This window comes from Modestobacter marinus (assembly GCF_019799945.1).
In the GTDB taxonomy this organism is placed as follows: domain Bacteria; phylum Actinomycetota; class Actinomycetes; order Mycobacteriales; family Geodermatophilaceae; genus Modestobacter; species Modestobacter marinus_B.
Genome location: NZ_JABGCH010000033.1, coordinates 1 through 45822 on the forward strand (window position 1 = coordinate 1; position 45822 = coordinate 45822).

Genomic DNA, 45822 nt, shown 5'->3' on the forward strand with positions numbered 1-45822 from the left:
TGCGGGGAAGACAGGATCAGACGAGCGCAACGGTTCACCCGTTGCAGACCTCAGCCAGGGACATCGGCCGGGGTGTCACCAACCAGGGCGAAGGTTGGCAGCCGCGGCACTAGGACGCCGTAACCGGCCAGCCCGACGGCCGCCAGCCGCCGCAGCGCGGCGCTGTGGGCGGCCAGGTGCGCCGGGTCCGCCGTCTCCATCCCCGCTCCGCCTCGGGCCGTGCCTCGGCCCGCGGTCAGCCTCACACGACCGGATCCGGTGCGCGCGGGAGCCAGCGGCGCCGGTGGGGGAGGATGGGCCGGTGACCAACGCCGTGACCGCCGGCCGGCTGGCCGGGAACCCCCCCAGCACCCCCGAGCAGGCCCGGGCCACCTGGCCGCGGATGGCCGGGCTGGGCGTCCTCCTGACGGCGCTGGGCGTGCTCGCCCTCACCTGGTCCGGTACCGGCCCGCGGCTGCTGCTCGGCGTGCTCGGCGTGCTCGCCGCGGTCTGGGGCGCCACGATGCTGCGGCGGGGACGCACCGGCTCGGTGGAGCGTGCCGCCGCCGTCGTCGGGGCGAGCGCGGTGTGGTTCGGCGTCGTCGCGTTCGCCCTGGCCCTGCTGTCGGCCACCGCGACCGGCTGGGCCCTCGCCGCCGTCCTGCTGCTGGCGCTGCCGTGCCTGGCCGTCGCCGCGCCGGGCCGCCGGGGGCTGTTTCTGCCGGCCGCCGGCGTCGTCCTCCTCGCCGCGCTGGGCCTGCTGGTCCTCGGCGGCGTCGACGTGCTGCTGGCCGGCGCCCGCGGGACCGCCGCCGTCCTGGTGGCGCTCCTCGGCCTGGTCAACGTCGCCGGCGCCATCGGCATGGCCCGCCTCGCACGTCAGCCCGCGCCGGCACCCGCCGCCGGGTGCGGCGGCTGCGCGTGCGGTGCCGGTGGCTGCGGCGGCCTGCGCTGACCCACTCCTCCCGGTGAGCGGACGTGCGCGGACTGACACCTGGTCGTTCCGCGCGTGTCACCTGCTCGTCATGCACGTCACCTACCGTCGGTCCTGGCGACGGAGCCGGTGATCCCGGATCCCGCCGGGCACGACGACGGGCCGGCCACCTGCGGCCGGGCGAGGAGGTACGACGTGGAGACGATCGAACGGACGACGTGGGTGTGCGTGAACTGCACGCGGGCGAACGCCAGCGTCCGGAAGCGCTGCGAGGACTGCGGCACCACCCGCGACTGACCCGGGCTCCGGCTGCCGGGCCCGTGCGCGTCTCGATGGGTGAGCGGCCCTCCGGGTGGTAACCCGCTGGGCATGGCTGACCTCGCCGACGCGGCGGGCCGGGCGGTCGCCGTCCCCCTCGCCGCCCTGGCCCGGGTGCGCGGCGCCAAGCCGATGCACCCGCGCGGGGTGGTCTTCGACGCCCGGCTGATCCGCACCGGCCCGGCGCGGCCCTGGGGCCTGCCGTGGATCGACGCGCGGGAGGACGCCGACGTCCTGGTGCGGCTGTCCCGCGGCGCCGGCCTGCCGCCCCGGCTGCCCGACCTGCTGGGGCTCGCCGTCCGGGTGCCCCCGCCCGCGCCGGGCGGCCGCCCGGTCGACCTGCTGCTCTCCTCCACCGGCCGCGGCCGGTGGACCCGGTCGGCGCCGGTGCTCCGCCGGGACGCGGGGGCTCCCTACGGCTCGGTCATGGCGTTCCGGACGCCGCTCGGGCCGGTCACGCTCGCGGCGCGGGCCGACGGCCCGCTGCCGGCGGACTCCGAGGGGCTGCTCGCGGCGGGTCCTGGGCGCACCTTCACCCTGGCCGCCGCCCTGGAGCGCGGTGCGCCGGAGGCGTTCGCCCGGCTCGTGCTGCGGGCGCCGCACGACCCGCCCGACCCGCAGCTGCACTTCGACGCGGTGCTGCACGCCCCGCCGGGGTTCGTCGCCGACGGCGCGATGGCCCGGTTCCGCCGGCCGGCCTACGCCCGGGCTCGGACCTGGCAGCGGGTGGACCCGGCAGCCGGGCCGCTGGAGGCCCCGGACACCGCTCCGGGCCTGCGATGAGCGGGCACGTGTTCGTGGTCGGCGCCGACCTGACCCGGCTCACCTGCGACGACGTGGTCGTGCCGACCGACCGCGCGCTGCGCGTGACCCGGAGCTGGGTGCCGCTGCTGCCACCGGACGCGCTCGGGGACGAGGACGACGAGGACGTGTGCGTCGCGGCGCGGTGGGCCGGCGACGAGCGGGTGCTCGAGGTGCCCGGCTGCGGGGAGCGCCGGGCCTGGCTGGTCGACACGGTCGACTCCGGCGACGTCGCCGAGGCCGACGACGCCCGGCTGGCCTGGCTGCTCGACGGCGCGCGGGAGGTGCTGGGCGCGGTGGCCGGCCGGGACGTGGCCGAGCCCGCGCACGGCCGGGTCCGCCGGCTGGTCGGGCTGCCCGCGCTGGGCACCGGCTGGGGCGGTGCGGCCGGGCGCCGCGGTGAGCTGCTCAGCGGCCTGCTGCCGGTGCTGCAGCAGGCCGCGGAGGAGCACGGGTACGACGTCACGCTGGTGCTGCACCGGCCCAGCGACGTGGCCGCCGCCCAGCGCGTGCGCCGCGCCGAGGGCGGCTGGCAGCTCCCGGCGGAGCTCCGCGCGGTGGCCGAGGACCTCGGTGCCCGCGCGCGGGCCGGCGGTCTCGCGGTCTTCGTGGGCGCCGGGGTGAGCGCCGCGGCCGGCCTGCCGACCTGGCCCGAGCTGCTCGCCGAGCTCGCCGAGCGGGCCGGGCTGGACGGCGGGCTGCGGGCCGGGCTCGCCCAGCTGCCCCCGCAGGACGCAGCCGCCCTGCTCGCCCGGGAACTCGGCCGGGAGCAGCTCACCCGCTACGTGGAGGAGCGCTTCGGCCCCGGCACGTACTCGCTGGCGCACGCGCTCATCGCCGGGCTGCCGGTGCACGAGTACGTCACGACGAACTACGACCAGCTCATCGAGCTCGCCGCCGCCGACGTCGGCCGGCGGATGCGGGCGCTGCCGTTCGACGAGGCGACCGTCGAGGACCCGTGGCTGTTGAAGCTGCACGGCGACGTCCGGCACCCCGACAGCATCGTGCTCACCCGCGAGCAGTACCTGGAGTTCGGGGACCACCGGACGGCGCTGGCCGGGGTGCTGCAGTCGCTGCTGCTCACCCGGCACGTGCTCTTCGTCGGCACCTCGATGCTCGACGACGACCTGATCCGCATCGCCCACCAGGTGCGGAACGTGCTGCACCTGCCGGACCCCGCCCGCGAGCGGCGCAACGGCACGGTGCTGACGCTGCAGGAGGACCCGGTGCGCGCCCGGCTGTGGGAGCAGGACGTCGAGACGGTGGCGATGGCCCGCGCCGACGTCGACCCGGCCGAGGCCGCCCGCCGGCTGGAGGTGCTGCTGGACCTGCTCGGCTGCCTGTCCAGCCGCCCGACCGGCTACCTCCTCGACCCCGCCTACCGCGGCCTGCTGGACGAGGCGGAGACGACGCTGTCCGCCGCGCTGGCCGACGTCGCCGACGCCGTCGAGCAGGGGGCGGGGGAGAGCTGGGCCGGTCGCGAGGTGCGGCGGCTGCTGTCCGAGCTGGGCCACGGCGACGGGCGCGGCGCCGGCGGCTGAGCAGCGGTTCCCCCCGGCTGGCTGGACAGCGGCGCGGGGACCCGGCACTGTCGCGGGACCGCGGAGATCGGTACCGTGGGACCGGTGATCGTGAGCACGGGAAACGACGTCCGTGTGAGCGGGGTCCCGGACGGGCGGCCCATCGTCTTCGCCCACGGTTACGGCTGCGACCAGAACATGTGGCGGTTCGTCGCACCGGACTTCGAAGTGGACCACAAGGTCGTCACCTTCGACTTCGTCGGCTTCGGGCAGTCCGACCTCGCGGCCTACGACCCGGCCAGGTACAACTCGCTGCGCGGGTACGCCGATGACGTCGTGCGACTCCTCCGTGAGCTGGAGCTGACCGACGTGGTGTTCGTCGGTCACTCGGTCAGCGCCATGATCGGCGTCCTCGCCCACCTGCAGGCGCCGGAGCTCTTCGGCGCGCTGGTGATGGTCGGCCCGAGCGCCCGGTACGTCGACGACGGCGAGTACACCGGGGGCTTCTCCCGGGCGTCGATCAGCGAGCTGCTGGACAACCTCGACGCCAACCACCTGGGCTGGTCCGCCGCGATGGCGCCGGTGATCATGGGCAACCCGGACCGCCCGGAGCTGGCGCAGGAGCTGACCAACAGCTTCTGCCGCACGCACCCCGACGTCGCCCGCCAGTTCGCCCGGGTCGCGTTCCTGTCCGACAACCGGGCCGACCTCGCCGGCGTGACCGTGCCCACCCTGGTGCTGCAGTGCTCCGAGGACGTGATCGCACCGGAGTCCGCCGGTCGTTTCGTGCACGAGGCCCTCCCGGACAGCGCCTTCATCCAGCTCGCCGCCACCGGTCACTGCCCGAACCTGAGCGCTCCGGAGGAGACGACCGCGGCGATTCGGGCCTTCCTGTAGCCGGCCGCGCGATGAACCCCGACGACCGGCGCTCCGGGAGCGAGGTCCGGACCGCGCTGGACCACCTGCTCGAGGACGACCCGGCGGACCTCTACGAGAACGCGCCGTGCGGCTACCTGTCCACGCTGCCCGACGGGACGATCGTCAAGGTCAACCGGACGCTGTGTGCCTGGACGGGCCGCACCGCCGACCAGCTGCTGCGCACCCGGCTGCGCGACGTCCTGAGCCTGGGCGGGCAGGTGTTCCACGACACCCACCTCGCGCCGCTGCTGCGGATGCAGGGCGCGGTTCGGGAGGTCGCCCTGGACGTCGTCCGGTCGGACGGGTCGCTGCTGCCCTGCCTGGTGAACGCCGTGGAGCTGCGCGACGCCGACGGCACCCCGCTCATGGTGCGGGCCACCCTCTTCGAGGCCACCGCCCGGCGGCGCTACGAGCGGGAAATCCTGACCGCGCACCGGGCCGCCGAGGAGTCCGAGGCGCGGTCCCGCACCCTCCAGCAGGTGGTCTCCGAGTTGGCCCAGGCCACCACCGTCGCCGACGTCGCCCGGGTCGTGGCCGAACGCGGCCGGCGCGCGGTCCGGGCGGCCGGCGCGGCCCTGTGGCTGCTCAACGACTGGGTGCCACCGGCGTACCGGACGCCGTCCCTGGCCACGCCGCTGCCCGAGCGGGCGCTGACCCTGGCCCACACCGACGGCCTCCCCGAGCCGCTGCTCCGCGCGCTGGTGGACGCGGCGCGCGGACAGTGGGCGCTCGAGCTGGCCCAGGGCGTCCGGTTCGTCCGGTTCGACGAGGGACTGCGCCGTTCCCAGCCCGGGCTCGCGACCGCCCTGGACGCCGCGGGTCTGCAGGCCGTGGTCATCGTCCCGGTGTCGGCCGACAACCGCCGTCTCGGCGCGCTCGTGCTCGGGATGGACGGCCACACCGACGACGACCTGATCAGCCTGGAGGAGCCGGGCTCCGAGCTTCCCCCGGCCGACCTGGAGCTGCTCGGCACGCTGGGCAGCCAGGCCGGGCAGGCGTTGGAGCGGGCGCGGCTGTACGAGGAGACCGCGCGTCAGGCGCAGCGGTCGGCCTTCCTGCTGGACGCCGCGCGGCTGCTTGCCCGGGCCACCGGGGTCACCGAGTCCCTCGATCAGCTGGCGGCGATGGTCGTGCCGCGGCTGGCCGACATCTGCCTGCTGGACGTCATCGACGAGCACGGCATGAACCGGGTGGTGGCCCGGCACGGGGACCCGGGCCGTCAGTCGCTGGTCGACGCGCTGCGGGCGTGGGCGCCGCCGGTGCGGGAGCTGCCGGCGCCGGCGCGGGAGGCGATGGAGCAGGGGCGGACCCGCTTCTTCCCGGTGGTGGCCGACGACTGGCTGACCGGGGTGATCCGGGACCCGGGTGAGCTCGCCGCCGTGCGGGCCCTGGACCTGGTGAGCATCATCAGCGTCCCGCTGCTGGCCGAGGGGCGGGCGCTGGGCGTGATGACGCTGAGCGCCGACCAGCGCCGTCCTCCGTTCAGCACGGCGGACGTCGAGCTGGCCGAGCAGCTGGCCCTGCAGGTGTCGCTGATGATGGTCAAGGCGCAGCGGTACGAGCTGGAGGCCCACACCTCGCACACGCTGCAGGCGACCCTGCTGCCCCCGCCGCCGCCCCCCGTCCCCGGTGTCGCGATCGCCGTCCGGTACCTGGCCGCCACCTACGGGGTCGAGATCGGGGGCGACTTCTACGACGTCACGACGCTGCCCGACGACCACGTGGCGATCGCCGTCGGGGACGTCGTCGGGCACGACATCACCGCCGCGGCCACCATGGGCCAGCTGCGCAGCGTCTACCGGGCGCTGCTGGTGGAGAGCCCCGCGCCGAGCACCGTCATCGACCGGCTGCAGGCCAGCTGGCCGCTGCTGGGGCTGCAGCGCATGGCGACCGCGCTGTTCGCCACCCTGGACCTGGACACCGGCGTGCTGCACGTCGCCTCGGCCGGGCACCCGCCGCCGCTGATGGTCGCCGACGGCCGAGCCGAGTTCCTGCCGGTCCCGCCGAGCCGGATGCTCGGCGCGCCGCCGGCCCCGGCCGTCGGGTGGAGCGGTGTCGTCCCGCCCGGCGCGACGCTGGTGCTGTTCACCGACGGGCTGGTCGAGAGCCGTGATCACGACATCGACGCCGGGCTCGAGCGGCTGCGGGCCTCGGCCTGCCGCACGGCGACCAGCGACCCGGACGAGCTCTGCGACCGGTTGCTCACCGACCTGGCCGGCACCCACCGCGCCGACGACATCGCGCTGCTGGCGCTCACCCGCGAGGCCTGATCCTCCGAGGGGTCAGCAGGTCTCGAGGCGGTCCAGTACGGCCGGCATCCGGCCGGTGGAGAGGACGGCGAGGCGCTGGGTGGCCCGGGTGAGCGCCACGTACAGGTCGCTGTCGCCGCGCACGCCCTCGTCGAGCAGGCCCTGCGGGTCGACGAGCAGCACCGAGTCGAACTCCAGACCCTTGGCGTCCACCGGGCGCAGCACCACCGGGCCGGCCGAGGAGTCGGCCGCGGGGCCGGAGGAGACCGCGGGGAAGCGGCCCGACAGCGCCTCGACCAGCGCCGCCACCCGGCTGGGTGGGGCGATCACCGCCACCGTGCCGCCGCGGTCGGCCAGCTCGGCGGTCGCGGTGACGGCCCGGGGGAGGAGCCGCTCCTCGGCCAGCTGCTCGGCCCGGGGCGGCACCCCGGTGCTGCGCACGGACCGGGGCGCGGACGCCGTCGAGCCGCTCACGGCGAGGACGTCGGCCGCCACGGCCATGATCTCGGTCGGCGTGCGGTAGTTGACGGTCAGCTGGGCGAGCCGCCACTGGCCCTCGGCGTGCGGCTGCAGCGCCTCCGCCCAGTCCCGGGCGCCCTCCAGGCTGCCGGTCTGGGCCAGGTCGCCGACGACGGTCATCGACCGGGTCGGGCACTTTCGCACCAGCAGCCGCCAGGCCATCGGCGACAGCTCCTGCGCCTCGTCGACGACCACGTGCCCGAAGGTCCAGGTGCGGTCGACGGCGGCCCGCTCCGCGGCGGTGCGGACGTCGACCTCCGTCTCCCGGTCGGCCAGCAGCTCGGCGTCCAGCAGGTCGACCGCGGTGAGCTCCTCGGACTCCTCGTCCTCGAAGTCCACCGACCGGGAGCCGTGCAGCAGGTCCAGGGTCTCCTGCGCGTGCTCGCGGGCCAGCCGCCGGCGGCGCGCCTCGCGGGCCCGCTCGGCGCTGTCGTCGAAGCCGAGGAGCTCGTCGGCCTCCTCCAGCAGCGGCACGTCCGCCGGCGTCCATGCCGAGTCCGCCGGGCGGTGCAGCAGCGCGCGCTCCTCCTCCGACCAGCCCTTGGTGGCGCGCTGGATGCGCTCCGGGTCGGCGAGCAGGTCGCCGAGCAGCTGCTCGGGGGTGAGCACCGGCCACAGCTCCTCGACCAGCCGGCGGACACCCGGGTCGGCGGCCATCTCCGCCCGCAGGTCCTCGAGCTCGCGGCGGGCCAGCAGGCTCTCCGCGCCGCGGACCTCGTTGCCGATCCGGGCGGCGAAGCGCTCGGTCACCAGGTCGACGACCGCCCGCGCGAAGGCCGGCCGCCCCAGGTTGTGCTGCCGGGAGGCGCGCCGGCCCGCGGTCCGGCAGCGGGTCAGGTCCACGCCGCGCAGCGGGATGCGGACGCCGTCCACGACCAGCTCCCGGACCCCGCGCGGCACCGTCTGCCGGTCCTTGATGGCGGCCTTGAGCACGTCGACCATCGCCAGCCGGCCCTTGAGCTCGGCGACCTGGGGGTGCTCGGCGCCCCGCGCGTCCAGCCCAGGCCGCAGCTGGCCGAGCCCGGCCAGCAGCACGCCGGTCTCGCCCAGCGCGGGGAGCACATCGGCGATGTAGCGGAGGAAGGTCGGCGTGGGGCCGACCACGAGCAGCCCGCTGCGGGCCAGCCGCTCGCGGTGGGTGTAGAGCAGGTAGGCGGCCCGGTGCAGCGCGACGGCGGTCTTGCCGGTGCCCGGCCCGCCCTGCACGACGAGCAGGCCGCGGGCGTCGCTGCGGATGATCGCGTCCTGCTCGGCCTGGATGGTCGCCACGATGTCGGTCATCCGGCCGGTGCGCTCGGCGGTCAGCGCGGCCATCAGGGCGGCCTCGCCGGTGAGCGCGGGCCCGTCGTGGGCCCCGGGGTCGACGGTGAGCACCTCGTCGTTGACCGCGGTCACGGTGCGGCCGCGGGTCCGGATGTGCCGCCGGCGGACCACGCCCTCGGGCCGGAACGCCGTCGCGGTGTAGAAGGGCCGGGAGGCCGGCGCCCGCCAGTCGACCAGCGCCGGGTCACCGGACGGGTCGTCGGCGGCGAGGCCGACCCGGCCGATGTACAGCGGCTGCGGGGACGCCTCGCGGTCCAGCCGGCCGATCACCAGCGCGTGCTCGGCGGCGTCCAGCGCGGTGATCCGCTGGGTCTGGAAGCGGGCCGCCGCCTCCCGCTCGCCGAGGGCCTGCGGGTTGATGGCCGGCATGGCCAGCGCCTGCCGGAAGCGGGTGACCGCCAGCTCGCGGGCATCGTCCAGCCGGCGGTAGAGGTCGGTGACGGCCGTCTGCTCGGCCTGGAGGTCCGGGGCGTCCGGAACGAGGGGCGAGGCGCTCGACAACGGGTGCTGCTCCTCGGGAGGTGGCGCGTGCGGCTGCGCGCGGCGTGCTCGGTGGCGACTCGCAACCATACGTGGGCCGACGCGTCCATGTCGGCGTGTCCGGACGACGGCGGAGCGGCCAGGATCGGGTCATGGCCGACGCCGCCCACGGGCACACCCACCGCCTCGACCTCGACGACGCCACCGTGCGGGAGTGGGACGCGACCGTCCTGTCCGCCGACCCGGAGCAGGGCATCGTGCTGGACCGGTCCGCGTTCTACCCCGGCGGCGGCGGGCAGCCGCCGGACGAGGGCGTGCTGCTGTGGGGCGGCGTGCGCACCCGCATCGCCGGGACCCGCAAGGGCGACGAGCTGTACCTCGTCCCGGTCGAGGGCGACCCGGTGCCGCCGGTGGGGACGGCGGTGCGGGGCGCGCTGGACGACGAGCGGCGCACCGCGCTGATGCGCACCCACTCCGGGCTGCACGTGCTCACCGGGGTCGTCTTCCGCGACTTCGGCGCCCTGGTCACCGGCGGCAACATGGAGCCGCTGACCGCCCGGATGGACTTCGACCTCGCCGAGCTGCCGCCGGACTTCAAGGAGCGGGTCGCCGAGTCGGTGAACGCGGAGCTCGCCGCCGACCGGCGGATCGAGGTGCGGACCCTGCCGCGGGCGGAGGCGTTCGCGATCCCGGACATCATCAGGACCGCCACGAACCTGCTCCCGCCGGACATCGAGGTGGTGCGGATCGTCGACATCGTCGGGCTGGACACCCAGGCCGACGGCGGCACCCACGTCGCGTCCACGGCGATGGTCGGCCGGGTCGAGGTGGTCAAGGTGGAGAACAAGGGCCGCGGCTTCCGCCGCCTGCGCGTGCGGATCGTCTGAAGAAGGACCACCCTTCCCCCCACGCCTCGCAGGCTCGGCGCGGGCCCCTGAAGGGTGGCCATCAGGACGGCGGCGGGGTGGGTCAGAGACGGGCGGTCGTCGCGTCGTCCTCGCTGCCGGCGAAGTACTGGTCCAGCACCGCGCGGAAGACCGGCTCGTCGGACACCGCGGCGAACAGGGTCATCGAGGACCGCAGCTTCTGGGCGTCCACCGGCCCGAGGACGGCGACCGGGTCGGTCGCGCCGAGCCCGGTGAGTGCCCCCGCGCACTCGACCAGGCGCGGCCCGAGCACGGGGTGGGCCAGGTAGGCCCGGGCCTCGTCGCGGCCGCTGATCGCGTAGTGCTGCGCCGTAGGGCTGCGGCCGAGCCCGGCCACCTGCGGGAAGACGAACCACATCCAGTGGCTGCGCTTCTGCCCGGCCTTCAGCTCCGCCAGCGCCTGCCGGTACGTGCCGCCGTCGTCCTGGGCGTCGACGAACCGCTGCAGGCCGAACGGGTCGGTCACGGGGCGTCGTACTCCCCGAGGGCCGACCGCAGCCGGTGGTTGAGGCCGTCGAGCGCCTCGCGGAGCGAGACCTCGTCGCCGGGCTCGGGCAGCATGCCGAGGCGGCGGAACCGCTCGGCCAGCCGGTGGGTCAGGTGGTCGGGGACGTCGCCGGCCAGGAGGTGGCCCTCCAGGACGGCGAGGATGCCGATCAGCACCGCCATGTCCTCGGGTGCCACAGGGCGCAGGGTGGGCTGCATGTCCCGGAGGGTCGTGCCGGGCGGCCCTCCGCGCAAGCCTCCTGAGCGCCGTTCGCCGACCGGCGGGCTCAGACCGTCTCGGGCACCCGCAGGTGGGCGACGACGAGGTCGAACTCGGCGATCTCCGTGACCCGGGTCCCCATGCCGCGGGCGTACTGCTCGCGCAGCAGGTCGGCCCGCTGACCGGCGGCGAGCATCGCCTCCCGGTCGGCGTAGGTCGCCGCGAGCACCGTGCGGCCGGCGACCCGGTCCACCATCAGGCTGGCGCTGCTGAAGCCGACGAGCTCCTCGAACCTGGGGAGCAGGGTGATCCGGAAGGTGCTGAGGTCGTCGTCCAGCCGGTCGGGGTCGCGCAGCGCACCCCAGGTCACCCGGCAGCAGGCCTCCGGCCCGGCCGGCTGCACCCGGTGCATGACGGCGATCTCCCACTCGTTGACCATCGGGACGGCGCCGAGCACCTGCGCGATCCGGGTGCGGTGCGGCCGCATGCTCTCCGCGCTGGCCTGCATGGTCTCCTCGGTGCGCCAGCCGCTGGTGACGATGCAGCGGCCGGACCGGCGGCCGGCGAGCATCGACAGGCCGGTGCAGCCGTCGAGTTGCGTCGTCGCGGGCAGCCACTCGTCGCGGACGACGGTGATCGCCTCCTCGATGGCCCGGGGGTTCCCGCGCAGCGTGGTGGTCCGTGCGTACATCGGCGGGCGCTCCTCTCGCGGCCGCGGCACCCCGGCCGGTGCCGCCGTACTGGCACTCTGCGGGACGCCCGGCCCGGGCACCGACAGCGTGTCCCGCTCGGGGTCGACGCCCGGCGTTGCGCAACATTGCGCTGATGCTCAGTTACGGTACGAGAGGTCCGGCATCAGTCCAGCAGCGCGTCGCTGAGCACCTCGTACAGGCGGGTGTTCCGGTACGAGCCCGTCAGTGCCTCGCTGCCCGGGCCCTCCGCGGTGACGACCGTCGGTGCGCCGGTGTGCTGGCTCGAGGTCCAGTCCAGGACGAACGTCCTGTCGCTGCCGGCCACGGGGAACGGGCCGTCCTCCCCGGAGACCCGCTCCTGCGTCGGCGCCGGGGTGCCGTCCAGCGTGCCCCCCGGGCCGCTCTCGTCCTTGGCGTCGACGTCCTCGATGGTCAGCCCGCCGGTCTCGTGGTCGCCGGTGACGACGAGCAGGGTGTCCGGGTGCTCGGCCACGTACTCCCGGGCGACCTGCACCGCGTCGTCCAGGGCGCGCATCGCCTGCAGCATCCGGGTGCCGTTGTTGTGGTGCGCCATCTCGTCGACGCCCTCCTCCTCGACGAGGAGGAAGAAGCCGTCCTCGTCCTCGGACAGCACGTCGAGGGCCTTCGCGGTCATATCCGCCAGCGGGACGACGGGGGAGTACTCGTCGCCCCGCCCCTCCGCACGCATCTGGAACATCTCCTCGTTGGCGAACAGGCCGAGCAGCCGGTCGCCCTCGGCCGCCGCCAGGCCCGCGGCGTCCGAGAGGTGCACGTAGCCCAGCCCCTCGGCCTGCGCGAGCAGGTCGCCCTGCTGGCTGCGGCTCACCTCCGGGTCCTCCGCGTCCCCGGTGCGGGGCGGGAAGGCGCCCTCGTCGCCGGCCGGCAGCCACCAGTCCTCGCCGCCGCCCAGGATCACCTGCGGCCCGTTGACCTCCAGGTACTGGCCGGCGATCTGGTCCTGCAGGGCACGGTCGGTGGTGGAGCTGAAGAAGGCGGCCGGCGTGGCGTCGGTGACCTGCGCCGTCGTCACCAGGCCGGTGGCGAGCCCCGCCTCGGCCGCTTGCGCGCCGATGGTGGGCAGCGGGTTGCCGTCGACGTCGACGCTGATCCCGCCGTTGAAGGTCTTCACGCCGGTGGCCCAGGCGCTGGCGCCGGCGGCTGAGTCGGTCACGGTCTCCAGTGGGTCGCGCGGGTCGGTGGTCTGCAGCCCCGCGACCGCCAGGGAGTCCATGGCCAGCTGCCCGTCGAAGCCCTGCTGGTCCAGCCGGCCGGCCTCGCGGTGGGCGGCGGCCATGCCGTCGCCGTTGACGAAGATGACGCTGCGGACGTCGTCCTCCTCGTCGCCGGGCGCGAGACACGAGGGCAGCAGGACCAGGCCGCCGACCAGCGTCGCCGCCAGCGCGGTGGGGAGTCCGCGGGATCGCCGGGACGTGGACGTCGACATGGGTCCCCCTCGGGGTGGGTGCGGAGCCCGCTCCGTGGCCCTGCACTGCGGTCAGCCTGCGAGCGCCTCCTGCGCGGCGCAATCCCCGGCGGACCGATGAGTCCGGCACGTCCGGCCGGTCGTGTCCGCATGACGACGACGACCCTCGACCTCGCCCCCCAGGCCGCCGAGCTGGCCCGCGTGGTGGCCGGGATCCGCGACGACCAGCTCCACGCCGAGACGCCGTGCGCCGGCACCCCGGTGGCCGGGCTGCTCGACCACGTGGTCGGCCTGACCTACGCGTTCCGGTGTGCCGCGGAGAAGCGGCCGCTGCCCGGCGCCCCGGAGGCCGCGGCCGACACCCTGCCCGCCGACTGGCGGGAGCGCGTGCCGCGCCAGCTCGACGAGCTGGTCACCGCTTGGCGCGAGCCGGCCGCCTGGGAGGGGACGGCCGAGGCCGGTGGGGTGGAGCTGCCGGCCCCGGTCATGGCGGCGGTGGCGCTGGACGAGGTGCTGGTGCACGGCTGGGACCTGGCGGTCGCCACCGGCCAGGCCTTCCGCGCCGACCCGGCCAGCGTGCAGGCGTGCCTGGAGCTGGTGGGCGACCGCACGAACCTGCCCGCCGACGAGGACGGCGGCCTGTTCGGCCCCGCGGTGCCGGTGCCGCCGGACGCCCCGGCCCTCGACCGGCTGCTGGGCCAGACCGGCCGCGACCCGGCCTGGCGACCGGGCCGCGACTGATGGTCAGCTGCGCGCGGCCACCGGCCGCACGGTCCGGCGGTGGCCGATGCCGCCCGCGCCGTGCGCGGGGTCGACCTCCTCGCCGGCCGCGACCGGCCCCGGCGGGGTGCCGTCGCCGAACGGGCTGCCGCCGAGCTCCTCGCGGTGGTGCGGGGTCAGCCAGTTCGACGTGTCCGGCCCCAGGGGGATGACCTGGGTCGGGTTGATGTCGGCGTGCACCACGTAGTAGTGCTCCTTGATCTGCGGGAAGTCGGTGGTGTCACCGAACCCGGGGGTCTGGAACAGGTCGCGCGCGTACGCCCAGAGCACCGGCATCTCCGACAGCTTCTGCCGGTTGCACTTGAAGTGGCCGTGGTAGACGGGGTCGAAGCGGGCGAGGGTGGTGAACAGCCGGACGTCGGCCTCGGTGATCGTGTCGCCCATCAGGTACCGCTGGTCCGCCAGCCGGTCCTCCAGCCAGTCCAGCGCCGTCCACAGCCGCTGGTAGGCCCGGTCGTAGGCGCGCTGGGAGCCGGCGAACCCGCAGCGGTAGACCCCGTTGTTGACCTCGGTGAAGACCTTGTCGATGAGCTGGTCCATCTCGTCCCGCAGGGGCTCCGGGTAGAGGTCGGGCGCGCCGTCGCGGTGGTACGCCGTCCACTCGGTGGAGAAGTCCAGCGTCATCTGCTTGAAGTCGTTGGTGACCACGGCCTTCGTGGGGACGTCGACCATCGCCGGCACCGTGATGCCACGGGAGTACTCGGGGTCCCGGGCGAGGAACGCCTCCTGCAGCCGCTCGTAGCCGAGCACCGGGTCGCGGCCGTCCGGGTCGAGGTCGAAGGTCCAGCTGCGCTCGTCGTGCGTGGGGCCGCAGATGCCCATCGAGATGACCGGCTCCAGGCCGAGCAGCCGGCGGACGATCGTCGCCCGGTTGGCCCACGGGCAGGCCCGCGCGACGACGAGCCGGTACCGGTCGGGCTCGACCGGCCAACCGCTCGACCCGTCCGCGGTGATCCGGTCGGTGAGGTAGTTCTGGTCGCGCTTGTACTCCTGCCCGTCGTTGACGTAGCCGGAGCCGGATTCCGAGGTGCTCACGGCCCCCACCCTGACCGACCTCGGCGCCGTCCGCAGCGTGGTCGCCGGGAAACGACGACCGGGGCCATTGACCGCGGTGCCCGGCGCGCGCAGCCTCGACGTCCTTCGACGGAGGAGGCAGGGCATGGCCCGCAGCGACATCGAAGCCCTCGGCGCCACCATGGAGCAGGGGCTGGAGAAGGCCGACGCGACGCTGATCGCCTCGGTCTACGGACCGGGCGCGCGGCTGATGCCGCCGGGCTCCGACGTGCTGACCGGCGAGGCGATCGAGCAGTACTGGCAGGGGGTGCTCAACGCGGGCATCACGGGCGGCCGGATGGAGCTCGTGTCGCTCGAGGAGCACGGCGACGTCGGCATCGAGGAGGGGCGCTACGAGATGCGGATCGGCGATCAGGTGGCCGACCGCGGCAAGTACGTCGTCGTCCACCACCGGCAGCCGGACGGCGGCTGGCGGTTCCACCTGGACATCTTCAACTCCAGCATGCCGACGGCCGCGCCGGCCTGAGCGCCAGAGGTCAGGCCCGCTCGGCGTCCGGTGCCTCCACGGCCGCGGGCTGGTCGGGCTGATCGGCCTGGTCGCGCAGGAACAGGTACCAGTAGGACGTCGCCACGAAGACGACCGCGCCGACCAGGTTCCCGACGCCGGCGAGCAGCCAGTTGACCAGCGTCTCGCTCCAGCCGACGTCCGGGACGCCGACGAAGATCGCCGCGGGCAGGAAGAACATGTTGGCGACGATGTGGTCGAAGCCCATCGCGACGAACGCCATGATCGGGAAGAAGATCGCCAGCACCTTCCCGGAGACGCTCTTCGCGGCCAGCGACATCCACACCGCGAGGCACACCAGCCAGTTGCAGCCGACCCCGCGCAGGAACACCTGCCACGGCGTCTCGTGCAGCCCCTTCGCCTCGGCGATCGACGCGAGCCGCTCGTAGAGCAGCCCGGGGCTGCCGGTGTCCCCGGCCTCCCCGATCACGCCGGTCTGCACCGCGAGGAAGTAGGCGACGAACAGCGCGCCGAGGAGGTTGCCGAGCAGCACCAGCGTCAGGTTCTGGACGACATCGCCCACCCCGATCCGGCCGCGCATCGCGCTCAGCGGGACCAGCATCATGTTGCCGGTCGCGAGGTCCGAGCCGGCGATGAGCACCAGCACGAGACCGAGGGTGAACGCCGCGCCCATGAACAGGGTGGGCAGCGTGCCCCACTGCTCGGGCGACAGGCCGGAGGAGACGGTGATCGCCACCAGCGCGCCGAAGGAGATGTAGGCGCCGGCCAGGAACGCACTGACGAGCACCTTGTCCCAGGTGCGGTGGGTCTTCTTCGCGCCGGTCTCGACGGCCGCCTGGGCCATCTCCTTCGGTTCACGCGCGGTCATCGGGCCTCCCGGACGTCGCTGCCCGGGCCTCCGCCGGCCTCCCGGGCAGGTCCAGGGTCACCGACCCGGCTCCGTCCTGCCACGCGACGGGATTCGAGTCAGCCGTTGCCGCGGCGCCGGCCGTCGCCGTCGTTGTCCCCGTCGTTGTCGCCGCCGTCGTTGTTGCCGCCGTCGTCGTCGTTTCCGTTGCCGTTGCCGTTGCCCGGGTTGCCCTCGTCGCCGTTCCCGCCGCCCTCGTCCCCGTTGCCGTCGTCGCCACCGTCGTCGCTGTTCTCGTCCGTCGTCTCGGGCGCGGGCGTGGGCGTGGGCGGAGGCGGCGGGGTCACGGCGTAGGTCACCGTCACCGCGGTGCCGCGGGGCAGCGGACCGGTCGGGTCGACGGCGATGACCTCACCGTCGGGGACGTCGGAGGTCTGCAGCGGCTTCGGGGTGACCGCGAAACCCAGCGCGGTGAGCCCGGCCTGCACGTCGGCCAGGGGTCGGCCCACGAAGTCCGCCGCGGTCAGGGAGACCAGCTGGACCGTCGGGGCGGCCGTCGTGGTCGGCGCCGGCGGGGCTGCGGTCGGCTGCGGGGTGGCGGTGTCCGACGAGTTGCCGAGCAGTTGGAAGCCGCCGAACACGATCCCGGCGACGAGCAGGACCGCGAGCGCCGACACGAGGAGGCGTCGCCACCGGCGGCCGGCCGGCTGCTCGCCGTCCGCGGGGGCGACCTGGTCCAGCGGGGACGCGTCGGACTCGGGCAGGGGGAGGACGCGGGTGGTGGGCATCGGCGACGTGCCGGGCCCGGAGGCCGGGGGCGGGGCGACCGCGGTCGGGACGGCGACCGGCGGCACCGCGACCGCGGCCCGGCGGGCGGGGCCCGGCTCCCGGGACAGCAGCGCGTCCACCGCGTCACGCAGCGCCGCGCCGTCGGGGATGCGCACGGCCGGGTCCTTCGCCGTCGCGTGCCCGACCAGCGCCCGGACGTCGACGGGGACGTCGGGCGGCAGCGGCGGCGGCACCTCCTGGATGTGCATGAGCGCCACCTGCACGGAGCTCTCGCCCTCGAACGCGCGCCGGCCGGCAAGGCACTCGTAGGCCACCAGGCCCAAGGCGTAGACGTCGCTGGCCGGGCCGGCCTTCCCGCCCTTGGCCTGCTCGGGGGAGAGGTAGTGCGCGGTGCCGACGACCTGGCCGGTGAGGGTGAGCGGCACGCTGGCGGCGGAGGAGGCGACCCCGAAGTCGGTGATCTTCACCGAGCCGTCCTCGGTGAGCAGCACGTTGCCCGGCTTGACGTCCCGGTGGACGACGCCCGCGGCGTGTGCGGCGGCCAGCCCGTCGGCGGTCTGCCGCACGATCTGCAGGGTCCGCTCCGGGCGCAGCCGCTGCTCGCGGCGCAGCAGCGACGACAGCGACTCGCCGCGCACCAGCTCCATCACCAGGTAGGCCAGGTGGTCGCCGGAGGAGGACTGCTCGGCCGGCACCTCGCCGTAGTCGAAGAGGGTGGCGATGTGGGGGTGGATCAGCCCGGCGGAGTGCTGCGCCTCGGCGCGGAAGCGGGCGAGGAAGGTGGCGTCGCCGGTGAACTCGGTGCGCAGCACCTTGACCGCGACGTCCCGGTTGAGCACCCGGTCGCGGGCGCGCCACACCTGCCCCATGCCACCCGTGGCGATGAGCGAGGAGAGCTCGTAGCGGCCTCCGATGGCCCCGTCCTGCGGCTGCATCACGCTCCTCGACCGGCCACCGGCCGACCCGGCTGCCGGGTACGACGATCCCACGACCGCGCCCCGTCGTCGCGTGCGTCCCGCGAACGACCGGTGCCCGGGCGCGTCCCCGTCGAGGACCTCCGCGGCGTGGGTCACTCAGGGACCGGGCCCGGGAAGGGCGCACGTGCACGCGTCGTAGGCGCGGTGTCGACGATCCGCCGCAACCCGCTGACCCGCACGCTCCTGGGTGCCGGATCGTCCCTGGCCGACGACTGACCGTCCGCACGCGCGGCGGCCGCCCGGGCCGGGGTCGCGGAGCTTGTCGGCGTCCGGGCGTGGGACGACGCTGAGCGTCCTCATCCACCTGGGGAGGTTGCCATGCGCATGATGCTGAGGGCCGTGATCGACACCCCGTCTGGCAACACCGTCATCCAGGACGGCTCGATCGCCGGGGTGATCGAACGGATGGTCGAGCAGTTGCACCCCGAGGCCACGTACTTCGCCGAGGACGACGGGAAGCGTGCCTGCTTCGTGGTGTTCGACATGACCGACGCCGCGCAGCTGCCCGCGATCTCCGAGCCGATGTTCCAGACCGGCAACGCGCGGGTGACGATCACGCCCTGCATGGACCTCGAGGACCTGAGGCGCGGACTCGCCCAGCTCGGTGGGGCGGCGGCCGCGCCGGCCGGCGACGGCGCCCCCGGCGGGGACTCGGCTTTCGTCGGCTGACACCGCCGGGAGCACCGCAGCGAGCGCCAGCGAGCGAGGAGCGGACCGGGGGCGGAAGCCGACCAATGCACCAGTCGGCTGACCGGCGCCGGTCAGGCGGCCTGGAACGACCGCTTGGACAGGCCCATCGCGTAGCCCTCGATCGCGGTGGTCACCGGCGCCTCCGGCTCGGTGGCCGCGCCGAGGGTGACGAACAGCGGCGTGAAGTGCTCGACGGTCGGGTGCGAGTACGGCATGCCCGGCGCCCGGGTCGCGAAGGCGGCCAGCTCCTCGACGTCGCCCCGGGCGAGGGCGTCGGCGGCCCAGGCGTCGAAGTCCGCCGACCAGCCGGGGACCACGTTGCCGGTGAACATCTCCCGGGTCAGGAACGGCAGCCCGTGGGTCATGAACCCGCTGCCGATCACCAGCACGCCGTGCTCGCGCAGCGCGCGCAGCCGGCGGCCGAGGGCCAGCAGCTCGGTCGCGTCGGAGGTGGGCAGCGACAGCTGCAGCACCGGCACGTCGGCGTCGGGGTACATCACCTTCAGCGGCACCCAGGCACCGTGGTCGAGGCCGCGGCCGCGGTGCTCGTGCACCTCCTCGCCGTCGGGCAGCACCGAGACCACCAGCTGCGCCAGCTCCCCGGCGGGCGGGGTGTCGTAGCGCATCCGGTAGTACATCGGGTGGAAGCCGCCGAAGTCGTAGACGAGCTCGGTGCCGGCGACGGTGCTGCTGATCGACAGCGGCGCGGACTCCCAGTGCGCGCTGACGATCAGGATCGCCCGCGGCTTGGGCAGCGAGCGCGCCCAGGTGTGCAGCTGGGCCATCCACGCGGCGTCCTCGAAGGTGGGCGGGGCGCCGTGGCTCAGGTACAGGCTGGGCAGCGCGCCGTCGTCCGGCGTCCACATCCGCTGCGGGTCGACCGCCTCGAGGGCGGCGGCCCGGTCGAGGTGGGTCTGGAACGGGTGTTGCTGCATGGTCGGTAGCGTAGCCGAAGAGCTTGAGACTTCAAGCATCTGCGGACGGACGTCTCCCCGAAGGGGGTCGCCGCCCGCCCGGTCCCCCCGAGGCACCGGATGGACGGCGACCAGTGCGCCGACCGTCCGGTCCGCGCCTGGGCACGCTAAGTACCGGACGAGATCGTCCGCAACGGGATGGTACGGAATGTGATCGACGTGTGACGGTCGTCTCAGCCGGTCGAGGCCAGGGAGGCGAACGCGATCACGTTGTGCGGGTAGTCGCCGCTGTCCCGGTCGAAGTCCCCGCCGCAGGTGATCAGCCGCAGGCCGGCGTGGTCGAGGTCGCCGTAGACCCGGTCGGTCGGGAAGCCGTCCTTGCCGTGTTCCTCGACCCGGTCGACCGTGAAGGTCGCGACCGTGCCGTCGGCACGCTGGACGACGACCGACTCACCAGGCAGCAGCGCGGCGAGTCCGTCGAAGGCGCCCGGCTCCCCGCCCCAGTCGACGTGCCCGGCGAGGACGGCCGGCCCGAGTTCCCCGGGTGTGGGGCTGCCGGTGTACCAGCCGACCGGGTCCGCGGCCGGCGGCACCTCCATGGCCCCGTCGCCGTCCAGGCCGAGCCGGACGACGGGCGAGGTGATGCCGAGGGCCGGGATCCGCACCCGCACCGGGTCGCTCGGCGGCAGCTGCAGCGCGCCCGGCGTCGGGTACACCGGCAGCGCCAGCGGGAGCCGGTTGCCGGCCGGTGCGTCTGCCACGGCGGCGACCTCGGCCGGCGCCGCCGGCGCCTCCTGTCGGGGGAACGGGAGGACGGTGAGCAGGCCGGCGGCCGCCAGCGCGGCCGACGTCGCCGCCCAGAGGTGCGCGGCGCGCGGGCGCGCCGCCCGGGGAGCCCGGTGCCGGGCGCGGGGAGCCGCGGTGGGGGTCAGCGGCGGGGGATAGGCCCCGGTGATCCGTACCGGGCCGTCCGACGGGTGGTGCGGTGTGCTCACCGCCGTCAGGCGGAGGTCCGGGAGCTGCGGCGGGCGGCCACCGCCGCGGCGCCAGCGCCGGCGAACGCCAGCCCACCGAGCACGTAGGACAGGACACTGCCCTCGTCGGGCGCGGTGCTGCCGTCACCGGCCGCGACCGCGCCGACCGGGCGGGTGGCCACCTGGCCGGTGGTCGGGGAGGGGGAGGTGGTCGCGCTGATGCCGACGCCGTAGACATGGTCGTCGCAGGCCCGGCCGTCGTCGTCGGCGTCCAGGCGGTTGGGGTCGTCGGGGTCCGCGACGAGGACGGCCTGCGCCTGCGCCTGGGTCGCGAAGTCCTCGCAGTCGAGGTCGGCGGCGCCGGCGGTGCCGGCCAGGGGGACCGACAGGCCTGCGCAGAGGACGACGACGGCGGCGGTACTGCGGGGGCGCATGTCAGCTCCTGGTACTGGTGGGTCCGGAGGGACAAGCTTCTGCCCCGACGCGCTCGGGGACCGGGCGGGCGCGCTAGCGTGTCCTCCCACGACGGCGGGCCCCGATTGGCAGGTGCTGCCGAGGGGTTCCCTAGGGTCGCGTCATGCCGCAGCCCGGGACGCCGCTGGAGAAGATGGGGTTCCTGACCATCGGCCTGTTCGACGAGGCGGACCCCGCCGCCGGGCACGAGACGACGCTGCAGGTGATCGAGCTCGGTGAGCAGCTCGGCTTCGACAGCGCGTGGCTGCGCGACCGGCACTTCCAGTACGGCATCTCCTCGCCGGTCGCCGTCCTCGCCGCGGCCACCCAGCGCACTCGGCGGATCGAGCTGGGCACCGCCGTCATCCCGCTGGGCTGGGAGAACCCGCTGCGGCTGGCGGAGGACCTCGCGACCGTCGACGTGCTCAGCGGCGGCCGGCTCAACCCCGGGGTCAGCGTCGGCCCGCCGATGCGGTGGGACGACGTCCGGGACGCCCTCTACCCGGACACCGCCTACGCCGAGGACTTCAGCTACGAGCGGGTGCTGCGGCTGACGCGGTTCCTCCGCGGCGAGTCCGCGTCCCCGTTCAGCGGGCGGGAGGGCGTGGTGGAGGAGTGGTCCGACCGGGTGCAGCCGTACTCGCCGGGGCTTGCGGACCGCACTTGGTACGGCGGCGGGAGCCTGCGCTCGGCGCAGTGGGCGGGGGAGAACGGGCTGAACTTCCTGACGTCGAGCGTGGTGAAGGCGGAGGAGGGCGAGACGGACTTCGCCGCGATCCAGGCCGCGCACGTGCAGGGGTACAAGGAGGCCAACCCGGCCGGCCGGGTGTCGCAGGGGCTGGTCGTCATCCCGACGGACTCTGCGTCGCCGGCCCAGCGGGAGAAGTACGCCGCCTACGTCGAGGCGCGCACGCCCCGGACCCGGACGCCGCAGGGCCCGGCCCGGCTGATGTTCGCCGAGGACCTGCTGGGCACCTCCGAGCAGATCGCCGAGCGGCTGTACGCGCACGCCGGCTTCCGCGAGGTGACCGAGGTGGTGTTCGCGCTGCCGTTCAGCTTCGAGGCCGAGGACTACGTGCAGATCCTCACCGACATGGCGACCACGCTCGGCCCGGCGCTCGGCTGGCGGCCGCCGGCCTGATCGCTGGATGGGGCTCCCGCTGCTTGGGAGCCCCACCAGGGCCTCACGCCATCTCGGGGACGTGCAGGTGGGCGATCGTCAGCTCGAACTCGGCGACCTCGGTGATCGTCGCGCGCATGTGCTGCGCGAACTCCTCGCGCAGCGACGTGCCCGCCTCGCGGGTGCGCTCCATCGCCTCCCGGCTCTCGTAGGTCACCGCCGCGACCCCGCGGTTGCGCATCCGGTCGACCATCAGGCTGACGCTGCAGAAACCGGGCAGCTCCTCCATTCGGGGCATCAGCGCCATCCGGAACGCGTCGATCATCTGGTCGGCCTCGCCGGGCATCATGTCCAGCCAGGTCGCCCGGACGCAGGCGCCGTCCCCGGCCGGCCGGACGCGGTGCAGGACGGCGATCTGCCATTCCTCGACGTCGACCGAGTCGGCCCGCAGCGCCTCCGCCGCCCGGCTCCGGATCTCCTTCACCATCTGCGCGCTCGCGCTCATGGCCTCGTCGCTGGCCCAGGCGGTCGTCACGATGCACCGGCCGCTCTCGCGGTCGGCGAGCATCGACATGCCGACGCAGCCGCTCATGCCCTGCACCGTGGGCCAGACCTGGTCGCGACAGAAGGCGATCCCCTCGTCCATCGCACGCGGGTCGCCGCGGACGGTCGTCGTCCTCGCGTACATGCCAGTGCTCCTCCCTGGCGATGCCCCGGCGGCACCGCCGCACGGTCAGCGTCCTCGCGCGCGGCCGGTCGGGGAAACGGGCTCGGTGTCCGGCGTGGCGGGTGCGGCGCGTACGGACCGTGTGCATCCCGACGCGCACGCAGGAGTCGACCGCGTGTGGAGCGACGCACCGTCGTCCGGCGGTACCGGCTGCGGTCCCGGCGGCCGATGACGGTGGGGAGATCCCCGGCGGAAGGAACTGTCCCGTGCGAAGCCGCACCCGTACCGGCGACCGGCTGGCCGTGCTGGCCGGCGCCCGGCTCGACGTGCTCGCGGTCGCCCCCGGCGCCCGGGCCCGGCACGTCGCGCTCGGCGGCGTCCTCGTGAGCACCGGTGCGCTGGCGGCACTGTCGGCGGCGTTCGCCGTCCACATGGCGCTGGGCGCCTGGTGGGCGTTCGCGCTGCTGATCGGCCTCGGCTGGGGGCTGGTGATCGTCAACCTGGACCGGATGCTGCTGGTCGGTATGGGGCACCAGGTGTCCTGGCAGCGCACGCTGGCCATGGCTCTGCCCCGGGTCGCGCTGGCCGCGGTGCTGGGCACGGTCATCTCCACGCCGCTGACGCTGCAGGTCTTCGCCAAGGAGATCGACGCGACGATCGTGACCATGCAGGCCGAGGCGGCGGCGGAGTTCGCCGCCGGCCTGGACACCGACGAGCGGTACGCGCCGATCCCGGCGCTGCAGGAGCGCGTCGCCGAGGAGCAGGCCGTTGTCGCCGGCGGCGGCAGCACCGACCCGAACGCCGACCCGGCCGTCGTCGCGGCGCAGGCCGAGCGGGACGCGAAGCAGTCCGTCTACGACGCGGCCCAGGCGCGGTTCACCGAGCTGCAGGCCAAGGCCCAGTGCGAGCTGGACGGCAGCTGCGGCTCCGGCCGGGAGGGCACCGGCGACGCGTACTTCGCGGCCGCGGCCGCCGCCGCCGAGCAGTCGGCGGTCCGGGATGCGGCCAAGTCGGCGCTGGACTCGGCCGACGCCACGCTGCAGCAGGCGCGCACCACCGCCGACCAGGACGCCGCCAGCGCCGACGCCCGCGCGGTCGCCCTGGCCGAGGCCGACCTGACCAACGACTCCGCCGAGCTCGCCCGGCTGACCGACGCGCGGACCGCCGAGCAGGCGGCCTTCGAGGCGCAGAACTCGGAGAGCGACGGCATCCTCGCCCGGCTGGAGGCGATGAGCCGGCTGTCGGAGGACCGGCCGATGGTGGCCACGGCGCACCTCATGCTGTTCCTGCTGTTCTTGAGCGTCGAGATCCTGCCGGTGCTGGTGAAGGTGCTGCTCACCCTCGCCGAGCCGGCCGCCTACGACCGGCTGGTCACCGCGCGGGACGACGAGGAGGTGCTGTCCGAGCAGATCCGCTCGCAGGGGCGGATCCGGGCGCAGCAGGCCCGGGCCGACCTGCTGGTCGCCGCGGAGACCGACCGGATGGCGCGGGAGATCGTCGACCGGGAGAACGCCGCCCGCGAGGATGCGGCGCGCCGGGCCGAGCGCCGGGCCCGGCGCCGGCGGACCCGGATCGCCCGCATCGTCGGCGACGTCCTGCGGCCCAACCGGGACGAGGCCCCGGCGCCGGTCGCCGAGCCGACGCTGGACACCGGTGAGCTCGAGGCGCTGATGCTCGGCACCGCGACGGACGACGACCGTCCCCGCCTGCCCGCCCCGCGCGCCGCGGAGGACGTCGAGTTCGCCGACCGCTGAGACCTGCCCTGCCTCCCCACTGACCAGAGGACCTGCTGACCATGAAGAACACGCGCGCCGCCCTCCTGGCCGTCGCCCTGACCGCCGGCGCTGTCGCCGCCGGCGGTGCCGTCTCCCCGGCCGCCGCGGCGGAGGCCCACACCCTCACCGTCTGCGCCGCGGCCACCGGCAGCTGTGACCACACGACCCTTTCGTCGGCGCTCGACGCCGCGGACCCGGGGGACACCGTCCAGGTCGTCGGCACGGTCACCGTCAACGGGACCACGACGATCGCCGAGGACGTCACCGTCACCGGCGCGCTTGGCGCAAAGGTCGTCCAGACCGGCTCCGCGGTCACCTTCCGGATCACCGGCGCCGGCGCCACGCTGACCGCCCTGGAGATCACCAGCGACACCCCGAAGGCCGCCGAGTTCGTCTACGTCGGGGCCGACGACGTGACGCTGTCCGACAACACCATCCACGGGCCGCGCCAGGCGCTGCCGATGAGCGGCTGGGTGGGGAACCGCGGCTTCGTGACGGCGGGTGGGATCAGCGGCCTGACCGCCAACGGCAACACCATCCACTCGCTGCGGTCGGGGGCCTACCTCAACCCGAACGGCACCGGTCGGATCGCCGGCAACACGCTCCACGACACCAAGGGCGACTTCCTGATCGACAACGCCGCGTTCACGTTCACCGGCAACTCCGCCGGCGACCCGGAGGCGCGGAGCGAGTGGAGCTTCGTGGTGTTCGAGGGGACGGCGGCCACCCGCTACCCGAGCATGGCGAAGCTGTCCGCCGCCAACGGCAACATGACGGCCTGGGACCAGCGCGGTGTTCCAGCCGACGAGGTGAAGTTCGTGGCGCCGCTCGTCGCGGAGGACTGCAAGAGCGGTGGCTGGAAGAGCCTGGACCCCGGCTTCCGCAACCAGGGGCAGTGCATCCAGTTCGTCAACACCGGCAAGTAGTCCGGACACGACGGGGGTCGCAGCAGTGCTGCGGCCCCCGTTCCGCGTTCGGGGCCGGGTCAGTCGCCGCCCTGGCGGATCTCCGCGGTGCGCAGCTCGATCTCGCGGCGGAGCTCCCGGCGGCGGATGGCGGCGGCGTGCCGGCGCTGCTGCTCCGGGGTGGCCGGGACCAGCGGCGGCACCTCGACCGGACGCCGGGACTGGTCGAGCGCGACCATCGTGAAGTAGCAGCTGTTGGTGTGCCGCACGCGTAGATCGACCAGGTCCTCGGTGGTGACCCGGATGCCGATCTCCATCGACGTCCGCCCGGTGTAGTTCACGCTCGCCTGGAAGGTGACCAGCTCACCGACGTGGATGGCCTCGCGGAAGACGACCTGGTCGACCGAGAGCGTGACGGCGTAGTGCCGGGAGTACCGGCTGGCGCAGGTGTAGGCGACCTGGTCCAGGAGCTTGAGCAGTTGCCCGCCGTGCACGTTGCCGGCGAAGTTGGCCATGTCCGGTGTCATCAGCACCGTCATGGACAGCCGCCGCCGGTCGCTCTCGCTGCGCGTTCCCGCGGGAACGTCCGTCTGCTCCACCGCGCGCTCCTCGGGTCCGCCGTCCGCCGTCGTGGTGGCGGATCGTGGCAGATCTGAGCGTGGCGCAGGCGCCGACGGTGTGCGCCGGGGCCGGGTTGCGACGAGTGTCACCCGGCCTCAGCGCACACCGTCACGGGGAATGGCGCGACGGCCGGACTGCCGTAACCCCAGTTCAGGGGGACACTCAGCAGCAGCGCAGGGTCCCGTGCGGCCCCACGCAGGAGGAGCGGCCATGGAACCGTGGGTGATCGTCCTGATCGTCGTCGTCGTGGTCCTGTTGGCGCTGGCCGGCCTGATGGCCGCCAAGCGCGGACGGGCCGGCTCCGCGCGCAAGCAGGAGCAGGCGCGCGAGCACCTGCAGGATGCGCAGGTCCGCCAGGCGCAGGCCGATAAGGACCAGGCCCTCGCCGAGGAGCAGGTCGCCCGGGCCCGGCGGGAGCGCGCCGAGGTCGAGGAGCGGCTGGCCCACACCGAGCAGGAGGCCCGGGAGCGGGTCGGCCAGGCCGAGGGCAACCGGTCCGCGGCCGAGGCGCTGCGGTCCAAGGCCGAGAAGCTCGCGCCCGGCATGTCGAACCGGGACACCCCCGGCGTGACGAACCGGGACGCGGACCGCGCCGGTCAGCGGGACGCCGGGGCCGCGCAGGACCTGCCCCGCGATGGGAACGACGGGAGCACCACCACCCGTCGTTGACCCCTCGGCCGGCGCGGGCTCGACGCGTCGGCCGAGGCGCGCGCGGCCACGGGCTCGTCGCCCGGCGCGTCGGACGTTCCCGGCCGGATCGAGGTAGCTGCGCGCCCGGCCGGGTACCACCGCTGAGGACGCCCGCCGCGGCGCCCGCGCGCGGTGCGGCAGGATCGACCACCATCGTGGGACGGCACGCCCGTGCCGACCGATCGGAAGGACCTGCCTTGGCCGGTGGACTCGTAGCCCTGCTCGACGACGTGGCGTTGCTGGCGAAGACCGCCGCCGCCTCCGTCGACGACATCGGAGCCGCCGCCGGACGGGCCAGCGCCAAGGCCGCCGGCGTCGTCGTCGACGACACCGCCGTCACCCCGCAGTACGTGCACGGCCTGGCCGCCGAGCGGGAGCTGCCGATCATCCGGCGCATCGCCAAGGGATCCCTGCGCAACAAGCTGCTGATCATCCTGCCCGCGATCCTGCTGCTCAGCCAGTTCCTGCCCTCGCTGCTCACCCCGATCCTGATGATCGGCGGCGCCTACCTGAGCTACGAGGGCGCGGAGAAGGTGTGGCACAAGCTGCGCCCCCACCACGACGCCCACGCCGAGGGCGGAGAGGAGAAGGCCCCGGACGAGGACACCATCGTGTCCGGCGCCGTCCGCACCGACTTCATCCTGTCCGCGGAGATCATGGTCATCTCACTCAACGAGGTGGTCGACCAGGGCTTCTGGTCGCGGGCGGTGATCCTCGTGGTCGTCGCGCTCGCCATCACCGTCCTGGTGTACGGCGTCGTCGGCGTGATCGTGAAGATGGACGACGTCGGGCTGAGCCTGGCCGAGCGCCCCAGCAAGGGCGTGGCCTCCTTCGGCCGCGGACTGGTGAAGGGGATGCCGAAGCTGCTCACCGCACTCACCGTCATCGGGACCGCCGCGATGCTGTGGGTCGGCGGGCACATCCTGCTGGTGGGCACCGACGACCTCGGCTGGCACGGCCTCTACAGCGTCGTGCACCACCTGGAGGAGGCGGCGCACGAGGCCACCGGAGCCCTCGGCGGGCTCGTCGGCTGGCTGGTCAACACGTTCGCCAGCGCGCTCATCGGGCTCGTCGTCGGCGCGCTGGTCGTGCTCGTCATGAGCCTCACGGTGCACCGGCGCAAGGCCGCCCCGGCGAGCGAGGCCGGGTCGCACTGATCCGCGAATCAGACGTGACCGGGCATGTGGCGTCCCGGTGTGAGCCCGGAAGCAGAGCCGGTCGCCGACTTCGGGGCCGGTCAGGCGGCCGGGTTGAGGATCGTCGGACAGCAGCGCCCAGACGATGATCAGGATGGAGCGGCCGACCGCGACGATGGCGCGGTTCTTGCCGCGGCGTCGCGCGAGCCGGCGATGTCGCTCGCCGAGGAAGGTGTCGGTGCGGGCGGCGTCGACCGTGGCTTCCCCGAGGACGCGAGCGAGGTAGCGGTTGCCGTGCCCGGTGTCGGCGTTGCCCTTCTTGCGGCCGGCGGACTCGCTGACCCCGGCGCGCACCGGGCTCAGGAGGCCAAGTGCGCCGGGGTCGGGAACCGGGACATGTCGGTCCCGACCTCGGCCAGGATCAGCTGCGCGGCGGTGGCCCCGACGCCGGGGATCTCATCAAGCCGGGCCGCTTGGCCGAAAGGGGCGATCTGGGCGTCGATCCGATCCTGCACGGCGGCGATGTCGGCGGTGATCGCGTCGATCCGGTGCAGCATCCGGGTCAGCAGGAAAGCGTGGTGGTCGGTGAACCGGCCGGTCAACGACTCGGTCAGCCGGCCGGTCTTGGACCGCAGGGTGCCGCGGGCCAGGCCGGCCAGCACGCCCGGGTCGCGTTCCGCGGCGATCAGGGCGGCCATCATCGCCCGCCCGGATACCCCGAACAGGTCGCTGACCACCACTGAGAGCTTGATCAGCGCGTCCGTGCGCCACGAGGCGCTGATATTCGAGTGGAGGTGAGAGACCGCCACCACTGACCCTGTCGTGGCAGGGCGGTGTAGCTGAGGGCAGCCCGTCCCGGAAGGTGCCGGGATGGGTGGGAGCAGCCCTGACAAAGCCGGGACGGATCAGCACTGCCAGATGGTTCGGGTCCGGCGAGCGTGATGGGAAGGAGTACGCGAGGAACCCGCGTTATTACGTCTCTCAAATATCGACCGGTCTCAATCTGGCGGATATGGCCGGGAGCGGTGCGCAACCTGTCGGGCGCTCATTGGGGCCCGGCGGGAACAACTTCTGGGCGGGTATGGACGCTCTCGCCGGGAGGTCATGGTGAATGTCCACGGCGTAGCCATGACGATGCCGCAGGGACAAAGTGGGGCTCCTCCCCCGTCGAGCGAATATCAGTGAACGTGGGAACCGTTCCGGTCCTCACCCCTTTTCCGTGCGGCCGGCACGGCGCGGGGGTTGGGTTCACCGTTGACCGATCGGGTCGGAATGGGGCGGAGCCGCCGTAGTACTCCGAGTCGGGGAGAGCCCGGCACATGGGGAAGGGTGGCAGCGGAAACGAGAAGACAAGGACACTGCGATGCCGAAAGATCCACCCGTGAATGCGGGCGGCCCGGCCCTCGGGAGTGACCCCGGGGCTCGGGTATCGGGAATGCAGGCCAAGCTTCACCGTTGGGCGGTGGCCGATCCCGGCCGCCGATTCGACGACCTGTTCAATCTCGTGCACGACCCGGCAACGCTGCTCGTGGCGTTCGCCCGGGTCGCGGGGAACAGCGGCCGGAACACGCCCGGCGTGGACGGCTGGACCGTCGACGCGGTGGAGCAGACGGTCGGCGTTCCCGGGTTCCTGGACGACCTGCGGGCACAGGTCAAGGGCGGAACGTTCCGCCCGTTGCCGGTGCGTCAACGGTTGATCCCGAAGGGCCATGGCTCGGGAAAACTCAGAAGTCTGGGGATCCGACCCTCGCCGATCGGGTGGTCCAGGCCGCGTTGAAGCTGGTGCTGGAACCAATCTTCGAGGCCGACTTCTCCCCGGTCTCCTACGGGTTCCGGCCGAACCGGCGGGCCCACGACGCGATCGCCGAGATCCAGCTGTTCGGCACCCACGGCTACCGCTGGGTGCTGGACGCCGATATCGAGGCGTGTTTTGACCGAATCTCGCACACCGCACTGCTGGACCGGGTGCGGGCGCGGATCAAGGACAAACGGGTCGTGACGCTGGTGAAGGCGTTCCTCAAAGCCGGGCTCCTGACCGAACTCGGCGAAAAGCGGGACACCCCCACCGGCACCCCGCAGGGCGGGATTCTGTCGCCGCTGCTGGCCAACATTGCCCTGTCGGTGCTCGATGAGCACCTGCACCGGCCGTGGCAGCCCGGCGGCGCCATGTCCACCCGCTGGCGACGCGAACGACGTCGGGCCAAGGGCCTGCCGAACTGGCGGATCGTGAGATATGCAGACGATTTCGCCGTGCTCTGCGACGGCACCCGCGACCACGTCGAAGCCCTCCGAGAACAGATCAGTGGCGTGTTGGCGACCATCGGGCTGGCCTTCTCGAAGGCCAAGACCAGGGTGGTGCACATGTCGGAGGGGTTCGATTTCCTGGGGTTCCGCATCCAGTGGAAACGCAAACGGGGAACGAACACCTGGCACGCCTACACCTTCATCGCCGACCGGCCTATCCGGTCGTTGAAGGCGAAAGTGCGGGCTCTGACGAACAGAACGTCACAGCAGTCCCCGGCGTCCGTGCTGGTCCGGCTCGGCCTGATCATGCGCGGATGGTCCACCTACTTCCGGCACGCCGTCAGCAAGCACACCTTCTCGGCCCTGGCCACCTTCGTGTGGCATCGGGTCGCCCGGTGGCTGATGGTCCGGCGCCGCTGGAGGTGGACGGAGTTCCGCCGACGATTCACCGGCCCCGGCGGCCGGTGGCGACCACTGTCGGCGGACGGGAAAGCCCTGTTCAACCTGGAGTCGGTCCCGGTCACCCGATACCGCTACCGGGCGAACATCCCGACCCCCTGGGCGCTGGACCCCGCATAACGGCAGTTCCCGTGGAGAGCCCGTTGCGTTGAGAGGCGCACGGCGGGTTCGGCGAGCGGCCTGGGGAAACGGATCCCGAGCAATCAGGACACCGCGCCCCAGACCGACTCTCCTCGAGCAGCTTCTCCACCCGCTGCTTCTCCGCCGTGCGTTCGGCGATCAGGTCCACCCGGTAGCGGGTCAGATCCCGCAGCTGTCGGATCGCCGGCGTCGGCACGAAGCTGGCGCGCAGCATCTGGCGCTCGGCGACCTCGCACAGCCACACCGCGTCCAGCCGGTCGGTCTTCGGCCGGCCGGGCAGGTGCTTGACGTCGTGGCGTTGACCAGCCAGGTCTCGAAGCGGTCCTCGAACAGGTAGAACGGCGCCCGACAGTGATCGCTGGTCGCCTCCATCTCGATCCGGCCCACCCCCAGGCCGGCCAGCCAGTCGCCCAGTCCGAGCAGCGTGGCGGTCATCGTGGGAACCGTTCGGACCTCCTGCATCCGCTGCCCCCGGGGGGTCGGGCACCGGCGCGCAGCACACCACCTCGCCTTGCCGATGTCGAGCCCCGCGACCCGCTCGATGATCTCGGGCTCGCCCGTCTCGACCTGCATCGCCATCGCCTCCTCAGCCCTCACTGGAGGCGGTCACCCGTAGGAGCTGCAGGGGATGGCGAATCCAGTCCTCGTGCTCGAAGCACACGTAACGGCCCGCAGCACAGCTCCCGGCGCCCGACTATGGGACGGCCTCGATCGACCACGTGAGCCCGACGTCAACGGGTGGCCGCGCACCCATTTCAGCCCGGAACGGCGCTCCCCCGAAAGGGGAGGTCCACGACTGTGGGACGAACTGGTCGGACTATGGGACGAATTGGTCGGACTCAACCCGTCACCGGCCTGCCGTTGATGCCATCCGGGCCGGCGTCGGACCTTAGCTATCGGTCGCGCTCCCGTCGTCTCCGGTGTCGGATACCGAAGACGACGAGTGTCACCCAGGCGATGAAAAGAGCACCTGCCCCCAGACGGGCCACTCCGGGCCCCACCGGGGAGTGCTGCAGAGAGCACGCTGCTCCTCGGTCAGTCCTCGATCAAGTACGAGAACGCCGCCCTCACCCGACAAGTGGCATGAGAGTCCTCCACGATCTCGGGGGAACCACATGAAACCTGTGAGGAGGTCGCTTCGGATCATGCTCGGCAGCAGGTCGCCAGAAAAGTCATCGGCGGCGGGCTCGCCGGCTATGGCGAACCCGCCGAGATGACCTTCAGAGGACACCTGGATCGATCAGTATCCTGAGCCACCCATCGCTGCGAGCAGGAGGAAGCCGCCGATCACGATCCCGATGACGTCGATGATGAGTGCGACGTTTGACGCCTTCTGCGCTCCTTCGACATCCCCAGCGTTCCACCGCGCAGTCACCTGGCTGGAGAAGAACAGGCCGATGGCCCCGAAGAGAAGCGAACACACCAGCGCGACGATCGACAGCGCCAAGTAGTTCGGCGGCTGCTTCGCACCCATCTGCATGGGATTTACACCGGTGTACGAGGGCGCGAAAGGTGGTGGCGTGGGCAGGGGAGGCGGCGGGAACTTCGGTGCACCAGGCGCGGCGCCGTTCCGGCTCGGCGGGGGGGTGTGCGTGGTCATGGCTCCTCCTTGGTGGGGTGGGTTGCTTTCCGTGCCGATATTCAGAAGTTGGGATCGTCGACGACCGTGCCGTTGTCCGAGGCGTAGGGCGTCCAGTCACCGTCGAACCAACGCAGCTGATGCCGTCCGGAGGGGTCCGGGTACCAGCCGGGAGGACAAGCTGAGTCCTGCTCCTCCGTCGGGGCCTGTACTGCGTCGTCTTCGGAGATCGCCCACTCCCGCTGCACTAGTTCGTCGAGCTCCTGCCAGGTCGCGTGGTAGAGGTCGGGCCGACGTCGCAGCGTCCGCATCAACTCGAGCGCGGTTGCTCGCTCCCGCGCCCGGGTGATCTCGTAGCGGAGGGAAGCCACCAGTGCGAGCTGGTCCTGGAGCGAGAGATGCTGAGCGCTGAGTCGCTGCGCCAGCTCGGCGAGGGGTGGCACAGGGCGCGCGGGGGGCTCGGGTAGCGGCTCGGGCAGCGGCGGTGCCGGCGGGAGGGCGGCGAGGGCTGCTGCGAGCTGGAAGCCCGTCATCGGCCCCAGATTGGTGTAGTCGACGATCTGCAACGGAGCGATGTCAGGCGGCAGGAGCTCGGGCAAGACCGGATCCACTTGTGCTGGCAGCAGCGGCTTTCCCAGGAGGCGCGCGTACTCGCGTTCTTTGATAGCAGCGTCGGATTCCAGCAGAGCTGGGGAGACGGCGATGATCATCACATCGCACTCGCGGATTCGTTGCAGAATTCGGTCCCACCAGTCCTGTCCGCCGTTGAGCCGCTTGTCGAACCACACCTCGTGGTTGAGCGTCTCGAGGCCGTCTTGCAGGGTCCGCAGCGCTGTACTGTCCTCACGCGCATAGGAGATGAAGGCGTGTAGTCGCTTGCCGATGAGCGCCTGCTGGGGAGCAGCCATTCTCATACCTCCGGACGCATCTGGTGCCCTGGGTATTGGGGAGCCTTCGAAGACAGGAACAGTCGTCAGGTCCATGGTGCGGACCAGCCGGTTCTTCCTGGCAGGGATCCGACATTTTTCATCTGAGCGTTGTCCCGTTGTCGTGATGTGGAACTCGGGATGTTGACCTGGGTCTACCCTCCGACGAGAACGAGCAGCGCAGGAGGTCGGGTTCACAACCATGCTGGGGAGAGGCATGGTCCGAGGTGACGCGACGAACGGTTCGACGCAACATGTGGGCGGTTCTTCCTGGGCGGCCCCGTCGGATCCGGACGACCCGGCGATGCCTTGCAGAAAGCGTCGAGCGACGCCCGCCCCGTCAATAGCCACCCTTGGTGGCGAGAAGCTCCACCTGGGTGTCGACGGTCTACACCTTCGGCGCGCGACGGACCCAACTGGTGCCGCGGCTGCGAACGGTGGCCCTGGCCGATGAGTCTCGGGGTGCTGCAGTCTCGCGTCGTCTGATCCTGTCTTCCCCGCAGGAGATGCGAGATGGTGCAACGGGTGCACTCCGGGCCATCAGCAACGACGAGGGCAACCGGCTGCTCCGGATCGTGGCGCCGGAGCAGCGGTTCGATGGTGACCTGGCGGCGGGCGCAGATGGTGTTGCTCTCAGCGCAGGGCATGGATGCCATCGGCATCGCGGCGGTGACCTTCGCCAGCCCCGATCGGGTCCGGGACGTGCTGCACGACCTCAACGCCGACGGGTTCGACTCGCTGAGACCCAGGTACGCCGGCGGTCGGCCACCGAAGTTCGACGTTGCCCAGCGGGCGCAGATCACGCAGATCGCGCTGGGTCGGCCGGCCGATCACGGGCTGCCGTTCTCCACCTGGAGCCTGTCGAAGCTGGCGGACTTCCTGGTCGCCGAGGGGTGGTCGAGGACATCTCCCACGAGGGCCTGCGCGTGCTGCTCCGCGAGGAGGGCGTCTCCTTTCCGAGCGGTCAGGACCTGGAAGACCAGCACCGACCCTGACTACGAGGCGAAGAAGAACCGGCTGCATGGACGAGTTCGGGCCGCGGAACCTCCAGCCCCATCCGGGCCGGCAGTGGGCCTCGACCGCGGTCGGCACGGGCGATCCGGAACGGCCCCGGCGACGCCGCCGGCGAGCCACCTACCTACGTCCGCACGGGATCCGCCATCTGCTGGCCTGCTACGACCTGGCCGCCGATCGGCTCCACGGACACATCAGGGTCCGCAAGACCCGCACCGGGTTCCTCGCCTTCTGCCGCTACCTCCGCACGCTGCACCCGGCCGGGGTGCGGATCGCGATCGTGCTGGACAGCCTCAGCCCACACCGGTCGACCAAGACCGACCGGCGGGTCGGTGAGTGGGCGGCGGCCAACAACGTCGAACTGGCCTACGTGCCCTTCTACGGTTCCTGGCTCAACCGCATCGAGGCCCAGTTCACCGCGCTGCGCTACTTCGCCCTCGACGGCACCGACCACCCCAGCCACCGCGAGCGGGGCAGCATGATCCGCCGCTACATCGCCTGGCGGAACCGGCACGTCACCGACTCCACACGCCGCAAGATCGTCCGCCGGGCCGAGACGATCAAACGGCGAAGGTTGCCTGACCCGGCACCAGCCGCCGGGCTCAGGCGGTGCGCTGCGCCGAGTGAGCGCCGTCGGCGCAGCCGCACGCCGTGCACCCGTCGTCGACGTGCTCGCGCTGGGCGTCCAGCCGCTGACGCAGCCGCCGGACCGACGTCTCACCGCCGGCCAGGTCCGTGATCCACCCCTCGAGTTCTCCGCCGTCCGACTGCTCGTCACGCCGGGCGGCACTGCCCCTGAGACCCATGAGGCCTACATCGGCAGGCGGCGCGCCGATCGGTACCGGGTTCAGCGCAGCACGCGGAACCACATGTTGGTCGCGTGCGGCACCTCGGTGACCCGGACCCGCTCCAGCCGCACCTGACGCCCGCCGGGCTTCTCGAACAGCCGGGTGCCGTCGCCGAGCAGGACCGGCGCGACGATCGTCAGCACCTCGTCGAGCTCCCCCGCCTCCAGGCACTGCCGTGCCACGTCGGCGCCGAGCACGTTGACGTACCTCTCACCGGCCGCGTCCTTCGCGGCGGAGAGGGCGGTCGCGAGGTCGCCGACGAAGGTGGTCCCCTCGACCGGCGTCCGCGGCGGGTGGTGGGTGAGCACGAACTGCGGCCCGTGCCAGGCGCCCTCGAACGCGCCCTCCTTGTCGGTGCCGCGGTTCGGGTCGTCGCCGGAGAACGTGCGGGCACCGACCAGGATCGCGCCGATGTCGGCGACGAGCGCCTCGGCCTCCGGGTTCGGCCCCAGGTAGGGCCGCAGCCACGACATGTCCCCACCGGGGCCGGCGATGAAGCCGTCCAGCGACATCGTCACCGAGTACAGAACCCGCGCCATGCTCCCCAGACCCCCGCAGGCCCGGGAACTCATCGCCTGAACTCGCTCGATCGGGTCATGTAGTCGCTCGCCGCTGCCGCCGATGGAACAGGGATCCCTGAGAAGGGCCTGTGCGAGAACAGAGGCAGTCGATGCGGCGAGCAGGAGAGCCACGGCGGACGACGTCCCCCGTGCGCCGGATGAAGAGGGCGGTCGCCGTCGTGGTGGCGGCGGCCACCGGCTTCAGCGGGGCGGCCGTCATCGACGCGCTCGCCTTCGACGCCCCCGACATCACCGTGGCCGCCGACTTCGGCGCCCCCGGCGACGGGCTCACCCGCCTGGTCGTCAGCCCGGCCGACGGGGCGGTGACCGACGCGCAGCTCGCCCAGCTGCAGGCGACCCCCGGTGTGGTGAGCGCGCAGCGGCTGTTCGACGGCTCCGCGCTGGTGGCGACCCAGGACCTCGAGCCGCAGGATCTGAGCGCCGTCCTACCCGGTGTCCAGGTGGCGCACTCGCCCGGTGGCACGGTCACCGGCGGGGTCGTCACCGACCCGGACTGGGCCTCCTACGGCTGGAACCTGCACAACAACGGCGCCAACGCGCTCGGGCAGTCGACCTCACCCGGCATCGACGTCGCGGCCCCGGACGGCTGGCAGGTCAGCACCGGGCGCGGGATCGTCGTCGCCGTCGTCGACAGCGGGCTGCAGATCGACCACCCGGATCTGCAGGGCGCGCTGTGGACCGACCCGGACGAGCCGTGCGGGCCGGCGGACGCCGACGCCGACGGCTACGCCGGCGACTGCCACGGCTGGAACTTCTACCGGCATTCCGCGGATGTCACCAACGGCGGGCCGGCGAACAACGCCCACGGCACGAGCGTCGCCGGCGCCGCCGCCGCGCGGGCCGGCAACGGCGTCGGCTCGGCCGGGGTCGCTCCGGACGTCGCGGTGATGCCGCTGGTCATCGGCTCGGGGATGTCGGTCGACATCGTCGCCGGGGCGCAGGCCATCGTGTACGCGGCCGACCACGGCGCCGCCGTCGTCAACGCCTCCTGGATTAGCAACGGCAACCAGGAGATCCCGATCCTGACCCAGGCGATCGACTACGCGCGGTCCAAGAACGTGGTCGTGGTCGCCGCCGCCGGCAACGACTCGGGCAACCGCGACACCGCGCGGCTGTACCCGGCGAGCCAGAACGCGGACAACCTGATCAAGGTGGGCGCGAGCACCGCGGCCGACACGGTGGCGAGCTTCTCGGCCTACGGCGCCTCGACGGTCGACCTCTACGCGCCGGGCCTGTGGGTCTACTCGCCCACCAACGACGGCGGCTACGACTGGATCAGCGGCACCAGCATAGCCGCACCGCAGGTCGCCGCGGCCGTGGCGCTGTACCGGGCGCGCTTCCCCGACGCCTCGGCGCTGGAGCTCAAGCAGCAGCTGCTGGCTGACACCGTGCCGGTCTCGGCGTACGCCGGCCGGTCGGTCACCGGCGGGCGGCTCTCGCTCGCGGCGCTGGGCAGCATCAGCGACGAGGTCAGCTACTCGTTCACCGGCATGGTGACCGACCCGGGCACGGTGGCCCCCACGGTGACCGTCAACGGCGACACCGATCCCGGCGTGTACTCCGCGACGCTCTCGCTGGGCATGGAGTTCGGCGGTGAGGTCATGGCCCTGGCCGACCACCCGATCACCCTGAACGGCGCGACCGTCGCCACCGACGACACCGGCTCGGCGACGTTCGCGCTGGGCAACCGCTCCAACGTCGGCCCGCTGGTGCTGGCGCCGCAGACGGAGCTGGCCGAGGGCCGGTACGTGCTGATGGTCCAGATGCTGGCCGGCGGCCAGCCGGTTGGCCGCGCCGCCGCCGCTCCGCTGCTGGTCGGCGTGCCGCCGGAGCAGGCCGAGGAGGACGAGTCGGACGGCGGGACGACCCCGCCGGCGGACTCCTCCGACCCGTCGGGCCCGTCGACTCCGTCGGGTCCCTCGACTCCGTCGAACCCGTCTGCTCCGGCCGACCCGGCGGACCCGGCGGACCCGACGAACCCGGCCGACCCGGCGGACCCCGCCGACCCCTCGGATCCGTCGGACCCTCCGGCTCCGCCCGGCTCCTCGGGCCCCTCGATGCCGCCGGACTCCTCGGACCCGGTCCCCGCCGGCCCGGTCGCCCCGTCGACCCCGTCGGGTCCCTCGACGCCGTCCGACCCGTCGGACCCCTCGGACCCCACCGACCCGACTGACTCCTCGGACCCGTCCGCGCCGGGCCCGTCCACCCCGCCGGTCTCCTCGACGCCACCGGTCGGGTCCACGCCGCCGGAGTCGTCGACGCCGCCGGCCCCCGAGCAGGTCCCCGGCGGGATCAGGCCGTACGACGGCGCCGGGCCGTTCCGGGTCACGTCGATCAGCCCGTACCGGGTCTCGGTGGACGGCGGCACCCGGGTGACGATCACCGGAACCGCGATCCCGGCGGGCGCCTTGGTCCTCGTCGGCGACACCGGCCGGGCGACGGTCGTGCGGTCCTCGACCACGAAGCTGGTGTTCACCGCGCCGGCGATGGCGGCGGGCACCTACGACGTGACCGTGTTCGCGCCGGACCGGGTGACCTCCGACGTGCTGGAGGATGGGCTGGTCTACCTCGCCGCTGCCGGCGGCACCCCGCCGGCGAACCCCGACGAGTCGGCCGACCCGGGTCCGGACGACAGCTCGCCGCCGTCCGACGACGACGCGGTCGAGGTGCCACAGAAGTTCACCGGCCCGAACGGCGAGCGGCTGGTCCGGTCGGAGCTGTTCGCCTCGCTGGGCCGCTCGATCTGGCGGCTGAACTGCTCGGTCTCCTGTGCGGGGCTGGCTGTCTGATCCGCCTCACCCGGTGCCCCCGTCGCGTCTCGCGGCGGGGGCACCGGTGTTCCCGGCCCGGTCGCGCGTCGGACTCGGGCGGGTATCGGCTAGACAGGGCACATGACCGAGGTGACGAACACCGGCGCTGCCTGGCTCTCCCGCGAGGAGATGGACTCCGCCCGCGAACGGTTGCCCATCCTCTACGTCGACGCGGTGCCGGTCCGGGTGGACGTCCACGGCACGGTCATCGCGGTCGGGCTGCTGCTGCGCATCGGCGAGGACGGGCAGGTCAAGCGGGCACTGGTGTCGGGGCGGGTGCTATACCACGAGCGGGTCCGCTCGGCGCTGCTCCGGCATCTGGAGAAGGACCTCGGCCCGCTGGCGCTGCCCCGGGTGCCGACGTCACCGCAGCCGTTCACGATCGCCGAGTACTTCCCGACCCCCGGGGTGACGCCGTTCCACGACCCGCGGCAGCACGCGGTGTCACTGGCCTACATCGTGCCGGTGGAGGGTGACTGCGCGCCGCAGCAGGACGCGCTGGAGCTCACCTGGTTCTCGCCGCTGGAGGTCCGGGAGCCCACCGTGCTCGCCGAGCTGGCCAACGGCCAGAGCACCCTGCTGCTGCAGGCCCTGGCCCACGTCGGGGTCTGACCCCCCACCCGGCCAACATGGCCGGGTGGGGGGTCGACGGCCGGTGTCAGCGCGCGAAGCTCAGTGGGTCGGTGACGGGGATGCCGGCCAGTGCCTGCAGGGTGAGCCCGACCAGAAGGACGGCGTAGCCGGTCGAGGCGACGGCCACGATCCGGAACCGGGTGCGGGGGTCGCGGAGTGCGGCGACCGGGCCGGTCAGTGCCTCGAGGGCGAGAACCAGCAGTGGCAGGGCCTGCAGGGCGTGCATGCCGACGAAGTGCGGCACCCGCAGGTCGCCGCCGGCGGTGGACCAGCCGAGGAAGGGCAGGCCCGGGCCGTCGTCCGGAGCGCCGACGGCGTGCGCCCCGGCCACCCCGGCGAAGTCGTCGAGCTGCTCGGCGGTCGGCGACGTCATCAGGAACGCCACGGCCATGCCGGCCAGCCCGATGACCAGGCCGGCCCGGATGGCCAGCCGCCGGGCGGCGTCGGCGTCCGGAGAGCGCCAGAGCAGGGCCGCGAGGACCAGGGTGACCACCCACACCACCGCGATCGACGTCCCCATGACCGACCACAGGGTCGTGGCCAGCGGGGACGAGACGTTGAAGTGGCTGGTGGTGCCCGCGGCGACCGCACCGACGATGATCACCATCTCGATCAGCAGGCCGACGGTGACCACCCAGGCGGCGATCCGGCCCAGCCGCTGCCGACGGGCGGGCAGCCGGTCGAGCAGCCAGGCCAGAGTGACGGCGTAGACGCCGATGGAGAGGGCGAACTTGAGCGGCTTGATCCAGCCGTTGTGGCCGGTGATCTGCACCGGGTCGACGAGCGCCAGCACGGCGACGACCACGGCGGTGGCGGCCATGAGCGTGGCGAGGGCCAGAAGCGGCCGGTTGGCGGGCCGGGTGAGCAGCGGGCGGGTGTCGGCAGTGGGTCGGTCGAGGACGGTCATGACGGGCTCCCCCCGGGGGTGGGTCCGAAGCGGCGGAAGGACTCGTTGGCCTGGGCCATCCGGCGCAGCCCGGCGAGCAGGGCATCGCCGAGCACGGTGCCGACGACGACGGTCTGCGCCGCGGTGGCCGGGCCGGCGTCGAGGTTCTTGCTGATGCAGTCCAGGTCGGCCGCGGCGACGATCTCCGCGGCCCGGGCGTACTCGGGCAGGGTGGCGGCGAGGTCCTCGCGGCCCAGCGCGCGGTACCGGTCGAGCACGGCCGCGGCCGCCGGCACGCCGGGGTTGCCCTCGCACCACTCCCACCCGCGCTCGGCGGCCACGTCGAGGACCTGCCGCACCGACTCCGCCGACGGCGGCGTGGTGGCCTGCGGGAGGGAGGCCTGGGCGATGCCGAGGGTGTCGCCGAACGGGTGGTCCGGGTCGTCGGCGGCGGCGAGCACCGCGCGGGCGGCCGCGACCGACAGGCCGCCCACCTCGATGAGCGACCTGATCAGGTGCAACCGGGCCAGGTGCTCCTCGCCGTAGTCGGTCTGGTTGTAGCCGGTGCGCTCGCCGGCCGGCAGCAGGCCCTCACGGGCGTACCACTTGATCGACGCCGCACTGACGCCGCTGCGGTCGGCGAGCTTCGAGATGCGCATGTCGATAGTGTGACTATCGATAGTGCTGCTGTCAATGGTCGATTCGACCTCTGTCGGGGCCGGGTGCTCAGGCGGGGGTGGGGGCTGGGTGTCTGTGTGCCCACGCGGCGTGGGCTATGCCGGCGGCGACCACGAAGGCGGCGGTGACGGCGGGGAGCATGAGCGCGGCGTCCGCGCCGAGCCGGTCGACGACGAGGCCGGTCGCCGCGGACGCGACCGCCTGGCCGACGACGACCGCGGAGCCCAGCATGGTCATCGTGGTGGCTGAGCGGCCGGCCGGGCTCAGCTTCGCGGCGAGGCTGTACTGGGTGACGAGGGTCGGCCCGATGCCGCAGCCCAGCATCGCCAGCGCGACGACGAGCGCCGGCACCGACCGCGCGCACGCGTAGGTGACCGCCGCGGCGAGCAGCAGCGACCCGAACGCCAGCCACCGCGCCCGCAGGCTGAAGCGCGCCGGGAACGCCGCCGAGGCGAGGGCGAGCCCGGCCGACCCGATGCCCATCACGCCGTAGAGCAGCCCGGCCCGGTCCCCGCTGCCGTCGTCGGCCAGGAACCCGGTGAGCGAGGTGAGGGTCGCGCCGAAGAAGAAGCCGATGCCGAGCGCGCCGGCGACCACGGTGAGCAGCCGGAAGCGGGCGAGTTCGCGGGCGGGTGCTTGCGCCGTCGAGGTCTGCCCGGCGGGGGCGATCCGCCCGGTGGGGTGCAGGGCGAACCAGGTGACGAACACGAGCGTCAGCACCGACGCGCCGGCGATGGCCAGCCACGGGGCGATGGCGGTGGCGAGCAGCCCAACCAGGAAGGGCCCGACGATGAAGACCGTCTCGTCGGCCGCGGACTCGTAGGCCATCGTCCCGTTCACCACCCGCTCGCGGCGGTCGGCGCGGACCGCTCGGCGGATGATCGCGACCACGCGGGTGCGCGACATCGGCGCGATCTGGGGCGCGGAGGCGCCGATCAGGACCGAAAGCACGAGGACGACGAGGTCCCGGACGCTGCTCGCGACGACGAAGGGGAAGGTGCCGAGCAGGGCGGCGTTGACCAGGCCTACCGGGACGAGCGTTCTCCGTTGTCCGAAGCGGTCGGCGGCCGCGCCGAGCAGGGGACCGGCGAGCGCCGTCCCGAGGCCGGCGGCGGCGGAGTTGAGGCCGCCGAGAGTCAGCGACCCGCGCTCGGCGACGACGAGGGTGAGCACGCCGACGGTCATCATCGCGAAGGGCAGCCGCGCGATGAACGCGAGCGGGAAGTAGGAGAGACCGGCGTGCCGGACGAGCGGGGACTCGGAGAGCTGGGGGAGTGTCATGACCTCTGTGCAACCGGGGGACGGGCGTGCCGCCTTCTCCGCCGGGGACGCCGGCGGCCGGTAGTTGCACGTTCGAGTACTCCACCGACGATAGCCAGTCGTCGGCGTGGCCAGGGCCGACTCCGGGTGTGATCTCCGCGGGTCGTTTCCGGCGGCCCGGCTCGGGCAATCCTCCAACTCCCGAATCGAGGAGGCCCGGCCATGCCCACGTGGGCAATCGTCGTCATCGTGATCGCCGTTGTCGTGCTGCTGGCCCTGATCGCCCTGGCGGTCGCCAAGCGCGGGAAGGCGGCGAAGGCGCGCAAGCAGGAGCAGGCCCGCGAGCATCTTCGCGAGGCGCAGGTCAAGCAGGCGCGCGCCGACAAGGAGAAGGCGCTCGCCGACGAGCAGCTGGCCCGCACCCGGCGGGAGCGCGCCGAGGCCGAGGAGCGGCTGGCGCTCGCTGACAAGGAGGCCAAGGAGCGCGCCGCGCGTGCGGAGGCGGATCGGTCGGCGGCGGAGCAGCTGCGCGCCAAGGCCCAGAAGCTGGCCCCCGGCCTGTCGGCCAACGATCTGGGCCGTGGCCAGGACGGCGACCGCCGACCGGATGCGGCCGACCAGCCGACTGAGGTCGGGCAGCCGAACGTGACCCAGCAGGTGAGCGAGGAACGGACGTTCCGCGACACCAGCACCGGTCACGGCGCCACCCGCGCCTGACGGTTCGACGACTGCGCCCCGGCTCCCAAGGGAGCCGGGGCGCCGTTGTGTTCAGGGTTGACTGAGGAACATGGACGACGTCGTCACCGCGCTGCGGTCTGTCCCGATGCCGCTCGACGAGGCGCAGGGCATGGTGCCGGCTGCGCCGGGGCTGTACGCCTGGTGGGCACCTGCTGGGGCGCTGCCCGGGATCGCCGGCCCGGAGCACGCGACGGCCGACCTCGAGCTGCTGTACGTGGGGATCGCCCCGAACGGCGCGGCGTCGAAGGCCACGCTGCGCAGTCGGCTAGTGCGCAACCACATCCGCGGGACGACGGGCCAGTCGACGTTGCGCCGATCGCTGGCCGCGCTGCTGAGTGAGCAGGAGAGCTGGCGCAGCCGGTGGACGACGCTGCTGCTGGTCGAGGAGGACGAGGCGCGGCTGTCGCGGTGGATGGGGGAGACGCTGCGGCTGAGCTGGGCGGAGCACCCGGAGCCGTGGACCGTCGAGGCCGCTGTGATCGAGCAGTTGCAGCCGCCGCTCAACCAGGCTGACAACCGGGCGCATCCGCTGTACGAGTACGTGAAGGCCGCGCGGAAGCGTTGGCGGGAGGCGGCGGCCGCTCGGTGGACCGTGGGGGAGACGTTGTGAAGTTCTCACTGATCGGCATGGCCGTCGCGGCCGAGGACCCCACCGCGAGTGCCGCGTGGTTCGTGGAGCACTTCGGGTTCGAGGTCGGCGTCGACATCGGCTGGTACGTGAACACCCAGCATGTCGACCACCCGACGGTGAGCCTGGACTTCGTGCAGCGGGACCACGAGTCGTGGCCGGCGGCCTCCCGGGGGAAGGCCGTGGTCGGGACGCTGCTCGCGTTTCTCGTCAAGGACGTGGACGCCGAGTTCGAGCGGCTGGCGAGGGACGACGTCAGGGTCGTCATGCCGCTGGTGACCGAGCCGTGGGGACAGCGCCGGTTCCAGATTGCGGGACCGGACGGGCTGCTGGTCGAGGTGCTCCAGCGGCTCGCGCCGGACCCGCAGTGGCTCGCCGACAACGGCCTGGCCGGCTGATCGTCAGGTGGTCGAAGGCCCTCGTCGGTCCGGCGGCGTAGCCGTCGGGATCGAGCCGGCGCGAGGCGCGCTCTCCGCCGCTGGAGGCCGCGTCTTGGTCAACGCTTGCATCGTCGTCGACGGCTCTGACAGGACCGGTCGTCCGGGGACGTCATCACCCGTCAGCTGGACACCACGGTGATCGGGCAGGCGGTCCCGGGTGCACGCGCCAGGCGGGCGTCAGCGGTGAGCAGCGCGCAGCCGAGCGCTTCGGCCAGGGTGATGTAGGTGGCGTCGTAGGCCGAGACGTTCTCGCGGAGCTCCCACATCCGGGGCAGCAGTGCGTGGAACGGGTGGCGCACCAGGCCCAGTTCGGACCAGGTGATCACCAGGCGCTGCCCGGACAACGCCGGGAGGCGGCCGACGGCGACCAGCCGGCGCAGGGTGTGGACCACCTCGGCGTCGATCAGGTGTGGCACGTGCAGCTGTTCGCTGGCCACCGCCTCGCGCGCCGAGCCGTCGCGCAGCAGAGCGGCAATCGCGGCTGAGGCGTCGAGGACGATCACCGGTCGGCGCGGCCTCCGTCCACCGTGTCGAGGATGTCGTCGAGGGCGATGCCGGTGTCCGGGAGCGCGGCCAGCAGCGTCGGGTTGTCCGCCCGTCGGCTGACGCCTGCCAGCTCGCGGACCGCGACTGCGCTCACCGACAGGTGCTCTCGCTCGGCCAGCCGTGCCAGCCGCTCGATCACCTCGACAGGGACGTTGCGCAGGTAGAGCGTCGGCATGTGGCCAAGTGTCCACAGGACTGTCGCAGTGTGCAAGCACGAGGTTCGGTCACGCCAGCATGCTGTGGAGACTCGGCACGCAGATGAAGCGGCTGGTGACCAGCAGGACCACGTCCGTCGGCCGGTTCGAACCAGCAAACGGGTGGGCGTCTCGCCCGGCCGCCGGTGTCGGCCAGCAAACCGCATGGGTCGGTGACGGAGATGACGGCCAGGACCTGCAGCCTGACCATGAGCGGGAGGACGGCGTAGCCGGCGGAGCCGACGGTTACGACGCCTCCAAGGTCCCGCCTCGTCATCGCCGGGATCGCCCACGCCGCCTCGACACTCCACGTCGACCGGCGGCCCATCGCTGATGACCTGAGGCGTCAGCGTGCCTGCGGGAGGTCGTCGAGGTCGAAGGCTGCGTGCAGGGCCGCGGTGAGCTCGACCTCCTGCTCGGGCAGCAGTCGGCCGATCTGCCGCCCAAGAGTCGCCTTCGGCACGGTCAGGACGTTGTCGCAGCTGACGACGCTGGGATGGTCCAGTCCGTTGTCCGGACCGACCGACACCTCGGTCGAGAGACCCCGGATCGTGCTCGTGATCGGTGCGACCGTGACCCGCGCCAGGTGCGGGCGCACCAGCTCGCGGGTCAGCACCAGCACCGGCCGGGTCTTGTCCAGCTGAGCCAGGTGGATGGGCCGCATCAGGCGAGGTCGTCGAGCGAGGTGCGGGCGGCGTGCTCGGCCAGCGCATCGAAGTCGTCGCCGTCCTGACCGGCGGCCAGGATGGCGGCGTCCCGGGCGGCCACGTCGCGGCGGCGCTCACGTTCGAGGGCGCGGCTGACGACGGCCGCGCGGGACGGGGCCCTGCCCTCCGAGACCAGCCGGTCGATGAACTGCACGAGCTCCTCGGGGAGCCGGACCGCGATCTGCGTGCTCACCGCTCCACGGTACCTCTGTGGGATGCAGCCTGATACCAGGCGGCCATGCTTCTGTCCCCGGGACGCCGGAGAGCGGCGCCCCGGCCATGACGAGCTGTGCGGTGACCAGGGCGAGGCTCAGCCACACGAGCGCGCCCGGTCCGGCTGCATGGTGCACGTCTCCACTGGAGCCGCCGAGCATCTGCGCGTGCAGCACCAGCATCGCGTCGTCCACCAGTGCCGTGAACCGCCACACCGAGCCGGTCGGGTTCCGCCACAGGTGCCAGGCACACGGCAGGCAGGCCGACGCCATCGCGACCATCACCACCGACCCGAGCGACGCATCGAGCAGCAGCAGGTGCACCACCGCGGACGCCACCGCCAGGAGGGCGGCCACCCGGCCGAGGGCAACAGCCCTCGGCCGGGTGGTCAGGACGGCGGTCGTCGACAGCAGTGGCCTCACCCAGCTCGACGCCTGCCTCGCCAGCAGCCGCGCCCAAGAGTGGGCGGCTCAGTCAGGAGAACTGCACGACGGCATAAGTTGTCTGGTCTCACCGGCACGGTCTCGGGCCGGCGAGCTTGTCCCGCCCCGGGTCTGATGGAGGCTCTCAATCCACGTGAGGATGAGAGTCATGGCGGCACCGAGGAAGT

52 protein-coding genes and 1 pseudogene are annotated in these 45822 nt (G+C 73.2%); 25 read left to right on the forward strand and 28 right to left on the reverse strand.

Features of this window, described 5'->3' with window-relative positions:
• Window positions 1-50: 50 nt before the first annotated feature.
• Complete coding sequence (locus HK417_RS20630; RefSeq protein WP_222270757.1) at window positions 51-200, reverse strand: hypothetical protein; 150 nt, start codon at window positions 198-200, stop codon at window positions 51-53.
• Between the two features lie 101 nt (window positions 201-301).
• Here HK417_RS20630 and HK417_RS20635 point away from each other — a divergent pair, with 101 nt between their 5' ends.
• The 6 genes from HK417_RS20635 to HK417_RS20660 all read left to right on the forward strand — a co-directional run bounded on the left by HK417_RS20635 (window position 302) and on the right by HK417_RS20660 (window position 6740).
• On the forward strand, window positions 302-934 hold the full coding sequence (locus HK417_RS20635; RefSeq protein ID WP_222270759.1) for a hypothetical protein: 633 nt from the start codon (window positions 302-304) through the stop codon (window positions 932-934).
• 108 nt (window positions 935-1042) lie between these two features.
• Entirely contained in the window at window positions 1043-1210 is a 168-nt protein-coding gene (locus HK417_RS20640) for a hypothetical protein (RefSeq protein ID WP_222270761.1), read from the forward strand.
• Window positions 1211-1282: 72 nt separating this feature from the next.
• Complete coding sequence (locus HK417_RS20645) at window positions 1283-2014, forward strand: phosphodiesterase (protein ID WP_222270763.1); 732 nt, start codon at window positions 1283-1285, stop codon at window positions 2012-2014.
• Window positions 2011-3573, forward strand: a complete 1563-nt coding sequence (locus tag HK417_RS20650) for an SIR2 family protein (RefSeq protein WP_222270765.1) — start codon at window positions 2011-2013, stop codon at window positions 3571-3573. The genes HK417_RS20645 and HK417_RS20650 overlap by 4 nt, the downstream gene beginning before the upstream one ends.
• Before the next feature lie 84 nt (window positions 3574-3657).
• Entirely contained in the window at window positions 3658-4449 is a 792-nt protein-coding gene (locus tag HK417_RS20655; protein WP_308123734.1) for an alpha/beta fold hydrolase, read from the forward strand.
• Between the two features lie 11 nt (window positions 4450-4460).
• Window positions 4461-6740 carry a SpoIIE family protein phosphatase gene (locus tag HK417_RS20660; protein ID WP_222270769.1) on the forward strand — a complete coding sequence of 760 codons (2280 nt, stop codon included), beginning with the start codon at window positions 4461-4463 and terminating at the stop codon, window positions 6738-6740.
• Window positions 6741-6752: 12 nt separating this feature from the next.
• On the opposite strand, the gene HK417_RS20665 is transcribed toward HK417_RS20660, so the two are convergent.
• The gene (locus HK417_RS20665; protein WP_222270773.1) at window positions 6753-9062 is read right to left on the reverse strand and encodes a HelD family protein; all 2310 of its coding nucleotides are present in this window, start codon (window positions 9060-9062) and stop codon (window positions 6753-6755) included.
• A gap of 131 nt (window positions 9063-9193) precedes the next feature.
• On the opposite strand from HK417_RS20665, the gene HK417_RS20670 reads away from it, so the two are divergent.
• Window positions 9194-9928, forward strand: coding sequence for an alanyl-tRNA editing protein (locus HK417_RS20670; RefSeq protein ID WP_222270783.1), 735 nt, complete (start codon window positions 9194-9196; stop codon window positions 9926-9928).
• An 82-nt stretch (window positions 9929-10010) separates the two neighbouring features.
• Here the strand turns inward: HK417_RS20670 and HK417_RS20675 are convergent, their stop codons facing one another.
• The 4 genes from HK417_RS20675 to HK417_RS20690 all read right to left on the reverse strand — a co-directional run bounded on the left by HK417_RS20675 (window position 10011) and on the right by HK417_RS20690 (window position 12830).
• Window positions 10011-10433, reverse strand: a complete 423-nt coding sequence (locus tag HK417_RS20675) for a DUF1810 domain-containing protein (RefSeq protein ID WP_222270784.1) — start codon at window positions 10431-10433, stop codon at window positions 10011-10013.
• Window positions 10430-10672, reverse strand: coding sequence for a hypothetical protein (locus HK417_RS20680; RefSeq protein ID WP_222270785.1), 243 nt, complete (start codon window positions 10670-10672; stop codon window positions 10430-10432). The genes HK417_RS20675 and HK417_RS20680 overlap by 4 nt, the downstream gene beginning before the upstream one ends.
• 68 nt (window positions 10673-10740) lie before the next feature.
• Window positions 10741-11364: a hypothetical protein gene (locus tag HK417_RS20685; protein WP_222270787.1), complete on the reverse strand. Its 624-nt coding sequence runs from the start codon at window positions 11362-11364 to the stop codon at window positions 10741-10743.
• Window positions 11365-11528: 164 nt separating this feature from the next.
• On the reverse strand, window positions 11529-12830 hold the full coding sequence (locus HK417_RS20690) for an alkaline phosphatase (RefSeq protein WP_222270789.1): 1302 nt from the start codon (window positions 12828-12830) through the stop codon (window positions 11529-11531).
• Window positions 12831-12959: 129 nt separating this feature from the next.
• Here HK417_RS20690 and HK417_RS20695 point away from each other — a divergent pair, with 129 nt between their 5' ends.
• Window positions 12960-13550: a TIGR03086 family metal-binding protein gene (locus HK417_RS20695; RefSeq protein ID WP_222270792.1), complete on the forward strand. Its 591-nt coding sequence runs from the start codon at window positions 12960-12962 to the stop codon at window positions 13548-13550.
• Window positions 13551-13553: 3 nt separating this feature from the next.
• Here HK417_RS20695 and HK417_RS20700 read toward each other — a convergent pair whose 3' ends face one another.
• Window positions 13554-14624 (reverse strand): glutathione S-transferase family protein, encoded by a 1071-nt coding sequence (locus tag HK417_RS20700; RefSeq protein WP_222270794.1) that lies wholly within the window; start codon window positions 14622-14624, stop codon window positions 13554-13556.
• Between HK417_RS20700 and HK417_RS20705 the strand changes: the two genes are divergently transcribed.
• On the forward strand, window positions 14617-15129 hold the full coding sequence (locus HK417_RS20705) for a YybH family protein (RefSeq protein WP_308123735.1): 513 nt from the start codon (window positions 14617-14619) through the stop codon (window positions 15127-15129). The genes HK417_RS20700 and HK417_RS20705 overlap by 8 nt on opposite strands.
• Before the next feature lie 10 nt (window positions 15130-15139).
• Here the strand turns inward: HK417_RS20705 and HK417_RS20710 are convergent, their stop codons facing one another.
• Both HK417_RS20710 and HK417_RS20715 read right to left on the reverse strand, forming a co-directional pair.
• On the reverse strand, window positions 15140-15997 hold the full coding sequence (locus tag HK417_RS20710; protein ID WP_222270796.1) for a formate/nitrite transporter family protein: 858 nt from the start codon (window positions 15995-15997) through the stop codon (window positions 15140-15142).
• A 98-nt stretch (window positions 15998-16095) separates the two neighbouring features.
• On the reverse strand, window positions 16096-17700 hold the full coding sequence (locus HK417_RS20715) for a protein kinase domain-containing protein (protein WP_261327477.1): 1605 nt from the start codon (window positions 17698-17700) through the stop codon (window positions 16096-16098).
• Window positions 17701-17829: 129 nt separating this feature from the next.
• Between HK417_RS20715 and HK417_RS25795 the strand changes: the two genes are divergently transcribed.
• Window positions 17830-17958, forward strand: a complete 129-nt coding sequence (locus tag HK417_RS25795) for a hypothetical protein (RefSeq protein ID WP_261327478.1) — start codon at window positions 17830-17832, stop codon at window positions 17956-17958.
• Between the two features lie 102 nt (window positions 17959-18060).
• Complete coding sequence (locus tag HK417_RS20720; RefSeq protein WP_222270811.1) at window positions 18061-18411, forward strand: hypothetical protein; 351 nt, start codon at window positions 18061-18063, stop codon at window positions 18409-18411.
• 92 nt (window positions 18412-18503) lie between these two features.
• Here HK417_RS20720 and HK417_RS20725 read toward each other — a convergent pair whose 3' ends face one another.
• The 3 genes from HK417_RS20725 to HK417_RS20735 form a co-directional block, all read right to left on the reverse strand.
• Complete coding sequence (locus tag HK417_RS20725) at window positions 18504-19367, reverse strand: dioxygenase family protein (protein ID WP_222270821.1); 864 nt, start codon at window positions 19365-19367, stop codon at window positions 18504-18506.
• A 212-nt stretch (window positions 19368-19579) separates the two neighbouring features.
• A complete protein-coding gene (locus tag HK417_RS20730; RefSeq protein ID WP_308123736.1) occupies window positions 19580-20341 on the reverse strand; it encodes a class F sortase in 762 nt (253 codons plus the stop codon).
• A gap of 5 nt (window positions 20342-20346) precedes the next feature.
• Window positions 20347-20754 (reverse strand): hypothetical protein, encoded by a 408-nt coding sequence (locus HK417_RS20735; protein WP_222270823.1) that lies wholly within the window; start codon window positions 20752-20754, stop codon window positions 20347-20349.
• A 143-nt stretch (window positions 20755-20897) separates the two neighbouring features.
• Between HK417_RS20735 and HK417_RS20740 the strand changes: the two genes are divergently transcribed.
• Complete coding sequence (locus HK417_RS20740; protein ID WP_222270825.1) at window positions 20898-21914, forward strand: LLM class flavin-dependent oxidoreductase; 1017 nt, start codon at window positions 20898-20900, stop codon at window positions 21912-21914.
• A gap of 43 nt (window positions 21915-21957) precedes the next feature.
• Here the strand turns inward: HK417_RS20740 and HK417_RS20745 are convergent, their stop codons facing one another.
• Window positions 21958-22581 carry a hypothetical protein gene (locus tag HK417_RS20745; RefSeq protein ID WP_222270827.1) on the reverse strand — a complete coding sequence of 208 codons (624 nt, stop codon included), beginning with the start codon at window positions 22579-22581 and terminating at the stop codon, window positions 21958-21960.
• A gap of 245 nt (window positions 22582-22826) precedes the next feature.
• On the opposite strand from HK417_RS20745, the gene HK417_RS20750 reads away from it, so the two are divergent.
• Together HK417_RS20750 and HK417_RS20755 are read left to right on the forward strand one after the other, a co-directional pair.
• Complete coding sequence (locus HK417_RS20750; protein ID WP_222270829.1) at window positions 22827-24314, forward strand: DUF4407 domain-containing protein; 1488 nt, start codon at window positions 22827-22829, stop codon at window positions 24312-24314.
• A gap of 41 nt (window positions 24315-24355) precedes the next feature.
• Window positions 24356-25261: a right-handed parallel beta-helix repeat-containing protein gene (locus HK417_RS20755; RefSeq protein WP_222270838.1), complete on the forward strand. Its 906-nt coding sequence runs from the start codon at window positions 24356-24358 to the stop codon at window positions 25259-25261.
• 59 nt (window positions 25262-25320) lie between these two features.
• Here HK417_RS20755 and HK417_RS20760 read toward each other — a convergent pair whose 3' ends face one another.
• Complete coding sequence (locus HK417_RS20760; protein ID WP_308123737.1) at window positions 25321-25839, reverse strand: acyl-CoA thioesterase; 519 nt, start codon at window positions 25837-25839, stop codon at window positions 25321-25323.
• A gap of 232 nt (window positions 25840-26071) precedes the next feature.
• Here HK417_RS20760 and HK417_RS20765 point away from each other — a divergent pair, with 232 nt between their 5' ends.
• Both HK417_RS20765 and HK417_RS20770 read left to right on the forward strand, forming a co-directional pair.
• On the forward strand, window positions 26072-26530 hold the full coding sequence (locus HK417_RS20765; RefSeq protein ID WP_222270856.1) for a hypothetical protein: 459 nt from the start codon (window positions 26072-26074) through the stop codon (window positions 26528-26530).
• 218 nt (window positions 26531-26748) lie between these two features.
• Window positions 26749-27708, forward strand: coding sequence for a DUF808 domain-containing protein (locus tag HK417_RS20770; protein ID WP_222270858.1), 960 nt, complete (start codon window positions 26749-26751; stop codon window positions 27706-27708).
• Between the two features lie 338 nt (window positions 27709-28046).
• Here HK417_RS20770 and HK417_RS26230 read toward each other — a convergent pair whose 3' ends face one another.
• Complete coding sequence (locus HK417_RS26230) at window positions 28047-28424, reverse strand: transposase (RefSeq protein WP_222270869.1); 378 nt, start codon at window positions 28422-28424, stop codon at window positions 28047-28049.
• Window positions 28425-29149: 725 nt separating this feature from the next.
• Between HK417_RS26230 and HK417_RS20780 the strand changes: the two genes are divergently transcribed.
• On the forward strand, window positions 29150-29464 hold the full coding sequence (locus HK417_RS20780) for a hypothetical protein (RefSeq protein ID WP_222270871.1): 315 nt from the start codon (window positions 29150-29152) through the stop codon (window positions 29462-29464).
• Window positions 29446-30510, forward strand: coding sequence for a reverse transcriptase domain-containing protein (locus HK417_RS20785; protein WP_222270873.1), 1065 nt, complete (start codon window positions 29446-29448; stop codon window positions 30508-30510). Before HK417_RS20780 ends, HK417_RS20785 begins: the two co-directional genes overlap by 19 nt.
• On the opposite strand, the gene HK417_RS20790 is transcribed toward HK417_RS20785, so the two are convergent.
• From HK417_RS20790 to HK417_RS20805, 4 genes are all read right to left on the reverse strand, one after another.
• Window positions 30452-30775, reverse strand: coding sequence for an IS110 family transposase (locus HK417_RS20790; RefSeq protein ID WP_222270875.1), 324 nt, complete (start codon window positions 30773-30775; stop codon window positions 30452-30454). The two genes, HK417_RS20785 and HK417_RS20790, sit on opposite strands and share 59 nt — an antisense overlap.
• Window positions 30691-31104 carry a hypothetical protein gene (locus tag HK417_RS20795; protein ID WP_222270987.1) on the reverse strand — a complete coding sequence of 138 codons (414 nt, stop codon included), beginning with the start codon at window positions 31102-31104 and terminating at the stop codon, window positions 30691-30693. The genes HK417_RS20790 and HK417_RS20795 overlap by 85 nt, the downstream gene beginning before the upstream one ends.
• A 667-nt stretch (window positions 31105-31771) precedes the next feature.
• Window positions 31772-32131 (reverse strand): CD225/dispanin family protein, encoded by a 360-nt coding sequence (locus HK417_RS20800; RefSeq protein WP_222270877.1) that lies wholly within the window; start codon window positions 32129-32131, stop codon window positions 31772-31774.
• Between the two features lie 41 nt (window positions 32132-32172).
• A complete protein-coding gene (locus HK417_RS20805) occupies window positions 32173-33018 on the reverse strand; it encodes a TIR domain-containing protein (protein WP_222270879.1) in 846 nt (281 codons plus the stop codon).
• Between the two features lie 663 nt (window positions 33019-33681).
• On the opposite strand from HK417_RS20805, the pseudogene HK417_RS26235 reads away from it, so the two are divergent.
• Window positions 33682-33867 (forward strand): annotated as a pseudogene (locus HK417_RS26235) (helix-turn-helix domain-containing protein); the annotation flags it as partial.
• Here HK417_RS26235 and HK417_RS25805 read toward each other — a convergent pair.
• Window positions 33867-34022 carry a hypothetical protein gene (locus tag HK417_RS25805; protein WP_261327479.1) on the reverse strand — a complete coding sequence of 52 codons (156 nt, stop codon included), beginning with the start codon at window positions 34020-34022 and terminating at the stop codon, window positions 33867-33869. The pseudogene HK417_RS26235 and the gene HK417_RS25805 sit on opposite strands and share 1 nt — an antisense overlap.
• Before the next feature lie 35 nt (window positions 34023-34057).
• Here HK417_RS25805 and HK417_RS25810 point away from each other — a divergent pair, with 35 nt between their 5' ends.
• Entirely contained in the window at window positions 34058-34789 is a 732-nt protein-coding gene (locus HK417_RS25810) for a transposase (RefSeq protein WP_261327480.1), read from the forward strand.
• A 108-nt stretch (window positions 34790-34897) separates the two neighbouring features.
• Here the strand turns inward: HK417_RS25810 and HK417_RS20820 are convergent, their stop codons facing one another.
• Entirely contained in the window at window positions 34898-35437 is a 540-nt protein-coding gene (locus tag HK417_RS20820; RefSeq protein WP_222270886.1) for a dihydrofolate reductase family protein, read from the reverse strand.
• A gap of 179 nt (window positions 35438-35616) precedes the next feature.
• Between HK417_RS20820 and HK417_RS20825 the strand changes: the two genes are divergently transcribed.
• Together HK417_RS20825 and HK417_RS20830 are read left to right on the forward strand one after the other, a co-directional pair.
• Complete coding sequence (locus HK417_RS20825) at window positions 35617-38268, forward strand: S8 family serine peptidase (protein ID WP_222270888.1); 2652 nt, start codon at window positions 35617-35619, stop codon at window positions 38266-38268.
• A 102-nt stretch (window positions 38269-38370) separates the two neighbouring features.
• Window positions 38371-38901: an NUDIX hydrolase family protein gene (locus tag HK417_RS20830; RefSeq protein ID WP_222270890.1), complete on the forward strand. Its 531-nt coding sequence runs from the start codon at window positions 38371-38373 to the stop codon at window positions 38899-38901.
• A gap of 46 nt (window positions 38902-38947) precedes the next feature.
• Here HK417_RS20830 and HK417_RS20835 read toward each other — a convergent pair whose 3' ends face one another.
• The 3 genes from HK417_RS20835 to HK417_RS20845 all read right to left on the reverse strand — a co-directional run bounded on the left by HK417_RS20835 (window position 38948) and on the right by HK417_RS20845 (window position 41767).
• Window positions 38948-39829: a hypothetical protein gene (locus HK417_RS20835; RefSeq protein ID WP_222270892.1), complete on the reverse strand. Its 882-nt coding sequence runs from the start codon at window positions 39827-39829 to the stop codon at window positions 38948-38950.
• Window positions 39826-40467 carry a MerR family transcriptional regulator gene (locus HK417_RS20840; protein ID WP_222270896.1) on the reverse strand — a complete coding sequence of 214 codons (642 nt, stop codon included), beginning with the start codon at window positions 40465-40467 and terminating at the stop codon, window positions 39826-39828. Before HK417_RS20840 ends, HK417_RS20835 begins: the two co-directional genes overlap by 4 nt.
• A gap of 67 nt (window positions 40468-40534) precedes the next feature.
• Complete coding sequence (locus HK417_RS20845) at window positions 40535-41767, reverse strand: MFS transporter (RefSeq protein ID WP_222270900.1); 1233 nt, start codon at window positions 41765-41767, stop codon at window positions 40535-40537.
• Between the two features lie 201 nt (window positions 41768-41968).
• Between HK417_RS20845 and HK417_RS20850 the strand changes: the two genes are divergently transcribed.
• The 3 genes from HK417_RS20850 (at window position 41969) to HK417_RS20860 (ending at window position 43510) form a co-directional block, all read left to right on the forward strand.
• Entirely contained in the window at window positions 41969-42463 is a 495-nt protein-coding gene (locus HK417_RS20850) for a hypothetical protein (RefSeq protein WP_222270910.1), read from the forward strand.
• Between the two features lie 70 nt (window positions 42464-42533).
• Window positions 42534-43094 carry a GIY-YIG nuclease family protein gene (locus tag HK417_RS20855; protein ID WP_222270921.1) on the forward strand — a complete coding sequence of 187 codons (561 nt, stop codon included), beginning with the start codon at window positions 42534-42536 and terminating at the stop codon, window positions 43092-43094.
• On the forward strand, window positions 43091-43510 hold the full coding sequence (locus tag HK417_RS20860) for a VOC family protein (RefSeq protein ID WP_222270923.1): 420 nt from the start codon (window positions 43091-43093) through the stop codon (window positions 43508-43510). Before HK417_RS20855 ends, HK417_RS20860 begins: the two co-directional genes overlap by 4 nt.
• Before the next feature lie 161 nt (window positions 43511-43671).
• On the opposite strand, the gene HK417_RS20865 is transcribed toward HK417_RS20860, so the two are convergent.
• The 4 genes from HK417_RS20865 to HK417_RS20880 all read right to left on the reverse strand — a co-directional run bounded on the left by HK417_RS20865 (window position 43672) and on the right by HK417_RS20880 (window position 45192).
• Complete coding sequence (locus HK417_RS20865) at window positions 43672-44055, reverse strand: type II toxin-antitoxin system VapC family toxin (RefSeq protein WP_222270944.1); 384 nt, start codon at window positions 44053-44055, stop codon at window positions 43672-43674.
• The gene (locus HK417_RS20870; protein ID WP_222270947.1) at window positions 44052-44273 is read right to left on the reverse strand and encodes an antitoxin; all 222 of its coding nucleotides are present in this window, start codon (window positions 44271-44273) and stop codon (window positions 44052-44054) included. Before HK417_RS20870 ends, HK417_RS20865 begins: the two co-directional genes overlap by 4 nt.
• Window positions 44274-44638: 365 nt before the next feature.
• A complete protein-coding gene (locus HK417_RS20875; RefSeq protein WP_222270957.1) occupies window positions 44639-44956 on the reverse strand; it encodes a type II toxin-antitoxin system PemK/MazF family toxin in 318 nt (105 codons plus the stop codon).
• A complete protein-coding gene (locus tag HK417_RS20880; protein WP_222270968.1) occupies window positions 44956-45192 on the reverse strand; it encodes a ribbon-helix-helix domain-containing protein in 237 nt (78 codons plus the stop codon). Before HK417_RS20880 ends, HK417_RS20875 begins: the two co-directional genes overlap by 1 nt.
• Window positions 45193-45822 lie beyond the last annotated feature (630 nt).

Bases quoted from the DNA above. Each gene is read 5' to 3' on its own strand.
- HK417_RS20805 (WP_222270879.1), bottom strand. From the start codon at position 33,018: ATGGCTGCTCCCCAGCAGGCGCTCATCGGCAAGCGACTACACGCCTTC.
- HK417_RS20670 (WP_222270783.1), top strand. From the start codon at position 9,194: ATGGCCGACGCCGCCCACGGGCACACCCACCGCCTCGACCTCGACGAC.
- HK417_RS20840 (WP_222270896.1), bottom strand. From the start codon at position 40,467: ATGCGCATCTCGAAGCTCGCCGACCGCAGCGGCGTCAGTGCGGCGTCG.
- HK417_RS20875 (WP_222270957.1), bottom strand. From the start codon at position 44,956: ATGCGGCCCATCCACCTGGCTCAGCTGGACAAGACCCGGCCGGTGCTG.
- HK417_RS20710 (WP_222270796.1), bottom strand. From the start codon at position 15,997: ATGACCGCGCGTGAACCGAAGGAGATGGCCCAGGCGGCCGTCGAGACC.
- HK417_RS20685 (WP_222270787.1), bottom strand. From the start codon at position 11,364: ATGTACGCACGGACCACCACGCTGCGCGGGAACCCCCGGGCCATCGAG.
- HK417_RS20680 (WP_222270785.1), bottom strand. From the start codon at position 10,672: ATGCAGCCCACCCTGCGCCCTGTGGCACCCGAGGACATGGCGGTGCTG.
- HK417_RS20690 (WP_222270789.1), bottom strand. From the start codon at position 12,830: ATGTCGACGTCCACGTCCCGGCGATCCCGCGGACTCCCCACCGCGCTG.
- HK417_RS20735 (WP_222270823.1), bottom strand. From the start codon at position 20,754: ATGCGCCCCCGCAGTACCGCCGCCGTCGTCGTCCTCTGCGCAGGCCTG.
- HK417_RS20725 (WP_222270821.1), bottom strand. From the start codon at position 19,367: ATGCAGCAACACCCGTTCCAGACCCACCTCGACCGGGCCGCCGCCCTC.
- HK417_RS20835 (WP_222270892.1), bottom strand. From the start codon at position 39,829: ATGACCGTCCTCGACCGACCCACTGCCGACACCCGCCCGCTGCTCACC.
- HK417_RS20820 (WP_222270886.1), bottom strand. From the start codon at position 35,437: ATGGCGCGGGTTCTGTACTCGGTGACGATGTCGCTGGACGGCTTCATC.
- HK417_RS20845 (WP_222270900.1), bottom strand. From the start codon at position 41,767: ATGACACTCCCCCAGCTCTCCGAGTCCCCGCTCGTCCGGCACGCCGGT.
- HK417_RS20720 (WP_222270811.1), top strand. From the start codon at position 18,061: ATGCGCATGATGCTGAGGGCCGTGATCGACACCCCGTCTGGCAACACC.
- HK417_RS20795 (WP_222270987.1), bottom strand. From the start codon at position 31,104: ATGCAGGTCGAGACGGGCGAGCCCGAGATCATCGAGCGGGTCGCGGGG.
- HK417_RS20650 (WP_222270765.1), top strand. From the start codon at position 2,011: ATGAGCGGGCACGTGTTCGTGGTCGGCGCCGACCTGACCCGGCTCACC.
- HK417_RS20830 (WP_222270890.1), top strand. From the start codon at position 38,371: ATGACCGAGGTGACGAACACCGGCGCTGCCTGGCTCTCCCGCGAGGAG.
- HK417_RS20660 (WP_222270769.1), top strand. From the start codon at position 4,461: ATGAACCCCGACGACCGGCGCTCCGGGAGCGAGGTCCGGACCGCGCTG.
- HK417_RS20645 (WP_222270763.1), top strand. From the start codon at position 1,283: ATGGCTGACCTCGCCGACGCGGCGGGCCGGGCGGTCGCCGTCCCCCTC.
- HK417_RS20855 (WP_222270921.1), top strand. From the start codon at position 42,534: ATGGACGACGTCGTCACCGCGCTGCGGTCTGTCCCGATGCCGCTCGAC.
- HK417_RS20740 (WP_222270825.1), top strand. From the start codon at position 20,898: ATGCCGCAGCCCGGGACGCCGCTGGAGAAGATGGGGTTCCTGACCATC.
- HK417_RS20745 (WP_222270827.1), bottom strand. From the start codon at position 22,581: ATGTACGCGAGGACGACGACCGTCCGCGGCGACCCGCGTGCGATGGAC.
- HK417_RS20800 (WP_222270877.1), bottom strand. From the start codon at position 32,131: ATGACCACGCACACCCCCCCGCCGAGCCGGAACGGCGCCGCGCCTGGT.
- HK417_RS25810 (WP_261327480.1), top strand. From the start codon at position 34,058: ATGGACGAGTTCGGGCCGCGGAACCTCCAGCCCCATCCGGGCCGGCAG.
- HK417_RS20765 (WP_222270856.1), top strand. From the start codon at position 26,072: ATGGAACCGTGGGTGATCGTCCTGATCGTCGTCGTCGTGGTCCTGTTG.
- HK417_RS20850 (WP_222270910.1), top strand. From the start codon at position 41,969: ATGCCCACGTGGGCAATCGTCGTCATCGTGATCGCCGTTGTCGTGCTG.
- HK417_RS20630 (WP_222270757.1), bottom strand. From the start codon at position 200: ATGGAGACGGCGGACCCGGCGCACCTGGCCGCCCACAGCGCCGCGCTG.
- HK417_RS20825 (WP_222270888.1), top strand. From the start codon at position 35,617: ATGAAGAGGGCGGTCGCCGTCGTGGTGGCGGCGGCCACCGGCTTCAGC.
- HK417_RS20870 (WP_222270947.1), bottom strand. From the start codon at position 44,273: ATGCCGACGCTCTACCTGCGCAACGTCCCTGTCGAGGTGATCGAGCGG.
- HK417_RS20715 (WP_261327477.1), bottom strand. From the start codon at position 17,700: ATGCAGCCGCAGGACGGGGCCATCGGAGGCCGCTACGAGCTCTCCTCG.
- HK417_RS20695 (WP_222270792.1), top strand. From the start codon at position 12,960: ATGACGACGACGACCCTCGACCTCGCCCCCCAGGCCGCCGAGCTGGCC.
- HK417_RS20755 (WP_222270838.1), top strand. From the start codon at position 24,356: ATGAAGAACACGCGCGCCGCCCTCCTGGCCGTCGCCCTGACCGCCGGC.